A 57,671-nucleotide genomic window follows, 5' to 3' on the forward strand; every position below is an offset into this window, starting at 1 on the left:
GAGTACGAGGGGCCTGGAAGCCGGTCCAACCGAGGCAGCTGCGGTGAAGAGTTGCTCCGACTGCTCCAGTGCTGCGCTGAAGAGCTTCTGGCGCGGGCCTTTGCCCGCATACCCTGGCGGCTCTGGGCGGAGCTCTCGTATGGCCCTCCATACTGCCGCTGTCGCGGGGTACGTCTGATCACGGTACGTGGGATACGGCCTGCGAACCATTGCCCCATCTTGCCAGTGCAGAGCACACCGCCGTGGCGATGCCTCCAGCGGACGGCAGACGTAAGGACGTAGCCCGAAGCCGACCACCGCTTTAGAGTTCGATCAACGCTTGCCTCTGGTGCTGTCGTCGGCTGGCCCGATGGTCACCCAGGGCGCCGTTGTGTGCCGCTGTCCGGCCTCGTTGATGTCAGCCGTGGACGTCAGAAGCCTTCTGATCGGTGTTGTCTGGGATGGAACCACATCAACCGAGTCGCTCACGACGGTCTACGGGTGCCGACTCTGGCACACCCTTCAAAGGAGCATCATCGGCCTCGCACGGGCCGTGCAACGCCTGGACCTATACGAACGACCGGTTTGACTTGGGCAGATCAGGACTGTCGCGCCGAGCGTGCTGGAAGGGCCCCTGACCTGGGCAGAGGGGCTGCTGCTGGTCGGCTGCAGTTGACCGCGGCCTTCTGGCATGAGTGATGCTCCGGTGGTGCGGCGATCCCCACGGGCACATTGAAATCAGTGGATTGTGCGGCTCGCCTCCGGGATGCTCAATTCATGGCGGACAGAGTCTCGATCCCTCACCTGCAACAACGACGTATCCCCATGCGCTCGCTGAAGGGCGCGGACCCTGTCGCGTCCGAGGCGCTACGGGACATGGTGTACCTAGACGAGCTGGATCGGCAGGCCGGCATCGTCAACAACAACATCGCCTTCGCCTGGCGACGGGCCGCGGCTGAGTGCTCACCAACTGATGCGAAGGTGTGGTCTGCGCTGCAAGCCGCTCTGTTTGCGGCGATCATCGTTCAACGGATCCTTCACCCGGGAGGGGTCCGTCAGTACCCACACCACAAGACTCCGAAGGAATCCCGCGACTTCGCTCGGCGGCGAGGCCAACGCTTGCGCGATCTGTTGGGCAAGGCCGCTGACGCGGAGATCATCCGGCTGACGAAGGAAGTCCGTGACCCCTTCGAGCATGTAGACGAGCGTCTCGACCAGCTCATGACGCCAGATGCTATCGCCCTATCGGATTGGTATATCTCGGCCGGCAAGGCGTTGCTCACTCCAGAGAACGGGCTCGGCACAGTAGGGTATGGGCTGCGTGTTTTCTATCCCGACGGAGGCTTTCTCTACTTCGGCCGCGAAAAACTCGATCTCTATCAGCTGGACCTGGCAATGCTGCAACTCCGGGCAGCGATCGGTGCAGCCCCTCAAGGAGTACGTCGACGCCCCGATCCTGCAACTCATCGAAAAAGAGCGCGCGCGTCGCGAGGAACGAGCGGCACGAGCGCTCCGAGCGGGCTCAGAGGAGGCACAGAGGTCTCTAGACCGGCTTGTTCAGACGATCGAGACCAGCCCAGATCTGCTGGCTTTGCTGTCGGAGACTGTTCAGGCCGCTATGGAGACACCTCTAGCAGAGAAGATCGTTGCTCTCGGCAGGTGCTTGGGACGAGGGGTGCGCGACGAGGCCACAGTCGACGCAGAGCGTCTCCGCGTGCGTGGCCTCGCTGCTATCGAGGCCCCGGAGGTCAAGCTCCTTGAAGTCCTCGCTAAGGAGACAGTCCCGACGCCAGAAGGTTGGTACCAAGAGCGGTTCCCCGGGTGGAGGCAGCCGGAGATCCTCACCGAACTTCCTGGGTTCGCCAAGGTGCTGGATGCCTCGATCGCTCGCCTCGCCGCAGAGGGAATCGTCAGGGACGACGGTCTAGGCAGAGTGGCTATGAATGATGACGATCCACGCGAGATGTGGATCCTGACGGACTTCGGAAGCGATTGTCTTTTCTTGCTCCGGGCGGTCTCTGCGGCTGAGTAGTGCACACCGGAGCGGCTGGCGGTCAAGCGCGCGGGGTTCGCACAGGGCCACACCGATCCACTCGTGCCTCAATCGCGCGGTCAAGCGGGCCATGGCCCGAGACAAGGTGAAGCGGAACGTCGTCGAGCTGTGCTCGGTGCCCCAGGGGCAAGCCGGACGCCCCTCCAAGGCGCTCACCTTCGCTCAGGCCGAGGCCGTACTCAAGGGCGCCGAGGGGACTTCGATGTACGCGTACATCGTCGTCGCCCTGCTGACCGGTGCCCGTACCGAGGAGCTGCGGGCACTCACCTGGGACCACGTCTTCCTCAAGGGCAAGCCGGACGCGGACCCGCCACAGCCTCCGCACATCGCGGTGTGGCGCTCGGTCCGGCGGGGCGGGGACACCAAGACTCGGAAGTCCCGGCGTACGCTCGCTCTGCCGGCGCGCTGCGTCGAAGCCCTCTGGCAGCAGTTCGAAGATCAGGGATGGGACCGGCTGGCGGCCGGCGACGAGTGGGAGGAACACGGGCTCGTCTTCTCCTCGGCCGTGGGCAAGCCGCTGGACGCGGCCAACGTCCGCCGTGCCTTCCGCCAGGCGCTCAAGGGCATCGACGGGGTCAAGGCCGACGAGTGGACGCCCCGGGAGCTCCGGCACAGCTTCGTGTCCCTGCTGTCCGACCGTGGCGTCCCGCTGGAAGTGATCTCCCGGCTCGTCGGGCACTCCGGGACGGCCGTGACCGAGGAGGTCTACCGGAAGCAGATCCGGCCCGTGATCCAGACCGGCGCCGTGGTCATGGACGGGATCTTCGGCGCTGATCCACAGCGGCTGTAGACATGCGGGAACCGGTAGTCACGCAGATAGACACGCACAAAGCAGATCACCCAGGCTACTCACGTGAGTAGCCTGGGTGATCTGCTGTTTCTCTGTCGGGGTGGCGGGATTTGAACCCACGACCTCTTCGTCCCGAACGAAGCGCGCTACCAAGCTGCGCCACACCCCGATTGTCGCTGCTCGTCGCGGCGACGTCGTTTACTTTAGCCCACCGGGAGCCGGAGGCGAAATCCGGTTTCACCAGCGGCGGCGCAGCGGGTTCGGGCGGATGTGGTCCAGGGCCACGAGGAGGACGGCCAGGGCGTAGAGGGCGAGGCCGATGAGGAGGGCGTTGCCGAGGACGCCTCGGTAGCCGTGCTGGTCGACGTCGAGGAAGGGGTAGAGGTAGCGGCCCTGGGTGCCGGGGATGAGGAGCTCGCCGCGGGCCAGGGAGAAGGCCAGGTAGGCCAGGGGGTAGAGGAGCCACGCGGTGGCCTGGCGCAGGTGCAGTCGGCCGGGGGCGGTGAGCAGGAGCCAGTCCAGGAGTGCGGCGGCCGGGACTGCCGTGTGCAGGATGTGGGTCGCGATCGTGTGCCAGCCGTCGGCGCCGTCCGGCACGGTGTACGGGCTCGCCCCGTTGGCCAGGAGCAGGTGGTGGACGAGGCCGGCGGCGGTGACGTAGAGCAGGGCCGCGCCGGTCAGGGCGCCCGGCAGGGGGTGGTGGGCGGACCAGGCGCAGCGGGCCGAGGCGAGCGTGACCAGGGCCAGCAGGAGGGCGGCCTGGACCGTGAAGTGGCTCAGGGTTCTGGTGGGCGGGCCGCCGAGGACCAGTTCGATCGTCACGCCGGACAACGCCAGCAGGGCGGTGAGGAGGCGGAATGTGGCGGTCAGCGGGCGGCGTACGGGGGTCAGGACGGCCGTCGCCGGGACGGGGGAGGGCAGCAGGGCGGGATGGCCCGGGAGCGCGGGGATCTCCGGGATGTCCCGGGGTATCGGGGCTGTCATGGCCTCAAAGTAGGCATTTCGGGCGAGGTGGGCTATGTGGATGGGCCGTGTGGGTTACCCGCCCATCCGGCCTTCCTCACCTGACCCGCCTTGTCCGCCCTGGCCCGCCTGGATCCGCCTTGCCCCGCCCTGACCTGCCTGGAACCGCCTGGCCCGCCTTGATGCGAGCTGGCCCGCCCTGACCCGCCTTGGTCCGTCCCGACCGGGCTACCCCTTCCCGCTCACCGCTCCCGACCCACCAGCGTCAGCAGCGTCGCCTCCGGGGGGCAGAAGAAGCGGACCGGGGTGTAGCGGTTCGTGCCGCAGCCCGCCGAGACGTGGAGGTAGGAGGTGTGGCCCTCGGCCGTGTGGGTGGACAAGCCCTTCACGCGGTCCGTGTCCAGGTCGCAGTTGGTGACCAGGGCGCCGTAGAAGGGGACGCACAGCTGGCCGCCGTGCGTGTGGCCGGCCAGGACCAGGGGGTAGCCGTCCGCCGTGTAGGAGTCCAGGACGCGCAGGTACGGGGCGTGGACCACGCCCATCGAGAAGTCGGCCGTGCCGGACGGGCCGCCGGCCACCTCCGCGTACCGGTCCCGCTTGATGTGCGGGTCGTCCAGTCCCGTCAGCTCGACGGACACGCCCTCGACCTTGAGGGTGCCGCGCGTGTTCGTGAGGTTCTGCCAGCCGGCGGCGTCGAAGCCGTCGCGGAGGTCCTCCCACGGGTTGTGGACGACGCCCACGGCGGGCGCGTTGCCGTTGAGGCCGTGACGGCCCTGGGCCTTCTCGATCAGGTACCGCGCGGGGTTGCGCAGCTTGGGGCCGTAGTAGTCGTTGGAGCCGAAGACGTAGGCGCCCGGGAACTCCATGAGCGGGCCCAGCGCGTCCAGGACCTCCGGGACGCCGTTCGGGTCGGACAGGTTGTCGCCGGTGTTGATCACGAAGTCCGGGCGCAGACCCGCCAGCGAGCGCAGCCAGCGCTGCTTCTTGCGCTGGCCGCCGACCATGTGGATGTCGGAGACCTGGAGTACGCGCAGGGGGCGCATGCCGGAGGGCAGGACGGGGATCGTCACCCGTCGCAGGCGGAAGGAACGGGCCTCGAAGCCCGCCGCGTAGACCAGACCGGCGGCGCCAACCGCCGTGATTCCCAGGGGTACTCCGTATCGCGCGCGCATGCGTCCATCGTGTCAGAAGCGGTGGCGGGAGGCGGCGGCGCGTCGGCTTGCGCGGGGGCGGGCGGGGGATCGTCGGCCCGGCTCGCGCGGGCCCGTTAATCGGCAGGCGTCGTGGCTGTCGCACCTGCGACAATCGGACCCATGACCACGCTCAAGTCGAAGCTGCAGGACGACCTCAACGCCGCGATCAAGGAGCGCGACGAGCTCCGCTCCTCGACGCTCCGGCTGACGCTCGCCGCGATCACCAAGGAGGAGGTCGCGGGGAAGGAGAAGCGTGAGCTCTCCGACGACGAGGTGCAGAAGGTGATCACCCGCGAGGCGAAGAAGCGCCGCGAGGCCGCCGAGGCCTTCGCGCAGGGCGGGCGCCCCGAGAGCGCCGAGCGGGAGAAGGCGGAGGGCGAGGTGCTCGCCGCCTACCTGCCCAAGCAACTGTCCGACGACGAGCTGGACACGATCGTCGCCCAGGCCGTCGAGGAGGCCAGGGCGGCGGGTGCCGAGGGGCCGCGGGCCATGGGCGCCGTCATGAAGATCGTGAACCCGAAGGTGGCCGGGCAGGCGGAGGGCGGCCGGGTCGCCGCCGCGGTGAAGAAGCTGCTGGCGGGCTGACCCCGCCCATCACAGACCGACGGCCCCTTCCACGGAGGAAGGGGCCGTCGGTCTTCGACAGGGGGGAGGGGGCTCAGTCCCGGCGTCCGCCGCCGCCGTTCCCGCCGTTGCCCTGCCCCTGGAAGAGGGTCCCGGGGAAGCCACCGCCGTCGCCGTCGCCGCCGCCGTTGCCCGTGCCGCCGTCGATCAGGCCGCCGATGACGCCGCCGTCACCGTTGTCCCCGCCGCCGTTGTCGCCGTTGTCACCGTTGCCGCCGTCGTCCTGGCCGCCGTCCTCGTCGCCGCTGCCCTTGTCCCTGTCGGCGGAGTCCGGGATGTCCACGATGTTGAACTGGTCCACGGGCTTGCCCTCCAGGGCGCCCGACATCATGTCCCGCCAGATCGGACCGGGGACCCGGCCGCCGAAGACCTTGTCGTGCGGGACGCCGCCGATGGTGATGTCGACCATCTTCCGCTCGTGCTTCGGGTCGCCGACCCACACGGCGCCCGCGAGGTTGGGCGTGTAGCCCACGAACCAGGCGGCGAAGCGCTCGTCGGTCGTACCGGTCTTGCCGGCGCTGGGACGGCTGTCGAGGCCGGCCTCGGTGCCCGTACCGTCCTCGACGACGCCCTTGAGCAGCGTGCTGATCGTGTCGGCCGTCGTCTCCGACATGGCCCGCGAGCAGGTCGACTTCGGGACCTCGAGGGACTTGGTCTTGTTGCCGACCCGCTGGCTGATCGACTCGATGGCGACAGGCGTGCAGTACATGCCGCGCGAGGCGAAGGCGGCGTACGCGCTCGCCATCGTCAGCGGCGACACCTCGGTGACACCGAGGGCGATGGACGGGGTCTGCTCCAGCTTGTTGCCGTTGGCGCGCTCGACGCCCATCTTCTCGGCCATCTGCGTCACCGGGCAGATGCCGATGTCGCTGATCATCTGCACGTAGTAGGTGTTGACCGACTTGGCGGTCGCCTCCCGCATGTCGTACGGGCCGACCTCCGACTCGTTCTCGTTGGCCAGCTCGGCGCCCTCGGTGTTCACCCAGTTCTTGCCGCCGCAGGTCGCGACCGGGCTCGGGTACTCCATCTCGTACGGGGAGGAGTACGACTTGGTCGCCGGCATGCCGCCCTCGATGGCGGCGGCGGCCACGATCGGCTTGAACGTCGAACCGGGCTGGTAGCCCGCGCCGCCGCCCATGTCGTTGTCGACCGACAGGTTGAGGGTCGTCTCGCCCTGCTTGACGTCGATGCCGTACGGGCGGGACTGGCCCATCGCGACGATCTTGCCGGTGCCGGGCTGCACGATGGTGGCCGCGGTCGCCACCTCGTCGCTGGTGTAGACGTGATCCTTGACCGACTGCTGCACCGACTCCTGGGCCTGCGGGTCCATGGTCGTGCGGATCGTCAGACCGCCCTGGTTCCAGATCTTGGCCCGGTCCTCCTTGGTCTTGCCGAAGACCGGGTCGCTCAGGAACACCGCGCGCACGTAGTCACAGAAGAAGCCCGCGCCCTTGACGGCGGTGATGCAGCCGTTCTTGGGGCGGCTGACCTTCAGCCCGAGCGGCTTGGCCTGCGCCTCGTCGGCCTCCGCCTGGGAGATGTCACCGACCTGCGCCATGCGCGCCAGGACGACGTTGCGCCGTTTGGTGGCCTCGGCCTCGTCGTTGACCGGGTCGTACCGGCTGGGCGACTGGACGATGCCGGCCAGGAGGGCGGACTCCTGGACGTTGAGGTCCTTGGCGGACTTCGAGAAGTAGCGCTGGGCGGCGGCCTCGATGCCGTAGGCCTGCTGGCCGAAGAAGGTGATGTTCAGGTAGTTCTCGAGGATCTTCTTCTTGCCCAGCTCCTCCTCGACCTGGATCGCGAGCTTCAGCTCGCGGATCTTGCGGCCGATGGTCTGCTGGGTGGCCTGGGCGACCTTCGTCGGGTCGTCGCCGGCCTCCTCCACGAAGACGTTCTTGACGTACTGCTGCGTGAGCGTGGACGCGCCCTCGGAGACCTCGCCGCTGCGCGCGTTCTTGTTGAGCGCGCGCAGGACGCCCTTGAGGTCGACCGCGCCGTGCTCGTAGAAGCGCGAGTCCTCGATCGCGACGATCGCCTTCTGCATGTACGGCGAGATGTCCTTCAGCGCGACCACCGTGCGGTCGCGCGAGTAGACCGTGGCGATGGTGCCGCCCTCGGCGTCGAGGATGGCGGTCCGCTGGCTCAGCGGGGGAGTCTTCAGGCTGGCCGGGAGGGCGTCGAAGCTCTCCACCGACCCCTTGGCGGCCAGCCCCAGCGCGCCCACGGCGGGCAACGCGATACCGGCCAGCACAGCTCCCGCGAGCACACTGACACCGAGGAACTTGGCGGCCTGCTGCGTTGGCGACAGACCACCGCCCGAGCGCTTCTTTGGCATGGAGGCAGCCTACGTTCTCATTCGCCGGACACGCGTATATGCCTTGGCCTAAGCTGCACTCAACTGTCACAGCAGTGCGGCCATGTATCAATACGTCCGGCGACCCCGAATCGTTCCGGATCCGCTCGATTTTTTTCCGAGGGGCCCCGCTGGGGGGCGCGTTGGGGTGTGCCGGCGCGTGTCGCGGCGTGTGGGATGCGTGTCCGAATACGCCTTGTGTGTCAGTCGGTGTCCGTTGTGGCGCAACAGAGATGACCCTAATGCCGGGATCGTCGCGTATGTCGCCAGCTCACTCCCCCGGGTGATCTGCCGCTTACCCATAGTCCGTTCGGGCCATTCAAGATTGGGCCCGAAGGGGGTGTTGCGCTGTGCCCACCTTCCGTAACGTCCTCAACTGGCGGCGGTGAATATGCCGCTGCCGCCGTGGGGGAGCCTCGATTCGGGAGAGGACGGCGCCGGTATGGGCTGGGTAACCGACTGGAGTGCGCAGGCCGCCTGCCGCACTACCGATCCGGACGAACTGTTCGTTCAGGGAGCAGCGCAGAACAGGGCCAAGGCGGTGTGCACCGGATGTCCGGTGCGGACCGAGTGCCTGGCCGACGCGCTCGACAACCGCGTCGAGTTCGGCGTGTGGGGAGGCATGACGGAGCGGGAGCGCCGCGCACTGCTGCGCAGGCGGCCGACCGTGACCTCCTGGCGCCGGCTGCTGGAGACGGCGCGGACCGAGTACGAACGAGGGGCCGGCATCGTGCCCCTCGACGACGACGAGGTGTACGAGAACTACGCGGCCGTGGGCTGAGCCGGCCGGACCGCCGGTCCGGGGCCGGATCAGGCGCTCGGCTCGGGCAGCTCGGGCCGGCCCGTCGCGAGGCGGGTCCCGATGTCGCGCAGACCTGCGAGGTCGTGCACGTCGCCGGGCAGCGCGGCCACTTCGGTGACCGCCACCTCGGGATGGCGCGCGGTGAAGCGGTCACGCGTGCGCTGCTCGCGGGCGAGCAGGTGCATCCGCTCCACATGCAGCCTCAGCAGTCCCGCGGTGAGCTGGTCGACGGACCGCTCCGGTGTGTCCACCGCCGCGTCCACCACCGTCTCCGCCACTGGGCCCGCGGCCGTCTCCACCGCTGGGTCCGCGGCAGTCTCCACCGATGTGTCCTTCGGTGTGTCCTCCACGGGGTCGGGAGCCTCGGGATTCTCCGGGGTGGCCCCGGGCGAAGGCTGCGAAGGGCGCTCGGGGGAGTCTGAACTACCGTGTGTGTCGGGAGAGTTACGAAGTCCAGCTTTCCCGTCGTCCTGATCCACAATGCGGGGATCCTCAAGATTTTCCGCGGCGGCGAGCGCCCGCTCGGCCGACAGCCGGTCGGCGCCGCTGCCGTGGACCCGGTTGAGCACCAGACCGGCCAGCGGCATGTCCTCGGCCGCCAGCCGCTCCACGAAGTACGCGGCCTCCCGCAGCGCGTCCCGCTCGGGCACCGCGACCACCAGGAACGCCGTCCCGGGCGCCTGGAGCAGCTTGTAGGTCGCGTCCGCGCGGGTCCGGAAGCCGCCGAACATGGAGTCCATCGCGGCCACGAAGGTCTGCACGTCCTTCAGGAACTGCCCGCCCAGCACCTTCCCCAGGACGCCCGTCATCATCGACATGCCGACGTTCAGGAACTTCATGCCGGCCCGGCCGCCGACCTTCGCCGGGGCCAGCAGGACGCGGATCAGCTTGCCGTCCAGGAACGAACCGAGGCGCTTGGGGGCGTCCAGGAAGTCCAGCGCCGAGCGGGACGGCGGCGTGTCGACGACGATGAGGTCCCACTCGTCCCGGGCCCGCAACTGCCCCAGCTTCTCCATCGCCATGTACTCCTGCGTGCCCGCGAAGCCCGCCGAGAGCGACTGGTAGAAGGGGTTGCCCAGGATCGCCGCCGCCCGCTCGGGATCCGCGTGCGCCTCGACGATCTCGTCGAAGGTGCGCTTCATGTCGAGCATCATGGCGTGCAGCTCGCCGCCCGCCGCGTCGTCGACGCCCTTGACCCGGCGCGGCGTGTTGTCGAGCGAGTCGATGCCCATGGACTGGGCGAGCCGGCGGGCCGGGTCGATGGTGAGGACGACCACCTTGCGGCCGCGCTCGGCCGCCCGCAGGCCCAGGGCCGCCGCGGTGGTCGTCTTGCCGACCCCGCCCGAGCCGCAGCACACCACGATGCGCGTCTTCGGGTCCTCCAGCAGGGGGTCGACGTCGAGCACCCGCGCGGGGGTCAGCCGTCGCGCGCCCTCCTGGGGGCGGGTGGCCGGGTCCGGACTCATGCGATCCCCTGCTTCCGCAGCTCGTGGGCGAGTTCGTACAGGCCCGCCAGGTCCATGCCCTCGGCGAGCAGCGGCAGTTCGTGCAGGGGCAGGCCCAGGTCGGTCAGGACGGCCCGCTGCTCCTCCTCCAGCGCGTACCGCTCGGCGTACTCCTCGGCCTGCGCCAGCAGCGGGTCCACCAGCCGCTCGGCGTGCCCGCCGCGCCGCGCCCCGCCGAGCCCGGCCCCGGACAGGGAACGGGCGAGCGCCGTGCGCGGGGTGGCGCGTACGAGGTCCAGCTCGGCGGCGTCCAGCACCGCGGGCCGGACCATGTTGACGACGACCCGCCCCACCGGGAGCCGTGCCGCCCGCAGCTCGGCGATGCCGTCGGCGGTCTCCTGGACCGGCATCTCCTCCAGCAGCGTCACCAGGTGCACGGCGGTCTCCGGCGACTTCAGCACCCGCATCACCGCCTGCGCCTGATTGTGTATCGGGCCGACCTTCGCCAGACCGGCCACCTCGTCGTTGACGTTGAGGAACCGCGTGATGCGGCCGGTCGGCGGGGCGTCCATGACGACGTAGTCGTACGCGAACCGCCCGCTCTTGTCCTTGCGCCGCACCGCCTCGCACGCCTTGCCGGTCAGCAGGACGTCCCTGACCCCGGGCGCGATGGTGGTCGCGAAGTCGATCGCGCCGAGCTTCTTCAGGGCCCGTCCGGCGCTGCCCAGCTTGTAGAACATCTGGAGGTAGTCCAGAAGGGCCAACTCGGGGTCGATGGCGAGTGCGTACACCTCCCCGCCCCCGGGAGCGACGGCGATCTTGCGCTCCTCATAAGGCAGCGCCTCCGTTTCGAAGAGCTGCGCGATGCCCTGGCGACCCTCGACCTCGACGAGAAGCGCGCGCTTCCCCTCGGTGGCCAGGGCCAGCGCGAGGGCCGCGGCCACCGTGGTCTTGCCGGTTCCGCCCTTGCCACTGACGACCTGGAGCCTGCTCACGTATTCGAGCGTAACCAGTTCGCGCGCCGAGTACGCGGGAGGCTGTGGACAACGTGGTGGAGAAGGCGGGGGAAAGGCGGCGGGCGGCGCCCGCGCGGTCGGCCTCCGAGGGGCCGCCGGGCAACGGCTAGAGTCGGCCACATGACCAAGTGGGAATACGCAACCGTGCCGCTGCTCGTCCATGCCACGAAGCAGATTCTGGACACCTGGGGCGAGGACGGCTGGGAGCTCGTCCAGGTCGTGCCCGGGCCGAACAACCCCGAGCAGCTCGTGGCCTACCTGAAGCGCGAGAAGCAGGCGTGAGCGCCGTCGAGGCCAGGCTGGCCGAGCTGGGCCTGACGCTGCCGGAGGTCGTGCCGCCGCTGGCCGCGTACCAGCCGGCCGTGGTGTCCGGCCCGTACGTCTACACCTCCGGCCAGCTGCCGATGGTGGAGGGCAAGCTCGCGGTCACCGGCAAGGTGGGCGGCGAGGTCACGGCCGAGGAGGCCAAGGAACTCGCCCGCGTCTGCGCGCTGAACGCCCTGGCCGCGGTGAAGTCCGTCGCCGGTGACCTCGACCGCGTCGCGCGCGTGGTGAAGGTCGTCGGTTTCGTCGCCTCCGCCCCCGATTTCACCGGCCAGCCCGGCGTGATCAACGGCGCCAGCGAACTCCTCGGCGAGGTCCTGGGCGACAAGGGCGTCCACGCCCGCAGCGCGGTCGGCGTGGCGGTACTGCCGCTGGACGCGCCGGTCGAGGTCGAGGTCCAGGTGGAACTCGTCCAGGCGTAGCCGCACGCCGCACGGCCCGGCCCTGGGGTGCCCGGGCCGGACCGGTGGCTCCCCCGCCCGCCGAAAGCGCGCCCGCGAAAGCGCGCCCGCGCGGGCGCCCGAGCGGGTGGCTGCCGGGAACCCGGGCCGACGACGGGAGGTGCGGGTCGCCCGGCGGGCGCCCGCGCGGGGTGGTGGTTGCCAGGCCGGCAACAAACCTCGCCTCCCGTGCCGGGCCGCCGGAGGATCGCTTCCGGTGCCCCGTACGGAGCGGTGCCGGCCCCGCGCCGGTCCGGCTCCGTCGCGGCACCGGACCGACCGTGCGCGCCAGGAGGAAGCATGCCGCAGACCCCCGCGATCGACCCCGACCGTCCCGTCCACCGCCTGGTGCCGTCACCGGCCGGCCGGATCCACCTCGTCGAGCAGGGCAGCGGCCCGCTGGTGCTGCTCGTGCACGGCTTCCCCGAGTCCTGGTACTCCTGGCGCCGCCAGCTGCCCGCCCTGGCCGCCGCGGGCTTCCGCGCCGCCGCGATCGACGTACGCGGCTACGGGCGCTCCTCCCGGCCCGACGCGGTGTCGGCGTACCGGATGCTCGACCTGGTCGCGGACAACGTGGCCGTGGTGGAGGCCCTGGGCGAGCGGTCCGCCGTGATCGTCGGACACGACTGGGGCGCGACCATCGCCGCGCACACGGCGCTGCTGCGGCCCGACGTGTTCCGCGCGGTGGGCCTGCTGAGCGTGCCGTACACCCCGCCGGGCGGCCCGAAGCCCAGCGAGGTGTTCGCCTCGATGAGCGACCCGGCGGGCCCGTTCGCGGGACAGGAGTTCTACGTCTCGTACTTCCAGGAGCCCGGTCGGGCCGAGGCGGAGATCGAGCCGGACGTGCGCGGCTGGCTCGCCGGGTTCTACGCCGCCCTGTCCGCCGACACCATGCCCGCCCCCCGCGCGCCGGACCCGCACTTCGTCGCCCCCGGCGGCCGGCTGCGCGACCGCTTCCCGGCCGACGGGCGGCTGCCCTCCTGGCTGACCGAGGAGGCACTCGACGTCTACGCCGGGGAGTTCGAGCGCACCGGGCTGACCGGCGCCCTCAACCGCTACCGCAACATGGACCGCGACTGGGCCGACCTGGCGGGCCACCGGGGTGCCCCGATCACGCAGCCGTCCCTGTTCCTCGGCGGCGCCCTGGACGCGTCCACCACCTGGCTGTCCGACGCGATCGAGGCGTACCCCGCCACTCTCCCCGGGCTGACCGCCTCCCACCTGCTCGACGGCTGCGGCCACTGGCTCCAGCAGGAGCGCCCGCAGGAGACCAACCGCCTGCTGACCGACTGGCTGCGCGACCTGCCGGCCTGACCCGGGCGCCACTCGAACATCCGCCCGTCACCGGATAGCCTCCGGCCATGGCGAATGGTCAGGCGAATGGTCAGTGGTACCCCCCGGAGTGGCCCGACCGCATCCGCGCGCTGGCGGCCGGCGCCCTCACCCCGGTCACCCCGAAGCGCGCGGCCACCGTCATGCTCCTGAAGGACACCGGTGGCGGACCCGCCGTCCACATGCTGCGCCGCCGCGCCTCCATGGCGTTCGCCGGCGGCGCGTACGCCTATCCGGGCGGCGGGGTCGACCCGCGCGACGACGACCGTGCCGTCGGCTGGGCGGGCCCCCCGCGCGCGTGGTGGGCGGACCGGCTCGGCGTCGACGAGGCGGGCGCCCAGGCGATCGTCTGCGCGGCCGTACGGGAGACGTACGAGGAAGCGGGCGTCCTGCTCGCCGGTCCGACCGGGGACTCGGTGGTCGGCGACACGACGGGCGCGGACTGGGAGGCGGACCGGGCCGCCCTGGTCGCCCGTGAGCTGTCCTTCGCGGAGTTCCTGGACCGCCGGGGTCTCGTGCTGCGCTCCGACCTGCTGGGCGCCTGGGCCCGCTGGATCACCCCGGAGTTCGAGGCCCGGCGCTACGACACGTGGTTCTTCGTGGCCGCCCTCCCCGAGGGCCAGCGCACCCGCAACGCCTCCACGGAGGCCGACCGCACGGTGTGGATCACCCCGGCGGAGGCGACGGCCGGGTACGACAGGGGCGAGCTGCTGATGATGCCGCCGACCGTCGCGACCCTGCGCGCCCTCGCGCGGTGCGGTACGGCGGCCGAGGCGCTCGCGTCGGCACCGGGCCGCGACATGACGCCGGTGCTGGCGAGGGCGCGGCTCGTCGACGACGAGGTCGTGCTCTCCTGGCCGGGGCACGACGAGTTCACCAAGCACGTCCCGCGCACGGCACAGACGCCGGCGACACCTTCCGACCCGACCGGGGGAGTCCCGTCATGACGGACGCAGCCGCACTGCCCGGCCAGCCGAGGGGCGGCGTCCTCTCGGGGCCCGCCACCGCGCGCGCGGTGAACGTCCTCGCGCCCAACGCCTCCGCGATGACCCTGGACGGGACGAACACCTGGATCCTCGCCGAGCCCGACTCCGACCTGGCCGTCGTCGTCGACCCGGGCCCGCTGGACGACACCCACCTGCGGCGCGTCGTCGACACCGCGGAGCGGGCGGGCAAGCGGGTCGCGCTGACCCTGCTGACGCACGGTCACCCGGACCACGCGGAGGGCGCCGCGCGCTTCGCCGAGCTGACGCGCACCCACGTGCGGGCCCTCGACCCGGCGTTGCGGCTGGGCGACGAGGGGCTGGCCGCCGGCGACGTCATCGGGGTCGGCGGCCTGGAGCTGAGGGTCGTACCGACCCCGGGGCACACGGCGGACTCGCTGTGCTTCCATCTCCCGGCCGATCAGGCGGTCCTGACGGGCGACACCGTCCTGGGCCGCGGTACGACGGTGGTGGCCCACCCCGACGGCCGTCTCGGCGACTACCTGGACTCCCTGCGCCGGCTCAGGTCGCTCACGGCCGACGACGGGGTGCGCACGGTGCTCCCGGGGCACGGACCCGTCCTGGACGACGCGCAGGGCGTCGTGGAGTACTACCTCGCCCATCGCGCCCACCGCCTCGCCCAGGTCGAGACGGCGGTGGAGGACGGCTACCGGACGCCGGCGGAGGTCGTCGCCCACGTGTACGCGGACGTCGACCGCTCACTGTGGCCGGCGGCGGAGCTCTCGGTGCGGGCGCAGCTGGAGTACCTGGGCGAGCACGGACTCATCCAGCTGCCCGAGTAGCGGACGGGCGCTCAACGGGAGCGCTTGGCCAGCCGCTCCACGTCCAGCAGGATCACCGCGCGGGCCTCCAGGCGGAGCCAGCCGCGCTGGGCGAAGTCGGCCAGCGCCTTGTTGACCGTCTCGCGGGACGCGCCGACCAGCTGGGCCAGCTCCTCCTGCGTGAGGTCGTGCACGACGTGGATGCCCTCCTCGGACTGCACGCCGAAGCGGCGGGAGAGGTCCAGCAGGGCGCGGGCGACGCGGCCGGGGACGTCCGAGAAGACGAGGTCGGACATGGCGTCGTTGGTCTTGCGCAGGCGGCGCGCGACGGCGCGCAGCAGGGCGGTGGCCACCTCGGGGCGCACGTTCAGCCAGGGCTGGAGGTCGCCGTGGCCGAGGGCCAGCAGCTTCACCTCGGTCAGCGCGGTGGCGGTGGCCGTGCGCGGGCCCGGGTCGAAGAGCGACAGCTCGCCGATCAGCTCGCTCGGACCGACGACGGCCAGCATGTTCTCGCGGCCGTCGGGGGACGTGCGGTGGAGCTTGACCTTGCCTTCCGTGACCACGTAGAGGCGGTCTCCGGGGTCGCCCTCGTGGAACAGCGAGTCGCCGCGGGCGAGGGTCACCTCACTCATGGAGGCGCGGAGCTCCGCGGATTGCTCGTCGTCGAGCGCCGCGAAGAGCGGGTTGCGCCGCAGAACGTCGTCCACGAGTTCTCTCCTTGTCGACCGGCTCAGAGGATCTTGTTCCCCCGGTGTACCAGGGGTCCGTGGTGCCCATTTTGCCGGACAGTCCAAACAGTGTGATCTGTCACAAGGATGCCGCACTGGTGTCCCGGGGTACGCGGCAGGGGTCCAATTGGGCGCCGATCTTCGGGGTCCGGGGCGGATGTCGGTGCCGGGCCGTAGGCTGGCCGGGTGTCCAAATCGCCGGTGAGAGCACAGGCCGAGGGGGCTGCGCGGGTGGGTGTACGTCGTGATTCCGCTGTGGGCGAACAGGGCCCCGATGGCGGTAGGGAAACGGCGAAAGCGACAAAGCGGTCGGCGCCTGCCAAGAGGGTGACCGCGGGGAAAGGTGCCGTGAAGAAGACGACCGGGAAGAAGACCCAGAAGAGCGTCGAGAAGCAGGCCCCCGCCAAGAAGCAGGCCCCCGCCAAGAAGCCCGCCGTCGCGCCCAAGAAGGCCACCGCCGCTGTCAAGGGCGTCGCCCCGGCGAAGACCGTCACCGCGAGGCCGCCGCGCGAGGAGTCGCGCACCGCGCTGGTCCGCCGTGCCCGCCGCATCAACCGCGAGCTGGCGGAGGTCTACCCGTACGCCCACCCGGAGCTGGACTTCGAGAACCCCTTCCAGCTGGTCGTGGCCACGGTGCTGTCCGCCCAGACCACCGACCTGCGCGTCAACCAGACGACGCCCGCCCTCTTCGCCAAGTACCCGACCCCCGAGGACCTGGCCGCGGCCGACCCCGAGGAGGTCGAGGAGATCCTGCGCCCGACCGGCTTCTTCCGGGCCAAGACAAAGTCGGTCATAGGACTGTCCAAGGCCCTGGCGGAGGACTTCGGCGGCGAGGTCCCCGGCCGCCTCGAAGACCTCGTCAAACTGCCCGGCGTCGGCCGCAAGACCGCCTTCGTCGTGCTCGGCAACGCGTTCGGCCGCCCGGGGATCACCGTGGACACGCACTTCCAGCGCCTGGTGCGCCGCTGGCAGTGGACCGCCGAGACCGACCCGGACAAGATCGAGGCCGCCGTCGGCGCGCTCTTCCCCAGGAGCGACTGGACGGACCTCTCCCACCACGTGATCTGGCACGGCCGCCGCATCTGCCACGCCCGCAAGCCCGCCTGCGGCGCCTGCCCCATCGCCCCGCTCTGCCCGGCGTACGGCGAGGGCGAGACGGACCCGGAGAAGGCGGCGAAGCTGCTGAAGTACGAGAAGGGCGGCTTCCCCGGACAGCGGCTGAAGCCCCCGCAGGCGTATCTGGACGCGGGCGGGAAGCCGGCGCCCGCGCTGGGGGCCGGGTGACGGAACGATCTCAGGGGCGTCGGGCGTTGGAAACGGCAGGACGGGGGTGGCGATGACACGGGCGAGCGACACGCAGGGACGGGCCCGGGGCGGGATCCTCAGCAAGGAGGGCCTGCCCGACTGGCTGGACCCGGTGGTGCGGGCCGTCGAGACGGTGCAGCCCAGACAGCTGAGCCGCTTCCTGCCGCCGGAGGACGGAGCCGGCCGCCAGTCCGCCGTGCTGATCCTGTTCGGCGGAGGCGAGGGCCCCGGCGAGGGCGGCCGCGGTGCGGACGGCTCCGCTGCGGGTGCCCCCGGCGCGGGCCGAGGTCCCGAGCTGCTGCTCATGGAGCGGGCCGGCACGCTGCGCTCCCACGCCGGACAGCCCGCCTTCCCCGGCGGTGCCCTCGACCCCGAGGACGGTGATCCGCAGGGCGACGGACCGCTGCGGGCCGCCCTGCGCGAGGCCGAGGAGGAGACCGGGCTGGACCCGGCCGGCGTACAGCTCTTCGGCGTCCTGCCCAAGCTCTACATCCCGGTCAGCGGCTTCGTCGTCACACCGGTGCTGGCCTGGTGGCGCGAGCCCACCCCGGTCGGCGTCGTCGACCCGAACGAGACGGCGCGGGTCTTCACCGTCCCGGTGGCGGATCTCACGGACCCCGCCAACCGGGCCACCGCCGTCCACCCCAGCGGCTTCAAGGGCCCGGCATTCCTGGTCGAATCGGCCCTCGTGTGGGGCTTCACCGCCGGCATCATCGACCGGTTGCTGCACTTCGCGGGCTGGGAGCGGCCCTGGGACAGGGAGAAGCAGGTCCCGTTGGACTGGCGGTCATGACAGGGTGACCGGTGTGAGCGTAGGACGACGAGGCGGGACCTGATCGGTGAACGTGCTGGACATCCTGTTGCTGCTGGCCGCCGTCTGGTTCGCGATCGTCGGCTACCGCCAGGGTTTCGTCGTCGGCATCCTGTCGGTGACCGGTTTCCTCGGCGGCGGCCTCGTCGCCGTCTATCTGCTGCCGGTGCTCTGGGACGCCCTGACGGACAAGGCGGAGGTGAGCACGACCGCCGCCGTCGTCGCGGTCGTCGTCGTCATCGTCTGCGCCTCCGTCGGCCAGGCCCTCACCACGCACCTGGGCAACAAGCTCCGCCGGTACATCACCTGGTCCCCGGCCCGCGCCCTGGACGCCACCGGCGGCGCCCTGGTGAACGTCGTGGCGATGCTCCTGGTCGCCTGGCTGATCGGCTCCGCGCTGGCCGGCACCACGCTGCCGACGCTCGGCAAGGAGGTCCGCGGGTCCACGGTGCTCCAGGGCGTCTCCCGGGCGCTGCCCGCGCGGGCCGACACCTGGTTCGCGGACTTCTCCTCCGTCCTCGCGCAGAACGGCTTCCCGCAGGTCTTCAGCCCGTTCTCCAACGAGCCGATCACCGACGTCCAGCCACCCGACCCGGCGCTGGCGAACAGCCCCGTCGCCGTGCGGGCCAAGCGCTCCATCGTCAAGGTCATGGGCACCGCCACCGACTGCGGCAAGGTCCTGGAGGGCACGGGCTTCGTCTTCGACGACCGCCGCGTCATGACCAACGCGCACGTCGTGGGCGGCGTCGACGAGCCCACGGTGCAGATAGGCGGCGAGGGCAGGAAGTACGACGCGACGGTCGTCCTCTACGACTGGCGGCGCGACGTCGCCGTACTGGACGTGCCGGAACTCGACGCGCCCGCGCTGCGGTTCGCGGACGAGGACGCGTCCCGCGACGACGGCGCGATCGTCGCCGGCTTCCCGGAGAACGGGGCGTACGACGTGCGTGCCGCGCGCGTGCGCGGGCGCATCACGGCCAACGGCCCGGACATCTACCACCGCGGCACCGTCCACCGCGACGTCTACTCGCTCTACGCGACCGTCCGTCAGGGCAACAGCGGCGGACCGCTGCTGACCCCCGAAGGCGAGGTGTACGGCGTGGTCTTCGCCAAGTCGCTGGACGACGCCGAGACCGGCTACGCGCTCACCGCGGACGAGATCCGCGAGGACATCGCCGAGGGCCGCGCCGCGGGCCAGCAGGTGGACAGCGACAGCTGCGCGCTCTGAGAGCCTCGCGGCCCGGCAGGGGCGCCGGTGTCAGCTCTCGCCGCGTGGATGGCGCAGGCGTACGGAGACCCAGCGGGCCCGGCGGCGCAGGATGCGCGGAATGCCCACCCGCGGGTCCGCACCCGCCAGTTGCGGGGTGCCTCCTCGTCGGTGGGTGCTGCTCACGCCGCTCGTGGAGCGGCCGTCGCGTGCTACGTCACTGTAGTCGTGCGTCCAGCCCATAACCGGACGTGTGCCCCCGCCTCAAGGTCGATAACCGCTCCGCGTGCCCCCAATTGGCCTATGCGCCGGGCAAGTGGCCGTTCATAGGACAAGCGTTCCGGATCGGATACCGGGCGCGATCGTTCGGTCACCGATTAGGTTCGGCCGGTCACCGATCGGGTTCGGGATCCTTCAGCCAATTGATCAGTTCGGTGGAGAAGGCGACCGGATCCTCTTCGTGCGGGAAGTGCCCGAGACCGTCGAACAGCCGCCAGCGGTAGGGCGCTTCGACGTACTGCCCGGACCCGGCCGCGCTCCGCGTCCGCATCACCGGGTCCAGCGAACCGTGCAGATGCAGCGTCGGCACGCGCACCGGCCGCTTCATACGGCGGTAGAACTGGATGCCGTCCGGGCGGGCCAGGGAGCGCACCATCCAGCGGTACGGCTCGACGGAGCAGTGCGCGGTGGAGGGGATGCACATGGCCCGGCGGTAGGCGTCCACGGCCTCCTCGTCCACCAGGCGCGGCCCGGACCAGTCCTGGATCAGCCGGCCCACCAGCGCGCCGTCGTCCGCGGTCAGTTGCCGCTCCGGGATCCAGGGGCGCTGGAAGCCCCAGATGTACGAGCCCGCCCGGGTCTGGCGGACGTCCCCGAGCATGGCCGAACGCCAGCGCCGGGGGTGCGGCATCGACGACACGGCGAGCCGCCGTACGAGCTTGGGCCGCATCGCGGCGGCCGTCCAGGCCAGGTAGCCGCCCAGGTCGTGGCCGACCAGCGCGGCGTCCGGCTCGCCGAGCGAGCGGATCACGCCGGTGACGTCGAGGGCGAGTCCGGCGGGGTCGTAGCCGCGCGGGGTGCGGTCGCTGCCGCCGACGCCGCGCAGGTCCATGGCGACGGCGCGGAAACCGGCGTCCGCGAGCGCCACCAGCTGGTGCCGCCAGGTCCACCAGAACTGGGGGAAGCCGTGCAGCAGCAGCACCAGCGGCCCGTCACCCAGCTCCGCGATGTGGAAGCGGGCGCCGTTGGCCGCGACGTCCCGGTGGGTCACCTCGTGCCCGCCGGGGAGGTCGAGCCGGACGACCGAGGTGGCGGGCTGGGCCGATGGGGTGGCGGGGTCCGTCATGAGGACGAGCGTGCCACAGCCTCGATGGCTTCGGGGGACCGGTCCGCGGGCAGCTCCGGCCGCGGGTGCGGCTTGGCGTGCTGGAGGACGCCCGCCGACTCCTTCACGGAGGCGGCGACCTTCTGCGGGCCCTTCCCCTTCTTGGCCTTCTTCGCGAAGACGATGCCGATCAGCGCGAGCAGGGCCGCGAGCAGGACGTTCGCCGCGAAGGACAGCAGGAAGCAGACGGCGAGGTTCCAGCCGCTCCAGGTCCGGATGCCGTAGGCCAGCGCGAAGCTGAGCATCGGCAGCGAGAACAGGAGGACGGCGCCGGCCAGCGAGAACGCGCCGCCGCTCGTCGCCCCGCGCTTGACGTCCTGCCTCAGCTGCGCCTTGGCCAGTGCGATCTCGTCGTGCACGAGCGCCGACAATTCGGTGGTCGCCGAGGCGAACAGCTGGCCGATGCTGCGTTCGGTGCCGACCGGGCTGCCGTCGGGTGCGCTCATCGCGGTCTCCCTCTTCTGCTGGCTGATCTGCGTACGGTTCCGTGGCTGCCGTGTGCCGCCCGTCTGCTGCGGCCCGACCGCGTACGGTCCGTCTTTTGTACCGTCTCGTCAGATCATGCCGGACCGTCGCCCTCACCGCCTGCCCCGCCCGGCACTTCGGCAAGCCGTGCCGACTCCATCTCCTCGGCGATCCGGCGGTGCTCGGCGGCCTTGCCCTCGTAGATGGCGGCCAGGCGCAGGTGGTACGCGGGGTCGTCCTCCTCGTAGATGTCCGGGACGCCGCTGAGGTCCTCGTCGCGCTCCTCCGCCTCGGTCAGCTTGCGGTACTTGGCGTTGCGCAGCTTGAGCAGGACGGTGGCCAGGAGGGCGGCGACGACCGAACCGGTCAGGACGGCGGCCTTGATCTCGTCGGTCAGCGCCGCGTCGCCCTCGAAGGCCAGCTCGCCGATGAGCAGGGAGACGGTGAAGCCGATGCCGGCCAGGGTCGCCACCGCGAACACGTCGGCCCACTCCAGGTCGTCGCTGAGCGAGGCCTTCGTGAAGCGCGCGGTCAGCCAGGTGCCGCCGAAGATGCCCAGCGTCTTGCCGACCACGAGCCCGAGCACGACACCGAGGGTCTCGGGCCGGGTGAACACGTCGGCCAGCGCGCCGCCCGAGAGCGAGACACCCGCGCTGAACAGCGCGAACAGCGGTACCGCCAGTCCCGCCGACAGGGGGCGCACGAGGTGTTCGATGTGCTCGCCGGGGGAGTGCTTCTCGCCCTCCCTGGTGTGGCAGCGCAGCATCAGGCCCATGGCGACGCCGGCGATGGTGGCGTGGACGCCGCTGTTGTACATCAGCGCCCAGATCACCAGGCCGAGCGGCACGTACACGTACCAGCCGCGCACGCCCTTGCGCAGCAGCAGCCAGAAGATCCCGAGGCCGACGACCGCGCCGCCGAGCGCGGCGAAGTTCAGGCTCTCGGTGAAGAAGACCGCGATGATCAGGATCGCGAACAGGTCGTCGACGACGGCGAGCGTCAGCAGGAAGGCGCGCAGGGCGCTCGGCAGGGACGTGCCGATGACGGCGAGCACGGCGAGCGCGAAGGCGATGTCGGTGGCGGTGGGCACGGCCCAGCCGGCCAGGGAGCCGCCGCCCGCGGTGTTGGTGACGGTGTACACGAGCGCCGGTACGGCCATGCCGCACAGCGCCGCCACCACCGGGAGCGCGGCGGCCCTCGGGTCCTTGAGGTCACCGGCGACCAGTTCGCGCTTGAGCTCGATGCCCGCGACGAAGAAGAAGACCGCGAGCAGTCCGTCGGCGGCCCAGTGGGCGACCGAGAGGTCCAGGCCGAGGGCCGCGGGACCGAAGTGGAAGTCGCTGACGCTCTCGTAGCTGTCGCTCACCGCCGGTATGTTCGCCCACGCCAGCGCGGCGATCGCGGCGACGAGCAGCAGGACGCCGCCGACTGTCTCGGTGCGCAACGCCTCCGCGACGTAGTTCCGCTCCGGGAGGCTCAGACGCCCGAAGGCTTTGCGGGGGGCTTGCGGCGCGGTCACTGGGAGAACCTCCGGTCGGTGGGCAGCACGGAACGCTTGCCGACCAGACTTCCCGGCACACCATGAGGATCTTGTTGAGTCTCTTACGCGTTCCTTAGCTTACCTAAACTGCGGTGGACCTGCCGGGTGATCTTCGTGACGGTGCGCAAGGGGGCGGAGCACGACGAAGGGCACCCGGCATGGCGCTCGCCGGGTGCCCTCGCGGCGGACGGTTCAGTCCTCGCTGGACGCCGACGGGAGCTGCGTCTGGATGAGGTCCATGACGGTGGAGTCGGTCAGGGTCGTGACGTCCCCGAGCTGCCGGTTCTCCGCCACGTCGCGCAGCAGGCGGCGCATGATCTTGCCGGAGCGGGTCTTGGGCAGCTCGGCCACCGGCAGGATCCGCTTGGGCTTGGCGATCGGGCCGAGGGCGGCCCCGACGTGACCCCGCAGGTCGGCCACGAGGGTCTCGGTCTCCGCGGCCGTTCCGCGCAGGATCACGAAGGCCACGATGGCCTGCCCGGTCGTCTCGTCCGCCGCGCCGACCACGGCCGCCTCGGCGACCGACGGGTGGGACACGAGGGCCGACTCCACCTCGGTGGTGGAGATGTTGTGACCGGAGACCAGCATCACGTCGTCGACGCGGCCCAGCAGCCAGATGTCGCCGTCGTCGTCCTTCTTGGCGCCGTCACCGGCGAAGTACTTGCCCTCGAAGCGCGACCAGTACGTGTCGATGAACCGCTGGTCGTCGCCCCAGATGGTGCGCAGCATCGACGGCCACGGCTCGGTGAGGACCAGGTAGCCGCCCCCGCCGTTCGGCACCTCGTTCGCCTCGTCGTCGACGACGGTGGCGCTGATGCCGGGCAGCGCGCGCTGGGCGGAGCCCGGCTTGGCCTCGGTGACGCCCGGCAGCGGCGTGATCATCATCGCGCCGGTCTCGGTCTGCCACCAGGTGTCGACGACCGGGGTGGTGTCGGCGCCGATGTTCTTGCGGTACCAGATCCACGCCTCGGGGTTGATCGGCTCACCGACCGAGCCGAGGACCCGCAGGGACGACAGGTCGAACTTGGCGGGGATGTCGTCGCCCCACTTCATGAACGTCCGGATCGCGGTGGGCGCGGTGTAGAGGATGGAGACCTTGTACTTCTGCACGATCTCCCAGAAGCGCCCCTGGTGCGGCGTGTCCGGGGTGCCCTCGTACATGACCTGCGTCGCGCCGTTGGCCAGCGGGCCGTAGACGATGTACGAGTGTCCGGTGACCCAGCCGACGTCGGCGGTGCACCAGTAGACGTCCGTCTCCGGCTTGAGGTCGAAGACGGCCCAGTGCGTGTACGCCGCCTGCGTGAGGTAGCCGCCGGAGGTGTGCAGGATGCCCTTCGGCTTCCCCGTCGTACCGGACGTGTAGAGGATGAACAGCGGGTGCTCCGCGTCGAACGCCTCCGGGGTGTGCTCGGCGGACTGCCGCTCCACGGTCTCGTGCCACCACTTGTCGCGGGAGTCGTCCCAGGCGACCTCCTGGCCGGTGCGGCGGACCACGAGCACGTGCTCGACGGTCCCCGCGCGCTCGACGGCCTCGTCGACGGCGGGCTTGAGCGCGGACGGCTTGCCGCGCCGGTAGCCGCCGTCGGAGGTGATGACGACGCGGGCGTCGGCGTCCTGGATGCGGGTCGCGAGGGCGTCCGAGGAGAAGCCGCCGAAGACCACCGAGTGGGCGGCGCCGATGCGCGCGCACGCGAGCATCGCGATCGCCGTCTCCGGGATCATCGGCATGTAGACGGCGACCCGGTCGCCCTTGCGCACACCCAGCTCCAGCAGGGCGTTGGCGGCCTTGCTCACCTCGTCCTTGAGCTGGGCGTAGGTGAGGGCGCGGCTGTCGCCGGGCTCGCCCTCGAAGTGGATGGCGACGCGGTCGCCGTGGCCGGCCTCCACGTGACGGTCGACGCAGTTGTACGCGACGTTCAGCTCGCCGTCCTGGAACCACTTGGCGAACGGCGGGTTCGACCAGTCCAGCGTCTCGGTCGGCTCCTTCGCCCAGCTCAGCCGGCGGGCCTGCTCGGCCCAGAAGCCGAGCCTGTCAGCCTTGGCCTGTTCGTACGCCTCCGCCGTGACGTTGGCGTTCGCGGCCAGGTCGGCGGGGGGTGCGAACCTGCGCTCTTCCTTGAGCAGGTTGGCCAAGGATTCGTTGCTCACGACATCTCCCTTTCTCAGGGTTGTCCGTTGTGTCCCAGGCCACAGCTCATCAGACCCGGGGGGCCGATGACAAGGGTCGACGGGCAATTGGTTTAGACCTGTCCGGCGGCCGCCTGACTTCGCGGCCAGTGGTCATCCGTACCCACGGACGCCGACGGCGCGGGGTTCAGCGTCTGTAACGACGCTCACACTCCCCGCGCCGCGGCGCTCCCGCCGCTCGGGGCGTCAGGCGGTCAGGTCGGTCTCCAGCACCAGCTCGAACACCCCGTCCCCGGCGTCCTCGGAGAGCAGGTACGCCTGGGCCTCGCCCACGTGGAAGTACATGCCGTGCAGTTCGAGTTCACCGGCGGCCAGGGCGCGGGACACCGCGTCGTGGGCGCGCAGGTGCTCCAACTGCTGGACCACGTTGGCGAGGCAGAGCTGCTCGGCCGCGTCGGCGGGGCGGCGTCCGGCCAGCCGGGGCCAGGCGCTCTCGTCCTCGGGCACGCGCTCCAGGCTCGGCAGCCCGTGCCGCAGCCACCGCTTGAGCGGGGTCTGCGCACCCCCGGGTTCGGCGCTGAGCAGCGCCTGCATGGCCCCGCACCCGGAGTGCCCGCACACCGTGATGGACCGCACCTTGAGCACGTCCACCGCGTACTCGATCGCGGCGGCCACCGAGTCGTCGCCGCTCTCCGCGCCGGGCAGCGGCACGAGGTTGCCCACGTTGCGTACGACGAAGAGGTCGCCGGGGCCACTGGAGGTGATCATCGACGTCACCACCCGGGAGTCGGCGCAGGTCAGGAACAGCTGGGAGGGCTGCTGTCCCTCGCGGGCCAGGCGGGCCAGCTCGCGCCGCACCAGGGGGGCGGTGTTGCGCTGGAACGCGCTGATGCCGCGCGCCAGTTCCCGCCCGCTGGGTCCGCTGGGCATGCCAGGCCCGCCGGTGCCGGTGCCGCCGGCGCTGACGGGGGTGTTGGCGCCAGGGCCGTCGGTGCCGCGGCCACGGGTGTCGCGGCCACGGGTGTCGCCCGGGCCGTCGCCGGGCCGGTCGGCCGCCGCGTCGGTCCGCTCGCCGGAGTCGTCGTCCGGCCGGTCGGTGCCCGCCGGGGGCATCGGCTGCGGGCGTTCGCACTGGTGGTTGCGCCAGGCGGTCCAGGGGCGGCAGCGGCAGTCCTCGGCGTCGGCCGGTTCGGACAGGCGGGTGCCGGGCCGGCGGCCGGTGATCTCGACGGAGCCCCCCTGCGTGGTGTGTGTCTTCTGCCAGTCCTGGAGCGTCTCGTAGGCCGCGTGGTCCATGAACGACCCGTCCAGCTCCACGACGGCGTCCGATCCCTGGGGCACCTGGTGCAGGACGCGGCTGAGCCTCGGCACCGCGAGGAACGTCAACTGCCCTCGGACGTGGACGTGATGGACTCCTCCCGTCTCGGCGTGCGTGATGCGGGTGCGGGTCAGGCGGTGCAGGGCGACGCCGACGGCCACGGCGATGCCGAGCGCGACGCCCTCCAGGACGCCGAAGAACACCACGCCGCAGGTGGTGACGGCGTAGACCAGCACCTCACGGTGGCGGGTCACCGTGCGGATGTGGTTCAGCGACACCATCTGGATGCCGACGGACATGACCAGGGCGGCGAGCGCGGCGAGCGGGATGAGCTCCAGGGCGGGGACCAGGAGCAGCGCGGCGATCACTACGAGAACGCCGTGCACCATCGTGGAGTTCCGGCTGACGGCGCCCGCGGCCACGTTCGCGGAACTGCGCACGGCCACACCGGCGATGGGCAGTCCGCCGAGCGAGCCGGAGACGATGTTGGCGGCGCCCTGCCCGAGCAGTTCGCGGTCGAGGTCGGACCGCTTGACCCGGCCGCTCAGACCGGGCCGGGCGGCGACCAGCTTGTCCACGGCGACGGCGCCGAGCAGCGACTGCACACTGCACACCAGCGTGGTGGTGAGGACGGCGGCGACCAGTCCGAGCACCGGGCCGTCGGGCAGGGTGGCCAGGGCGTGGCTGCTCCACGACGGCAGGTCGACCTTGGGCAGGCGCAGCCCGGCGAGGGCCGCGACCGCGGTGGCGCCGGCGACGGCGACCAGGGCGGCGGGGAGCCTGCCCAGCAGCCGTCCGGCCCGGCCGGGGACGCGCGGCCACAGGAACAGCAGGGTGAGGGTCAGCACGCTCACCGCCACGTCGGCGGGGCGCAGGTTCGCCAGCTGGGCGGGCAGTGCCACCAGGTTGTCGGGCACGGAACTCTGCGGGGTGCCGCCGAGGACGATGTGCAGCTGGGCGACGGCGATGGTGACGCCGATGCCGGCGAGCATGCCGTGGACGATGGCGGGGCTGACGGCGAGCGCGGAGCGGGCCACGCGCAGACAGCCGAGGCCGAGCTGGGCCAGCCCGGCGAACACGGTGATGGCGCAGGTCGTACGCCATCCGTACTGCTGGATGAGGTCGGCGGTGACCACGGTGAGACCGGCGGCCGGGCCGCTGACCTGGAGCGGGCAGCCGCCGAGCCACCCGACGACGATCCCGCCCACCGCGGCGGCGACGAGGCCGGCCTGGAGCGGGGCGCCGGTGGCGAGGGCGATGCCCAGGGAGAGGGGCAGGGCGATCAGGAAGACCGCGATCGAGGCCGACACGTCGGCTCCCGCGACGCGGAAGCGCCGGGGGCCGCCGGGCGGCGGACTGTGCGGGGGATGGACGTGCTTGGTGCGGGCCGAATCGGCGCGGGCGGGGACGCAGGCGGACATTTCTTTCCCGTCTCCTCCGGGGCTGCGCGGTCGCGGTCATGGACGGTCCCCCGCCGGGCGGGGGCGGTTCGCGGCCGTGGTCACGGCGTACAGCGGCGGGATGCCGAGCACTGGGTGAGTGCCCGGACGAGCACTCGACGAGCGCTCGACTGGTTGCACTCAGTAAACAGATCGTAATTCAGAGTAAAGAGGAGGCATAGACTTTTCGCGCAAATGGAGTAATGACCACTCGCACGTGAGTGAATCGGTCATTTCATCGGCTTGTCGTACTAATTCCTTCTCGCATACGTGCCACCTTGACGGCGCTGACGGCACGTCCCGGCTCAGCACCCGACATCGCCCTCGTCGGCGTTGGCCCGAGAGAAGGAAGAAGGTGGGCGGAAGATGGCCGCCACCCACAGGATGGCCGCGCGCGCCGCGATCGCCGCCGCGGTCTGTGCCGCGTCCCTCGCCGGTTGCGCGATCGACAGCGGAAACGGTTCCGGTGAAGGGACCCAGGGCCCGCAGAAGGAGAAGGGGAAAGCGGCCCCGGCCCCCAAGAACGCGGTCCGGCTGATCGGTGACGGCTCCACCGCCTACACCGGAGCCCAGCCGCACCTGCCCCGGCCCGAGCGCCTCAAGCCCGGACAGAAGCCCCCGCAGTTCGTGGTGTTCTCCTGGGACGGCGCGGGCGAGGACAGCCAGAGACTGTTCTCCCACTTCCGTGAAGTGGCCAAGGAGAACAACGCGACGATGACGTACTTCCTGAGCGGCGTGTACATGCTGCCGGAGGAGAAGCGGGACCTGTACCGGCCGCCCCAGCACTCCCCGGGCCGCTCCGACATCGGCTTCAACGACCAGGAGGGCATCGCCGACACCGTCAAGCAGCTGCGGCTGGCGTGGCTGGAGGGCAACGAGATCGGCACCCACTTCAACGGGCACTTCTGCGGCGCCGACGGCGGGGTCGGCGAGTGGTCCGTCGAGGAGTGGAAGGACGAGATCAAGCAGGCCAAGCAGTTCGTGAAGACCTGGAAGACCACCACCGGGGTGAAGAACGCGGCACCCCTCCCCTTCGACTACGACAAGGAGCTGATCGGCGCCCGCACCCCCTGCCTGGAGGGCCAGAAGAACTTCACCCGGGCCGCCGCCGAGATGGGCTTCCGCTACGACAGCAGCGGTGTGAACAACCAGGTCTGGCCCAAGAAGAAGCAGGAGCTGTGGGACCTGTCGATGCAGCTCGTGCCGTTCCCCGGGCACACGTTCGAGCAGCTCACCATGGACTACAACTTCATGGTCAACCAGTCCGGCACCACGACCCAGGGCGACCCCGCCAAGCACGCGTTCTGGGGCGACCAGATGCGTGACGGACTGCTCCAGGGCTTCCAGCGGGCCTACGACGGCAACCGCGCGCCCCTCATCATCGGCAATCACTTCGAGTCCTGGAACGGCGGCACCTACATGCGCGCCATCGAGGAGACCATCGAGGCGGTGTGCACCAAGGACGAGGTGCGCTGCGTCTCCTTCCGGCAGCTCGTGGACTGGCTGGACGCCCAGGACCCGAAGGTGCTGAAGAAACTGCGCACCCTGGACGTCGGCGAGGCCCCGAAGAAGGGCTGGGCCCCCTTCCTCTCGGCCGCCCCCGCACCGGCGCCGAAGGGCGTGCCCGGGGCACCGGCCGCCGAGCGGTGACGGGCCCGCGAGGGCGTCGTACCCCCTAGGCCGGGGCCACGACGCCCTCACCGAGGACGAAACCGGGGTCGACCTGGGCGGCCAGGTCGGCCCCGGTGCGTTCGTTGCCCCAGCTGCGGGCGTTCTTCAGGTGGAAGTGGACCATCTGGCGCGTGTAACGCCGCCAGTCCCGCAGCGCGTACGCCGCGTCGGCGGCCGTGTGCAGGGTGCTCAGCGCGTGCCGGTTGGCGTCCTCCAGGAGCCCGAACCGGGGCGGCCTGCCCTTCTCCATGGCGCGCACCCAGTCCGACTGCCCGACGGTCACCAGCAGGTCGTCCCCGACCTGTTCGCGGAGGTAGTCGAGGTCGTCCGGCCCCTGCACCTTGTTGCCGACGACCTTCAGGGTGACGCCGAAGTCGCGGGCGTACTCCTTGTACTGGCGGTAGACGGAGACCCCCTTGCGGGTCGGCTCGGCGACGAGGAACGTGAGGTCGAAGCGGGTGAACATGCCGGAGGCGAACGAGTCCGAGCCGGCCGTCATGTCGACCACGACGTACTCGTCACGGCTGTCGACCAGATGGTTGAGGCACAGCTCCACCGCTCCCGTCTTGGAGTGGTAGCAGGCGACTCCCAGGTCGGCGTCCGTGAAGGGCCCGGTGACCATCAAACGGACGGCCCCGCCGTCGAGTTCCACCGTCCGGGCGCACGCGTCGTAGACCGGGTTGTCCTCGCGCACCCGCAGCAGGCGCGAGCCCTCGCCGGGCGGGGTCGTCTTGATCATCTGCTCGACGGAGGCGATGCGCGGATTGCTGCCGCGCAGGTACTCCTTGATCAACGGCAGGTGCTCGCCCATCGCGGGCAGCCCGGCCGCCTCCGCCTCGTCGAGCCCCAGCGCGGCCCCCAGGTGCTGGTTGATGTCGGCGTCGATCGCGACGACGGGCGCACCGGCGGCGACGAGGTGGCGGACGAACAGGGAGGACAGGGTGGTCTTGCCGCTGCCGCCCTTCCCGACGAAAGCAATTTTCATGTTCACCAAGGGTAGTGGCGCGATAGCTGTAGGTGGCACGAGGGCCCGGAGGTACGTGAAGAAGACCACTCGTTCGTGGGGTGTGGCGCCGGGATGCGTAGGGTCGTACTCATGAGTACGACAGGCGCGACCGCCGATCCGCTCGCGGCCCTGGGCGCACTGCCCGGCGTGGCCGAGTCCGTGGAATCCGTACGCAAGGCCGTGGACCGGGTCTACGGCCACCGGATCATGCGGCGCCGCAGCAACGAGATCACCTCCGAGGCGGCCCTGCGCGGCGCCCGGGGCTCGGCGGCGCTGTCCGGGGCGGACTGGGCGCTGGAGGAGGTGCGCAGGCGCAGCGACTTCAGCGGCGACGACGAGGCGCGCGCGGTGGGCGCGGCCCTGCGGCTGACCGCCGAAGCCGGGCAGTTGCTGTCCATCTGGCGGCAGTCCCCGCTGCGCGTGCTGGCCAGGTTGCACCTGGTGGCCGCCGCGGACGACGCCGATCAGGTGGGGCGGCCCCGGCAGGAGGGCGAGCCGGTGGACGAGCCGCTCGTGGAGCTGCCGCTGCCGGGCGCCGAGGAGACGCACGGCCGGCTGGACGGCCTGGCCGGGCTGGTCAGGGCGGGTGGTTCCGCGCCGGCCCTGGTGACGGCCGCCGTCGTCCACGGTGAGCTCTTGGCCCTGCGCCCCTTCACCTCGCACAACGGCCTGGTCGCCCGCGCGGCCGAACGCATCGTCCTGGTCGGCAGCGGCCTGGACCCGAAGTCGGTCTGCCCGGCCGAGGTCGGCCACGCGGAACTGGGCCGCGCGGCCTACCTGGCGGCGCTCGACGGCTACGTCTCCGGCACGCCCGAGGGCATGGCCGCCTGGATCGCCCACTGCGGCAGGGCGGTCGAACTGGGCGCGCGCGAGTCCACGGCGGTGTGCGAGGCGCTCCAGCGCGGTGCGGCCTGACGACAGGCGCGGCGGGCGTGGCGGGCGTGGCGGGCGTGGCGGGCGTGTAGGACGCCACAGAAATGCGGCGGTACGAATATTCGTACCGCCGCTGGCATGACCACCGGGTTACCAAGCGTCCTCGATATGTTGCCCATCAGGTCGGGTGCTTTGCCCGTCACCTGGTGCGGCTGGCCCGTAATCGACGGGTCGACGTCGCGTGGGTGCCCAGTGTCCATGCTCGGTCCGTGGGGCCAAATGCGTTCTTAAGGTGATCCTTTCGGATGTCCTTGGTCTCGCGGGCCGTTGAGTCCTTTGTACTCCTGCGCCGGAACAACCGGAAGTGCCCGCCGCACTTCTTTACTTTTGCACTCATACGCGGGTGAAGGACCGCGGGCGAGGGTGAGGGTGTGGTGACGCCGCTGGAGGCGGTCGGGGCGCGGTCGGGGCGTCAGGCCACCGGGATCCGCCGTCGGCTCGCGTACCAGACGAGTCCCGCGGTGGCCGCGGCGGCGCCGATCGCGGCGGCGGCCACGAGTGCGGGGCGCGGCGGTACGGAGAAGCCCCGGACCCGCTGCTTGAGCCGCACCGGGCGATGGAAATCGAGAATCGGCCACTCGCGCGCGAGGGCCTCGCGGCGCAGCGTCCGGCCCGGGTTCACCGCGTGGGGGTGGCCGACGGCCTCCAGCATCGGCAGGTCGGTCGCCGAGTCGCTGTAGGCGTAGCAGCGGCTCAGGTCGTACCCCTCGGACCGAGCCAGTTCCCGGACCGCCTCCGCCTTGGTCGGGCCGTACGCGTAGTACTCCACCTCACCCGTGAAGCAGCCGTCGTCGCCCACGACCATGCGGGTCGCCACCACCCGGTCCGCACCGAGCAGCTCACCGATCGGCTCGACGACCTCGGCGCCCGACGTGGAGACGATCACGACGTCGCGGCCGGCGGCGTGGTGGTCCTCGATCAGGGAGGCGGCCTCGTCGTAGATGATCGGGTCGATCAGGTCGTGCAGGGTCTCGGCGACCAACTCCTTGACCAGCTCGACGTTCCAGCCGCGGCACAGCGCCGAGAGGTACTCCCGCATCCGTTCCATCTGGTCGTGGTCGGCGCCGCCCGCGAGGAACACGAACTGGGCGTACGCGGTACGCAGGACAGCTCTGCGGTTGATCAGCCCGCCTTGGTAGAACGACTTGCTGAACGTGAGCGTGCTCGACTTCGCAATGACCGTCTTGTCCAGGTCGAAGAAGGCCGCCGCGCGGGGCATGGAGTGGGTTCGGGAGTGGTTTTCCACGACCATGAGCATAGGCGGAGCCCATTCGGCGTAAGGTGGGGCGCGTGGGTTTGCCTGAGAAGGCTCTCGGGTACACCATGGAAGTCACGGATCGTTCGCGACCGTGCTAACCCGGTCCGACTCCTCCCCCCCCCGAGTCGGCCGTGGAGACGACCCCCGCTCTCCCCCCCGGCGGGGGTCGTCGCATGTCCGGGTGGGTTTTCAGGTGGTCTCAGCGGGCCGGTCCGCGTGGTGCGGCGGCGCTCTCGGCTGACATGTCATGCACCTGACTTGTTACGTAGGGTAACCGTCGGACTGCTCTGCGGAAGTCGTACAGAGGCCAGGGCTTGGCGGGGTCGGGCCCACCGGTATGGGTGGCGGGGATATTCACAACCGTCGAGTTGTCCACAGTTTTGGACCAAGATCCACACGATTTCCCGGATCGCTGCACCGTGATTCCCACGCGTCCGGGCCGCGCCGTGTTCCACGGCCGGTTCCGAATGCCGGACGCGTATGGCCGGGTTCGACCGAGGGCCGAACGCGAGGCCACGAGAAGTCGGCCGTGACTGCGGAAGTCGCGGCGAAGGGGGACACAGCACGATGACCGGAACCATCACCCAGGATCCGCTGCCCGCCGCCGGAGGGCGGCAGAACGGGCCTTTGATCGTCACCGAGGACACCGAACTCCTCGACGACCTGCTGCGCCTGTGCGCGGCGGCCGGAGCCACGCCGGAGGTGCACCACTCGGTGCCCACGGCACCCACGGAGCCGGCGACGCGGTCGGCGGCCTCGGCGACGCCGGCACCCCCCGCGTCCGGACCGTGGGGCAGTTGGGAGGCCGCGCCGCTCGTCCTGGTCGGCGATGACGCCGCCCGGCGCGTCCGCGGAGCGGCGCGGAGACGGGGCGTGGTCCTCGTGGGCCGCGATCAGGACGACCCGGGTGTCTGGCAGCGAGCCGTGGAGATCGGCGCCGACCACGTCCTGATGCTGCCCGACGGCGAGCAGTGGCTCGTCGACCGGATCGCCGACGTCGCGGAGGGCGTCGGCCGGCCCGCCCTCACCGTCGGCGTCATCGGTGGGCGCGGCGGAGCCGGAGCATCCACTCTGGCCTGCGCGCTGGCCGTCACGGCCGCACGAGAGGGGCTGCGCAGCCTCCTGGTGGACGCCGATCCGCTGGGCGGTGGCCTCGACGTCCTCCTCGGCGGGGAGACGGCCGAAGGGCTGCGATGGCCCGCGTTCGCGGCCTCACGCGGCCGGGTCGGCGGCGGTGCCCTGGAGGAGTCACTGCCGATGCTGCACTCCCTGCGGGTGCTCAGCTGGGACCGGGGCGACTGCGTCGCGGTACCGCCCCAGGCCGTGCGGGCGGTGCTCGCGGCGGCCCGGCGCAGGGGCGGCACGGTCGTCGTCGACCTGCCGCGCCGGATCGACGACGGTGTCGCCGAGGTTCTCGCCCAGCTCGACGTCGGGCTCCTCGTCGTCCCGGCGGAACTGCGGGCCGTCGCGGCGGCCGGGAGGGTGGCCGCGGCCGTCGGCATGGTCCTGCGCGATCTCCGGGTGGCGGTACGGGGGCCGTATGCCTCAGGGCTCGACGACCGCGAGGTGGCCCGGCTCCTCGGGCTGCCCCTGGCCGGAGAGGTGCCCGTCGAGCCCGGCCTCCTGCGCGCCACCGACAACAGGCGTCCCCCGGGAGCGTCCGCCCGCGGCCCCCTGGCGCGCTTCTGCCGGGGGTTCTGGGAGGGGGCGCTGGTGGAGACGGGCGGGGGTGGGTGAGGCGCGGGGCTGGGGCTGGGGGCTGGGGCTGTGGACGGCGAACGGGAGTGGTGAGAGGGAGGTTGACGTGGACGTGGACGTGGCTGGGGTGGTTGCGGTGACTGCAGGGACAGGGCCGGGGCCGGGGTCGGGGCGCGGTGGGGTGTCGGAGGTGGTGGCAGGGCGGGGTGCTGATGCGTCTGCGGGGCCGAACGCGAGGTTGCTACCGGGGTGGGCTTCCGGGGCGGCAGCGAGGCAGGTTCCGGTGGGGATGACGGGTCGGCGCCCGGCGCGGACGGCAGGGCTGAGCCCGGTGGGGACGGCAGGGCGGGTCCCGGTGGGGACGGCAGGGCAGAGTCCGGCGTGGACGACGGTGGTGGCCGGTGGGCGGTCTCCGGGGCAGGCGGCCGGGATGCTCGACGGGGTGCGGCGGTGGCTCGCCGAGAGCGGGGCGGAGCCGACGCCCGCACGCGTGGCGCAGGCCCTGCGGGAACAGGGGCGGGTACTGGGGGACGCCGAGGTCCTGGGCGCCGCCGAGCAGCTCAGGTCGGAACTCGTCGGCAGCGGACCGCTGGAACCGCTGCTCGCCGATCCGTCGGTGACGGACGTGCTGGTGTCCGCACCGGACCGGGTCTGGGTGGACCGGGGCGGTGGCCTGGAGCTGACGCCGGTCTCCTTCCCGGACGCCGGTGCGGTGCGGCGGCTCGCGCAGCGCCTCGCCACGGTCGCCGGGCGCCGGCTCGACGACGCCCGGCCGTGGGTGGACGCCCGGCTCCCCGACGGGACCCGGCTGCACGCGGTACTGCCACCGGTCGCCGTCGGCTGCACGTGCCTGTCGCTCCGGGTGGTACGGCCGCGGGCGTTCACGCTCGACGAACTGGTGGCGGCGGGCACCGTGCCGCCCGGCGGTGACCGGGTGCTGCGCGCGCTGCTGAGGGCCCGGTTGTCGTTCCTCGTCAGCGGCGGCACCGGCAGCGGGAAGACGACCCTGCTGAGCGCGCTGCTCGGGCTCGCCCGGCCGGACGAGCGGATCGTGCTCGCCGAGGACTCGGCGGAGCTGAGGCCGGACCACCCGCACGTCGTCCGTCTGGAGAGCAGACCCGCCAACCAGGAGGCCGCGGGCCTGGTGACCCTGGAGGACCTGGTGCGGCAGGCCCTGCGCATGCGCCCGGACCGGTTGGTCGTGGGCGAGGTGCGCGGCCCTGAGGTGGTGCATCTGCTCGCGGCACTGAACACCGGCCACAGCGGCTGCGGGACGGTCCACGCCAACGCGGCCGCCGACGTCCCGGCCCGGCTGGAGGCGCTCGGTACGGCCGCCGGCCTCGACCGGGCGGCCCTGCACAGCCAGCTGGCGGCAGCCCTTTCGGTGGTCCTGCACCTGGTGCGCGACCGGGCCGGGCGCCGCCGCATCGCCGAGGTGCACGTACTGGAGCGGGACGCGTCGGGGCTGGTGCGGACGGAGCCGGCGCTGCGGTGGGGCGCGGAGTCCTTCGCGGCGGAGCGCGGTTGGGGCCGTCTGCGGGAGCTGCTGCGCCGTGACGGTGACGGGCTCGGAACGCGACCTCTGGAAGAGGAGGCGGGCGGATGACGGGGACTGGACAGCTGTCCACGGGTGTGGCCCTGGCGTTCCTGGGAGCGGCGGGATGGCTGGCGGGGAGCGGCTGGCACACCGGGGTGCGACGCGCGCGGCTGATGTTCCTGTCTCACCGGGGCGTCGGCGGGGCGGCCGGAAGCGGGCCGCTCACGGTTCGCCGGGTGACGGACGGGCTGCGGCGGGTCCGTGGCCGGCTGCGGCCCGAGTGGTGGTCGCTGGTGGCCGGACTGCTCGTGGCCGTGCCGGGTGATTCCGTGCTGCCGGTCGTCGCGGGGGCGGCCGGGGTGCCGGTGCTGCGGCGGGCGCGACTGGCCCGCGGGGCGAGGCGGGCCCGGGAGCACCGGATGGACGCGGTGATCGCGCTGTGCGGGACGCTCGCCGGGGAGGTGCGGGCGGGACGGCAGCCGGGCGAGGCCCTGCTGTGCGCCGCGCACGACTCCGGAGGACTCGGCGACGCGCAGGCGACGGTACTTGCCGCCGCCCGGTTCGGAGGGGACGTCCCGGGCGCGCTCGCGGGGGCGGCGGGCCAACCGGGCGCCGAGGGCCTGCGGGGTCTCGCGGCGTGCTGGCGGGTCGCCGTCGACCAGGGGGCCGGATTGGCTGCCGGACTCGACCGGCTGGAGGGCGCTCTGTGCGCCGAACGCGACCAGCGGCGTGACCTGCGGGCCCAGTTGGCGGGAGCCCGTGCCACCGCGGTGATGCTCGCCGGCCTGCCGGTCCTCGGCCTCCTGCTGGGTGTGGCCCTCGGTTCCGATCCGTTGCGCGTGCTGCTGCACACCGGAGCCGGACTGGGCTGCCTGCTGGTCGGCGGCGTCCTGGAGGGCCTGGGCGTGTGGTGGGTGACGCGGATCGTACGGGGAGCGGAGGCGGTGTCGTGAACGGGAACCTTGTCCACAGCCTGGGGGCAGTGGTGGGGACGGCGCTGGTCACCGGATGGCTGGTGCGCGGATGGGGAGCCGCGCGGCGCGAACGGACGGTACGCGGACGTCTCACCGGGTTGCTCGCTCCGGAACCGGCCCGCACCGCTCCACGACGCGCCGCGGCGCTGGGCGCCGTACGCGACGGGATCCCGCTGGCGGGCACGGTGGGCGCCGGCTGGGTCCTGGTCGGAGATGTCGCCGGCCTCGTGGTGGGGCTGGTGGGCGCGGCGGGGCTGTGGTGTTGGCGCAGGCGGCGGTCGGCCGCCGGTACGGACGAGGCGGAGGCCGTGGCCGCCGAGGCCGCTCGCCAACTGCCGCTTGCCGCGGACCTGCTGGCGGCCTGCATCGCGGCGGGCGCCGGACCGGTGGTCGCGGCCCAGGCGGTGGGCGAGGCCCTCGGCGGGCCGGTCGGAGACGCGTTGGGGCGGGGCGCCGCGGAGGTGCGGCTCGGCGGTGAACCGGGACGTGCCTGGCGCGGGTTGACCGCGGTACCGGGAGCCGGGCCGCTGGCGCGGTTGCTGGAGCGGGCCGACGTGTCCGGCCTGCCCGCGGCGGGGCCGGTCGCCCGGATCGCCACCCAGGCCCGTGCCGAATGGGCCCGCACGACGACAGCCGGGGCCCGGCGCGCGGCCGTCATGGTCACCGCGCCGGTGGGGCTCTGCTTCCTGCCCGCGTTCATCGCCGTGGGCGTACTGCCGGTGGTGATCGGCCTCGCGGGCGGCGTGCTGGGGGACGGGGGAGGTGGTCGCTGACGCAAAGAGCGGGCCGGTGGGTGTCGGCCGGTGAGTGACCTACGGATCGACAAGTGAGCAGGAACGGACCTCACGGGGGTTGCGATGTACCAGGCAGTGCGGGCACGGCTGAGTGCCCTGGTGTGCGGAGTGCGGACGGCGCGGCGGTGGCGGCGGGCCGGGCGGCGGGACGCGGGGATGGTCACGTCCGAGTACGCGATGGGGATCGTCGCGGCGGTGGCGTTCGCCGTGGTCCTCTACAAGGTGGTGACGAGCGGCGCGGTCAGTGCCGAGTTGCAGGGCATCGTGAAGCAGGCACTCGATGCGCGGATGTGAGCGGGCACCGGGGGCGAAGCCCCGTGAGGCGACCGGCCGTCGGTCCGGCAGGAAGCAGGGCGCCGGCTCCGACAGGGGGTTCGTGACGGCGGAGACGGCCGTGGTGCTGCCGGTGCTGGTCGTGTTCGCGATGGCGCTGGTGTGGGGGCTGCTCGTGGTGGCCGCGCAGATCCAGTGCGTGGACGCGGCCCGCACCGGCGCCCGCGCGGCGGCCCGCCAGGACTCGGCCGACGCGGTCGTCGAGGTCGCCAGAGAGGCGGCACCGCGCGGGGCCAGGGTCACGATCGGCCGGGAGGCGGGGCACGTCCGCGTGATCGTGGTGGCCGAACCACCGGCGTTGCACGGACTGCCCTTCGAGGTACGGGAGGAGGCCGTGGCTTCGGTGGAGCAGGCGGTGGGGGCGGAGCCATGAGTCCCGACGCCCTGCTCCGGGCGGTGAGCGACCGGGTCCCGGGTTTCGGCCCGGGCCCCGGGGCGGCGACTGACCCCGCCCTCGGCTCCGATGCCGGCTCCGACGCTGGCTCCGGCTCCGGTGCCGATCGAGGGTCCGCCACGGTGTGGAGTGTTGGTGCCGTCGCCGTGCTGTGCCTGGTGTTCGGAATCGTGCTGGCCCTGGGGCAGGCCGTCGTGGCCCGGCATCGCGCGGCGGGCGGTGCCGACATGGCGGCGCTCGCCGCGGCGGACCACTGGGCACAGGGCGGCACGGCGGCCTGCGCACGAGCGGACCGGGTCGCTCGCGCACAGGGGACCAGGCTGGTGCGGTGCGTCCTCACCGGCCAGGTCTCGGACGTGACGGCGACGTCGGGCAGGGGCCCGTTCGCGGCACGGGTCCGTGCACGAGCCGGCCCGGCGACGGACGTACCGCCGCCCGGAACACCACCGGCGGAGGCCTTGACGACCGGCACACCGACGGATGTCTCGTGGACCGGCACCGGCACCGGCACCGGCACCGGCACCGGCACCGGCACCGGCATCGGCACCGGCACCGGCGGCAGCGTAGGCGAAGGGGAAGGCGGAGGCGGCGCCGTCGGCGGCCCGCCTACCCGGGTTCCGTACCGTCCGCGGGCGCCCACTCCGGTCCAGCACCCGTACCTGCCCCTGTCCCCGTACCGGTCCCCGTCCCCGTCCTTCGGCCCGTCTCCGCGTCCTCCGGGGTCTCCCGAGACGCCGTCGCCGACGCCTCCGCAGGGGCCTCCGCTCCCGCCGCGCCCCGCAGCAGCACAGTGAGCAGCCGTACGGCGCCGCGCTTGTGCAGCGGATCGTTGCCGTTGCCGCACTTGGGGGACTGGATGCAGGACGGGCAGCCGGCGTCGCACTCGCAGGAGGCGATGGCCTCACGGGTGGCGGTGAGCCACTCGCGGGCCGTGTGGAAGGCGCGCTCGGCGAAGCCCGCGCCGCCGGGATGGCCGTCGTACACGAAGACCGTCGGCAGGAGGGTGTCCGGGTGCAGCGGGACCGACACGCCGCCGATGTCCCAGCGGTCGCAGGTCGCGAACAGGGGCAGCATGCCGATCGAGGCGTGCTCGGCGGCGTGCAGGGCCCCGCCGAGGATCTCGGGGTTGATCCGGGCCGCGTCCAGCTGGTCCTCGGTGACGGTCCACCACACCGCCCGCGTGCGCAGCGTCCGGGGAGGGAGGTCGAGCTTGGTCTCGCCCAGGACCTCGCCGGTGATCAGGCGCCGGCGCAGGAAGGAAACCACTTGGTTGGTGACCTCGACGGAGCCGTAGCACAGGCGTCCGTCGCCCCAGGGGACCTCGGTGTCGGTCTCCAGGACCGAGATCGACGTCGTGTCCCGGGCCACCGTGGAGTACGACGGGGTCGCCTGCTCGACCAGCGCGACGGAGTCCTCCAGGTCGAGGGAGCGGACGAGATAGGTGCGGCCCTGGTGGAGGTGCACGGCGCCTTCGTGGACCGTGGTGTGGGCGGCGCCGGCGTCCACCGTGCCCAGCAGCCGGCCCGTCCCGGCCTCGACCACCTGGACCGGCCGGCCGCCCTCCCCCCGGATGTCGGTCAGGTCGGCGGCCCGTTCCCGGCGCGTCCAGTGCCAGGCGCGGGTCCGGCGGCGCAGCAGCCTGGCCTCCTCCAGCTGCGGGAGCAGCTCCGCGCAGGCGGGACCGAAGAGGGGCAGGTCCTCCTCGGTCAGGGGCAGCTCCGCCGCCGCCGCGCACAGGTGCGGGGCGAGGACGTACGGATTGTCGGGGTCGAGGACCGTCGACTCCACCGGCTGGTCGAACAGGGCCTCCGGATGGTGCACGAGGAAGGTGTCCAGCGGATCGTCGCGGGCGACCAGTACCGCCAGCGCCCCCTGCCCGGACCGGCCCGCGCGGCCCGCCTGCTGCCACAGCGAGGCGCGGGTGCCCGGGTAGCCGGCGATCACCACGGCGTCGAGGCCGGAGATGTCGAGGCCCAGTTCGAGGGCGTTCGTCGCCGCGAGGCCGAGGAGTTCGCCGGAGTGCAGGGCGCGTTCCAGCGCGCGGCGTTCTTCGGGGAGGTAGCCGCCGCGGTAGGCCGCCACGCGCCCAGGCAGCGAGCGGTCGACCTCGGCCAGGCGTTCCTGGGCGATGACCGAGATCAGCTCGGCGCCGCGCCGGGAGCGTACGAAGGCGATGGAACGCATGCCCTGCACGGTGAGGTCGGTGAGCAGGTCGGCGGCCTCCGCCGTGGCCGTGCGGCGGACCGGCGCGCCCTTCTCGCCCGCCATCTCGGTCAGCGGCGGCTCCCAGAGGGCGAACACCAGTTCACCGCGCGGTGAGGCGTCGTCGGCGACCTCGACCACCGGCAGCCCGGTCAGCCGGCGGGCCGCCACCGAGGGCTCGGCGGCGGTCGCGGAGGCGAGCAGGAAGACGGGCGACGCGCCGTAGCGGGCACACAGTCTGCGCAGTCTTCGCAGCACCTGGGCGACGTGGGAGCCGAAGACGCCGCGGTAGGTGTGGCACTCGTCGACGACGACGTACTTCAGCGACTTCAGGAAGGAGGCCCAGCGTGGGTGGGACGGGAGGATGCCGCGGTGCAGCATGTCCGGGTTGGTCAGCACGTAGGTGCCGAACTGGCGGATCCACTCGCGTTCCTCGAACGGCGTGTCACCGTCGTACACCGCGGTCCGCACGGATGTGCCCAGAGGTTGTGAAAGTTCCTTCACCGAACGGCACTGGTCGGCGGCCAGCGCTTTGGTCGGAGCCAGGTAGAGCGCGGTGGCGCCCCGCCCGTTCGGGGCCTCGGAGCCGTCCAGGAGCGCCGACAGCACAGGCACCAGGTACGCCAGCGACTTGCCCGAGGCGGTGCCGGTGGCGACGACCACCGAGTCGCCGTCCAGGGCGTGCTCCGCCACGCGTGCCTGGTGGGCCCAGGGATGTTCGATTCCCGCGGCCCGCACGGCCGCGACGACCTCCGGGCGAATACGGTCCGGCCAGAGGGCATGACGGCCCGCACGCGGGGGCAAGTGCTCCGTATGAGTGATGCGCGTAGCCCGGTTCGGTCCCGCGGCGAGCCGGTCCAGGAGTGTGCCCGGTTCCGGCCGGGAGCCGGGCTCCGCCAGGGGTCGATCGGATCGGTGATTCTTGGCCATCGGCACCGAGTCTGTCACTGGCGTGACGGACAATGGACCCAAGGCGTCGTGCACGCCTGCCGGTAAGTGATTGAATGCCATCGCGGCTGGCGAACGTCCTGGGGGCTTCAAGCCGAGGTGTCCTGAAGGGCGACCGCTCGATAGCAAGGTGCTGGAGGATCCGTGGACCTGTCCCTGTCGACCCGTACCGTCGGCGATCGTACGGTCGTCGAGGTCGGTGGCGAAATTGACGTATACACCGCGCCCAAGCTGCGTGAGCAGCTGGTCGAGCTCGTGAACGACGGGAGTTTCCACCTCGTCGTCGACATGGAGGGCGTGGACTTCCTCGACTCCACCGGGCTCGGCGTGCTGGTCGGCGGACTGAAGCGGGTGCGTGCCCATGAGGGCTCGCTGCGCCTGGTCTGCAACCAGGAGCGCATTCTCAAGATCTTCCGTATCACCGGCCTCACCAAGGTGTTCCCCATTCACACCTCGGTCGAGGAAGCGGTGGCGGCCACCGACTGACGACCGGTCCCGGGCCCGTGGGCCCGGGACGGCAGTAGAACGAGGGGGGTCCGGGCTGTCGGCGGCCCGGACCCTCGAAAGCACGCCCGTAGTTCCGAGGGGGATGCATGGCCACCGTCGAACTCCGTTTCAGCGCGCTGCCCGAGCACGTCCGCACCGCCCGTCTGGTGGCGGCCGCGGTGGCACGCAGGGCCGGAGTGGACGAGGCCGTCCTCGACGAGGTCAGGCTCGCCGTAGGCGAGGCATGTACCCGGGCTGTGGGCCTGCATCAGCACGTCGGCATCACGGCGCCGGTCACGGTGTCGCTGATCGAGGAGGAGAAGCAGTTCTCCATCGAGGTCGGCGACGAGGCGCCGCACGCGGCACCCGGGGCCAGACCCCCGGGCACCGCCGCCGAGGACGCGGAGGCCGAGGAGGACGAGATGGGCCTCGCGGTCATCAGCGGCCTCGTCGACGACGTGGAGGTCACGGCCGACGAGGACGGCGGACTGATCCGCATGACCTGGCCGACCGCGCCCGCGGTGCTGCCGCAGATCTGACCCCCGTTTCACCCGAAGGGCCCTACCTCGTAGGGCCCTTTGTCATGTGCGGAAGCCGAGGTCCGCGCCTACAGTGGTGCCGAGCGTGCGCCAAGTGAATTCCTTCACGATCAATCGCCTGAAAAAATGGATCACGGCATTTAATGCCGGAAGGGCATTACTACTTCTGCGGTCTTCTGCCGTCCTCCCGGTTGACAGGTCAATTCCTTTTGTCGTGCACTGTTTTGATCAGCTTCCGGTCCCTACAATCCCGTCCACATCTTGAGCTCAGCCCAAGCGTCAAGGAGGACGAATGGCGGAGCTTTCCACCTCTCATCAGTTGGGCGATTCCCCGGCCCTCGCGGCCGCCGTGCTGACCGACGGGAACCGCGCCCTGGTCGCGGTCATCGCGGTCGTGGCGCTGGCCGCGCTGGTGCTCGCGGGCGTCCTGGTGCGCCAGGTACTCGCGGCCGGCGAGGGAACCGACAGCATGAAGAAGATCGCGGCGGCCGTCCAGGAAGGCGCGAACGCCTATCTGGCCCGGCAGCTGCGCACGCTCGGCGTATTCGCCGTCGTCGTGTTCTTCCTGCTCATGCTGCTGCCCGCGGACGACTGGAATCAGCGGGCCGGACGATCGATCTTCTTCCTGATCGGTGCGGCGTTCTCGGCGGCCACCGGCTATATCGGCATGTGGCTCGCGGTGCGCAGCAATGTGCGCGTCGCCGCGGCGGCACGGGAGGCGACACCGGCCCCTGGCGAGCCGGAAAAGGATCTCACTCTCGTCGCGCACAAGGCGACGAAGATCGCATTCCGTACGGGCGGCGTCGTCGGCATGTTCACGGTGGGGCTCGGCCTGCTGGGCGCCTGCTGCGTGGTGCTGGTGTACGCGGCCGACGCGCCGAAGGTCCTGGAGGGCTTCGGCCTCGGTGCCGCGCTGATCGCGATGTTCATGCGGGTCGGCGGCGGCATCTTCACCAAGGCCGCCGACGTCGGCGCCGACCTGGTCGGCAAGGTCGAGAAGGGCATTCCGGAGGACGATCCGCGCAATGCCGCGACCATCGCCGACAACGTGGGCGACAACGTCGGCGACTGCGCGGGCATGGCGGCCGACCTCTTCGAGTCGTACGCCGTCACCCTGGTCGCCGCGCTGATCCTCGGCAAGGTGGCCTTCGGCGACTCCGGGCTGGCGTTCCCGCTGCTGGTGCCGGCCATCGGTGTGATCACCGCCATGATCGGCATCTTCGCGGTGGCGCCCCGGCGGTCCGACCGCAGCGGCATGAGCGCCATCAACCGGGGCTTCTTCCTCTCCGCCGCGATCTCGCTGGTGCTGGTGGCGGTCGCCGTCTTCGTCTACCTGCCCGGGTCATACGGGGAACTGGACGGCGTCACCGACGCGGCGATCGCCGCCAAGGACGGCGACCCGCGGATCCTCGCGCTCGTCGCGGTGGCCATCGGCATCGTGCTCGCCGCCCTGATCCAGCAGCTCACCGGCTACTTCACCGAGACCACCCGGCGTCCCGTCAGGGACATCGGCAGGACCTCGCTGACGGGCCCCGCCACCGTCGTCCTCGCCGGTATCTCGCTGGGTCTCGAATCCGCCGTCTACACCGCCCTGCTGATCGGCCTCGGCGTCTACGGGGCGTTCCTGCTCGGCGGGGCGTCGATCATGCTGGCGCTGTTCGCGGTCGCGCTGGCCGGCACCGGCCTGCTCACCACGGTCGGCGTCATCGTCGCGATGGACACCTTCGGCCCGGTCTCCGACAACGCGCAGGGCATCGCCGAGATGTCCGGCGACGTCGAGGGCGCCGGCGCGCAGGTGCTCACCGACCTCGACGCGGTCGGCAACACCACCAAGGCCATCACCAAGGGCATCGCGATCGCCACCGCCGTCCTCGCGGCGGCGGCCCTGTTCGGGTCGTACCGCGACGCCATCACCACCGGCGCCGCGGACGTGGGCGAGAAACTCAGCGGCGAGGGCGCGCCGATGAGCCTGATGATGGACATCTCACAGCCCAACAACCTCGTCGGGCTCATCGCGGGCGCCGCGGTCGTCTTCCTCTTCTCGGGACTGGCGATCAACGCGGTGTCGCGGTCGGCGGGGGCGGTGGTCTACGAGGTGCGGCGGCAGTTCCGGGAGCGGCCCGGAATCATGGACTACAGCGAGAAACCCGAGTACGGCAAGGTCGTCGACATTTGCACCAGGGACGCCCTGCGGGAACTCGCGACGCCCGGTCTGCTCGCCGTGATGGCGCCCATCTTCATCGGGTTCACGCTCGGCGTGGGAGCGCTCGGCGCGTTCCTGGCGGGCGCGATCGGCGCGGGCACGCTGATGGCGGTGTTCCTCGCCAACTCCGGTGGTGCCTGGGACAACGCCAAGAAGCTCGTCGAGGACGGCCACCACGGCGGCAAGGGCAGTGAGGCCCACGCCGCCACCGTCATCGGCGACACGGTCGGCGACCCGTTCAAGGACACCGCCGGCCCGGCGATCAACCCGCTGCTGAAGGTCATGAACCTGGTGGCGCTGCTCATCGCGCCGGCGGTCATCAAGTTCTCCTACGGCGCCGACGAGAGCGTCGCCGCGCGGGTGCTGATCGCGGTCGTGGCGTTCGCCGTCATCGCCGCCGCGGTCTACGTGTCCAAGCGGCGCGGGATCGCGATGGGTGACGAAGGCGACGCCGACCCGGACCCCAAGTCGGCGGATCCGGCGGTGGTTTCGTAGACGCCCCTGCCGGGCACCTCGCACGGTCTCGTAGGAGACGCGGCTCAAAGGGCGGGCGGACGGCGCGTGTTGACGCGTCGGCCGCCCGCCTCACGCATGCGCGCGCCGTCTCACCGTGAGCCTTCTCTCTCTTGGTGCAAATGGCTTCAATACGGTCCTAACGGATGTTCGTCCTGTAGATGTCCTCCATCCGGCGTGTATGTTCCGGGGCCGAGAGCCATGGAAGGGACCAATCCGGTGAACAAGAAGCTCGCGGCCGCACTGTCCGGCGGTGCGGTACTGGTACTGGCGCTGACGGGATGCAGCAGCAGCGACGACAACGACAAGCTCGACGGCTGGGCGAAGGACGTCTGCGACGCGGTGCAGCCGCAGGCCAAGAAGATCGAGGCGGCCAACGCCGCGATCCAGAAGGAGACCTCGGACAACAGCACGCCGGCGGAGGTCCAGAAGACCGACGCGAAGGCGTTCCAGGACATGTCCGACGCCTACAAGGCGATGGGCGGTGCCGTGCAGAAGGCCGGGGTGCCGGACGTCGAGGACGGTGAGAAGAAGCAGAAGGACGCGGTCACCGAGCTCAACGGCCTCTCCTCGTCGTACGCCTCCCTGCGCAAGCAGGTGGAGGCCCTCGACACCGAGGACCAGGCGAAGTTCGCCGACGGCCTCAAGGACATCGCCACCGAGCTGAACAAGCTCAGCAGGAGCGGCAGCAACGCGCTGAAGACGCTCGAGGAGGGCGAGGTCGGCCAGGCGATGGCCAAGCAGGAGAGCTGCAAGGCGGCCTCGGTGACGCCGTCGGCCGCGGCCGGCTGACGTCCGCCGCGCGGACACGGGGCGGGGGGCGGCCCACCGGGCCACAATGGGGGGTGTGAGTAACACCGGCCTGTCCCCCCTGCCCTCTGCCGACCGCCCCGATGTGGCCGCCCGGTTGCGGGACGCCCTGCTCGGGGCCTCCTTCACTGCCGACGGACTGCTGGAGCTGCTCGGCGCACCCGCCTACGCGGCCCTGTCGCGCAGCGAGACCGTGCCCGCGCTGCGGGCCACGCGCGGCGACACGCCGCTGGAACGGCTCGTCCGGCTGTTCCTCCTCCAGCAGCCCGTGCCCTACGCGCGCGTGGCGGACGTGCTGCCCGCCGACGCCTGCCTGGACAGCGGCTGGCTCGTCCGCGCGGGCGACGACGAGGTGACGGCCACCGTGGACGTACGGCCGTACGGCGGGCCCGGCGGCGAGGACTGGTTCATCGTCTCCGACCTGGGCTGCGCGGTCGGCGGCGCCGGCGGCATCGGCAACCGCGCCGAGGGCGTCGTCCTCGGCGTCGGCGGCGCCTCCATGACGCTGGCCGGCCTGACCGTCCGTACGCCCGTCTCCGCCGCCCTCGACCTCGGCACCGGCTCCGGCATCCAGGCCCTGCACGCCTCCCGGCACGCCACGCGCGTGACGGCGACCGACGTGAACCCGCGCGCGCTGCACATGACCGCGCTCACCCTCGCCCTGTCCGGCGCCCAGGACGCCGACCTGCGCGAGGGCTCCCTCTACGAGCCGGTCCACGACGACGAGACGTACGACCTGATCGTCTCCAACCCGCCGTTCGTGATCTCGCCCGGCGCCCGCCTCACCTACCGGGACGGCGGGATGGGCGGGGACGATCTGTGCCGCTCGCTCGTTCAGCAGACGGGGGAGCGCCTGAACGAGGGCGGGTTCGCGCACTTCCTCGCCAACTGGCAGCACGTGGAGGGGGAGGACTGGACGGACCGGCTGCGCTCCTGGGTGCCGCGCGGCTGCGACGCCTGGATCGTGCAGCGCGAGGTGCAGGACGTCACGCAGTACGCCGAGCTGTGGCTCAGGGACGCGGGCGACCACCGCGTCGACGCGGCCGAGTACCAGGCGCGGTACGACGCGTGGCTGGACGAGTTCGAGGCGCGCAAGGTCAAGGCGGTCGGCTTCGGCTGGATCACGCTGCGCCGGACCGCGTCCGCCGAGCCCTCGGTCACCGTCGAGGAGTGGCCGCATCCGATCGAGCAGCCGCTCGGCGAGACGGTGCGGGCGCACTTCGACCGCGTCGACTACCTGCGCGCCCACGACGACGCCGCCCTGCTCGAAGCGCACTTCACGCTGGCCGGCGAGGTCGTCCAGGAGCAGGTCGGGCTGCCCGGCGCCGAGGACCCGGAGCACGTCGTCCTGCGCCAGAACCGCGGCATGCGCCGGGCCACCCGGGTCGACACGGTCGGCGCCGGTTTCGCGGGCGTCTGCGACGGCACCATGAGCGCCGGCCGCATCCTGGACGCCATCGCCCAGCTGGTCGGCGAGGACCCGGTGGCGCTGCGCGACCGTACGCCCGCCCAGATCCGGCTCCTGGTGGAGCAGGGATTCCTCGAACCGGCGTAGCGAAGCGACCACGGCCCCTCCCGCGGCCGACCGCGGCCCCTCCCGCCGACCGCCGTTCCTCCCGTGGCCCGGCCGTGGCCCGACCGCGGCTCCTCCCGCGGCCCGGATTTTTCCGCCGCCGTCCGGCTCCGTCGCCGTACGGGAGAAACGAGCCACCGGGCACGGGCGGGGCGGTCCGTCGGCTCCCCGTTCACCTCGGGTTCGCCTGCCCGCCGCCCGCGCGTGTCAGCCTCCCGGAGGCTGGACAGGCGCGGGCTGGAGAAAAGGGGCACGGGGACCATGGAGAGTGGGCCGGCGATCTTCGCGGGAATGGTGTTCGGCCTGTTCGGAGCCGGTCTGCTCACGTGGACCGCGACCCGGGTGCGGCACGGCCGGCCCGTCGCGCACGGTGTGAGCCCCGTCGCATCGGCGACCCTCGCGAGCGTCGCCGGGATCGTCGCGCTGGCCCTCGCGGCATGGTGCCTGACCCGCGTGTGAGAGGCCGGTTCCGGACCCCGGCCGCACCCCCGCCCGGGTAATCGGGGGGTCGCGCTCCGGATACGTGCGCCAGGGCCGGTACACACTCCGGGCGGCAGGAACCGGGTTCGTCGGGTTACCGTTCGAGTGGCCGTTGCGGGCTTTTCCCGTTTGACACGGGGGCGGGAGGTACCGTCACACTCCGCAGCGTCACGACCCGAACGCAGCACGACCCGACCCCGGGAGCACTGCCTGGGGAGGCCCCAGCGTCGACCGGAGAGAAGAGCGAAGTTGTCCCCGACCAGCGAGACCGCGAACGGCGGCCGCCGACTCGTCATCGTCGAGTCGCCTGCCAAGGCGAAGACGATCAAGGGCTATCTCGGCCCTGGCTACGTCGTCGAGGCGAGCGTCGGGCACATCCGCGACCTTCCCAGCGGCGCCGCGGAGGTGCCGGAGAAGTACACCGGTGAGGTCCGCCGCCTCGGTGTGGACGTCGAACACGACTTCCAGCCGATCTATGTGGTCAACGCCGACAAGAAGGCGCAGGTCAAGAAGCTCAAGGACCTGCTGAAGGACTCCGACGAGCTCTTCCTCGCCACCGATGAGGACCGCGAGGGCGAGGCCATCGCCTGGCACCTCCAGGAAGTCCTCAAGCCGAAGATCCCGGTCAAGCGCATGGTGTTCCACGAGATCACCAAGGACGCGATCCGCGCCGCCGTGGCCAACCCGCGCGAGCTCAACCAGAAGCTCGTCGACGCCCAGGAGACCCGCCGCATCCTCGACCGCCTCTACGGCTACGAGGTCTCGCCGGTCCTGTGGAAGAAGGTCATGCCGAAGCTGTCGGCGGGCCGCGTCCAGTCCGTCGCCACCCGCCTCGTCGTCGAGCGGGAGCGCGAGCGCATCGCGTTCCGCTCCGCCGAGTACTGGGACCTCACGGGCACCTTCGCGACCGGCCGCGCGGGAGACGCCTCCGACCCGTCGTCGCTGGTCGCCCGCCTCCAGACGGTCGACGGACGGCGCGTCGCGCAGGGCCGCGACTTCGACTCCCTGGGGCAGATCAAGAGCGCCAACACCCTCCACCTCGACGAGGCGAACGCCCGGGCGCTCGCCGCCGCGCTGGAGGACACGCGGTTCGCCGTCCGCTCGGTCGAGTCCAAGCCGTACCGCCGCTCGCCGTACGCCCCGTTCCGTACGACGACGCTCCAGCAGGAGGCATCGCGCAAGCTCGGCTTCGGTGCGAAGTCGACCATGCAGGTCGCCCAGAAGCTGTACGAGAACGGCTACATCACCTACATGCGTACGGACTCCACGACCCTGAGCGACACGGCGGTCTCCGCCGCCCGCGCCCAGGTGACGCAGCTGTACGGCGCCGACTACCTGCCGCCCCAGCCGCGCACCTACGCCGGCAAGGTCAAGAACGCGCAGGAGGCGCACGAGGCGATCCGCCCCTCCGGCGACCGCTTCCGCACGCCCGCCGAGACCGGACTGACCGGCGACCAGTTCAAGCTGTACGAGCTGATCTGGAAGCGGACCGTCGCCTCCCAGATGAAGGACGCGACCGGCAACAGCGTCACCGTGAAGATCGGCGGCGCCGCCTCCGACGGCCGGGACGTCGAGTTCAGCGCCTCCGGCAAGACGATCACCTTCCACGGCTTCCTCAAGGCCTACGTCGAGGGCGCCGACGACCCGAACGCCGAGCTGGACGACCGCGAGCGCCGGCTGCCGCAGGTCGCCGAGGGCGACGCGCTGACGGCCGAGCAGATCACCGTCGACGGGCACGCCACCAAGCCCCCGGCCCGCTACACCGAGGCGTCGCTGGTCAAGGAGCTGGAAGAGCGCGAGATCGGCCGCCCGTCGACGTACGCGTCGATCATCGGCACGATCCTGGACCGCGGCTACGTCTTCAAGAAGGGCACGGCCCTCGTCCCGTCCTTCCTCTCCTTCGCCGTGGTCAACCTCCTGGAGAAGCACTTCGGGCGGCTCGTCGACTACGACTTCACCGCCAAGATGGAGGACGACCTCGACCGCATCGCCCGCGGCGAGGCGCAGTCCGTGCCGTGGCTGAAGCGGTTCTACTTCGGCGAGGGCGCGGGCGGCGGTGCCGCCGACGCCGGCAACGGCGACGGGGACCACCTCGGCGGCCTCAAGGAACTGGTGACCGACCTCGGCGCGATCGACGCGCGCGAGGTGTCGTCCTTCCCCGTCGGCAACGACATCGTGCTGCGCGTCGGCCGCTACGGCCCGTACGTCGAGCGCGGTGAGAAGGACGCCGAGAACCACCAGCGCGCCGACGTCCCGGAGGACCTGGCACCCGACGAGCTGTCCGTCGAGCTGGCGGAGGAACTGCTCGCCAAGCCGAGCGGCGACTTCGAGCTGGGCACCGACCCGGCCACCGGCCACGCCATCGTCGCCAAGGACGGCCGCTACGGCCCGTACGTCACCGAGATCCTCCCCGAGGGCACCCCCAAGACCGGCAAGAACGCCGTGAAGCCGCGTACGGCCTCGCTGTTCAAGTCGATGTCCCTGGACACGGTGACCCTCGACGACGCCCTGAAGCTCATGTCGCTGCCGCGTGTCGTCGGCACCGACGCCGAGGGCGTGGAGATCACCGCGCAGAACGGCCGCTACGGCCCGTACCTGAAGAAGGGCACGGACTCGCGGTCCCTCACCTCCGAGGACCAGCTCTTCACGATCACGCTGGAGGAGGCGCTGGCGATCTACGCCCAGCCCAAGCAGCGTGGCCGGGCCGCGGCCAAGCCGCCGCTGAAGGAACTGGGCACCGACCCGGTCAGCGAGAAGCCCGTCGTCGTCAAGGACGGCCGCTTCGGCCCGTACGTCACCGACGGCGAGACCAACGCGACCCTGCGCTCCGGCGACAGCGTCGAGGAGATCACGCCCGAGCGCGGCTACGAGCTGCTCGCCGAGAAGCGCGCCAAGGGGCCCGCCAAGAAGACGGCGAAGAAGTCCGCCGCGAAGAAGGCCCCGGCCAAGAAGGCGACGGCGAAGAAGACCGCCGCCAAGAAGACCACGGCGGCCAAGACCACGGCGGCCAAGACGACGGCCGCGAAGAAGACGACGGCCAAGACCGCCACCAAGAAGACGGCCACGGCGGCCGGGAAGACGACCGCCGCCAAGGGCGCGGAGGACTGAGACCGGCTCAGGAACCGCCTGGTTCCCAGGTCCTCCGTCCCCCTCGTCCCGTCCTCCCGTCCCGCGCGCGCTTCGCGAAACGCACGTCCCGGCATCATTTCGGTGTCGGGGCGTGCGTGCGTTCGGCCGGGCCCGCCGCACTGTCCGTGCCGACCGATAGGCTGAACGCATGACGCGAGCCGAGCAGCCAACGGCCCCTCACCCCGCCCCGGACGACGCCCTGGTCGCGGACTCCCGCGAGCGCGCCGTCCGCGCCCTGCTGCGCCGACCGCAGTTGAGGCGGTTGTGGAGCGCACAGCTCGTGGGGGGTGTCGGCGACATCCTCGCCCTCCTGGTGCTGGTCCTCCTCGCCGTCCAGGCCGCGATCGGCGCGGGCTCCTTCGGCGGGGGGTACCGGGGCGTCGCGTTCGCAGTGGCGACCGTTTTCGGCGTACGCATCCTGGCGACGCTCCTCTTCGGTGCCGTACTGCTGGGGCCCCTCACCTCTCTCACCTCGCCGGACGGGCCGCTCGACCGGCGCTGGACCATGGTCGGCGCCGACGGGCTGCGGGCCGCGCTGCTGATCGTGGCGCCCCTGTGGATCGACTGGACGCCCGACGACGCGCTCGCCTACCTCCTGGTGACCGTCTTCGTCACCGGTGTCGCCGAGCGCTTCTGGACGGTGTGCCGGGAGAGCGCGGCGCCCGCGCTGCTGCCGGGACCGCCCCCGGAGGGCGCGACGATACGGCCGCTGCCCGACCACATGGGCACGCTGCGCCGCCTCTCGCTGCGCACGAGCTTCGTGGCGATCCCGCTCGCCGGCGCCGTGCTGGTCGTCGCGGGCCTGCTGAACAACCTGCTGGGCGCCGGCAGCGACTGGTTCGCCGAGCACCAGGCGGCCCTCGGGTCGTACGTCGCGGCCGGGCTGTTCGCCGCCTCGCTGTCCGTGGTGACCTTCCTGGAGCTGCCCTCGGCCCGCACCCCGCGCGCGCGGTCGCCGCTGGAGGGGCTGCGCCGCCCGAAGAGCGGCACGGGCGTCGACAAGGGCCGCACCGGGGCCCTGCCCCTGCTGGTGCTCGCCTGCGCGGCGGTCGCCGCCGTGGTGGCCGCCGCGGTCGCCGTGGCGGTGCTGCACGCCAAGGACCTGGGCGGCGGCCCGGTGCTGTACGGGCTGATGGTGGGCGCGCTGACCGGCGGGGTCGTCGTCGGCATCCGCACCGCCCCCGCCCTGCTGCCCTCCCTGTCGCGCCGTCGGCTGCTGGCCCTGGCGATCGCCTTCGCCGGCGTCGCCCTGCTGGCCGCCGGGCTGGTCCCGGACGACACCACCGTGCTGCTGCTCCTGACGCTGGCCGGCGTCGCCTCGGGTGTGGCCGCCAACACCGGGCACACCCTGCTCGACCAGGAGACCGAGGACCACCGCCGGGCGCGGACGACCGAGCACCTGCACGCGGTCGTCCGGGTGTACGTGGCGCTGGGCGCGGTCGTCGCCCCCGTGGTGGCCGCCGCGATCGGGCCGCACCGGCTGGAGAGCGGCAAGTTCGTCTTCGCGCACGGCGGTGCCGCGTTCGTCCTGATGCTGGCCGGCGCGCTGCTGCTGCCGGTGGCCGCGCTGGTGCTCGCCAAGGTCGACGACCGCTCCGGCGTGCCGCTGCGGCACGACCTGCGCGACGCGCTGCTCGGCGGCGACGACCCGGTGCCGACGCCCGCGGGGACCGGCTTCTTCATCGCCCTGGAGGGCGGCGACGGCGCCGGCAAGTCCACCCAGGCCGAGGCCCTCGCCGAGTGGATCAGGGGCAAGGGACACGAGGTCGTGCTGACGCGCGAGCCGGGGGCGACCCCGGTGGGCAAGCGCCTGCGCTCCATCCTGCTGGACGTGTCGAGCGCCGGTCTGTCGCACCGCGCGGAGGCGCTGCTGTACGCCGCCGACCGCGCGGAGCACGTCGACACCGTGGTCCGGCCCGCGCTGGAGCGCGGCGCCGTGGTCATCTCCGACCGGTACATCGACTCGTCGGTGGCCTACCAGGGCGCGGGGCGCGACCTGTCGCCGACCGAGATCGCCCGCATCAACCGCTGGGCGACCAACGGGCTCGTACCGCATCTGACCGTCCTGCTGGACGTCTCGCCGGAAGCCGCGCGCGAGCGGTTCACCGAGGCGCCGGACCGGCTCGAGTCGGAGCCCGCCGAGTTCCACGCCCGCGTGCGCTCCGGCTTCCTGGCCCTGGCCGCCGCCGACCCCGGCCGCTACCTCGTCGTGGACGCCGGCCAGGAGCCCGAGGCCGTCACCACCGTCGTACGCCACCGGCTCGACCAGGTGCTGCCGCTGTCCGAGGCCGAGATCCAGGCCCGGGAGGAGGCGCGTCGCAAGGCCGAGGAGGAAGCGCGCCGCAAGGCCGAGGAAGAGGCCGCGCGCAAGGCCGAGGAGGAGCGCCTGGAGCGCGAGCGCCTCGAACAGCTGGAGCGGCTGCGCGCCGAGGAGGAGGAGCGCAAGCGGCGCGAGCTGGAGGAGGCACAGCGCCGCGAGGCCGAGCGGCAGGCCGAGGAGGCCCGGCTGCGGGCCGAGGAAGCGCGCCGCAAGGCCGAGGAGGAGCGGGCACGGCTCCTCGCCGAGGAGAAGGCGCGGGCCGAGGAGGAGGCGCGGCGCCGGGCCGAGGAGGAGCGGCGCCGTAAGCAGGCCGCGGAGGAGGAGCGGCTGCGGGCCGAGGCCGAGGCGCGGCGCCTGGAGAAGCAGCGCAAGGCCGAGGAGGCCCTGATGCGGGCCGAGGAGGCACGCCGGGCGGCGGAGCAGGCGGCGGCAGCGGCCGCGGCGGGCCCCAGGCCGACGGCACCGCCCGCGGCGGACACGCCCCGGCCGAAGCCCGCGGCCCCTACGGACGCGGCGACCGTGCCGACGCCGGTCGTGACCCCGACGAACGCCTCCGGCGGGCCGGTGGAGGACACGGCGGTACTGCGGCCGGTGCGGGAGCGGGACACCCGGGACGCGGACGACGACGCCCGCGGTGCGAGCGAGGGGGACGGCCGGGCGCCCGGCGTCTCCGAGTCCGAGGTGACGGCCGAGCTGCCGATGCCGCCGGTGCCGCCGGCCCCGGAGGGCGCGGCGGACGAGACGGCGGTGCTGCCGGCGGTGGAACCGCGCGGCGAGGACGAGACGACGGTGCTGCCGCCCGTCACGCCGGGAGCCGCCGAGGAGACGACGGTGCTGCCTCAGGTCACGCCGGGAGCCGCGGACGAGACGGCGGTGCTGCCTCCGGTACGGGGGGACGATCCCGCCGACCGGGTCCCGCCGGGCTACTTCCGCGAGGAGGAGCCGGCCGCGAGGCCCGACCGCTCGGAGGAGTCGCGGGACCGTACCCGCGAGCTGCCCCAGATCGACCCCGACCAGGCACCGCCCCGCAGGCGGCGCTCGGACTGGGCCGAGGAGACACCGCTGGACGACCTGCCGACGCTGGCCGACGAGCTGCTCGGCCCGCGCGACAACGACGGAGCCGACCGGGGCGACGACGGCCGCGGCGCTGACGGAGGCCGCCGGGGCAAGGGTCCCGGGCGGCGCTGACCGGTCCCGGCGGGGGCGACTGTCCCGGCCGGGGGCCGGGGCGACTGTCCCGGCCGGGGCTTGCCCGGGCAGCGCGCCGGCCAGGTCGGGCAGGGTCGCGGGGCGGCCCTGAGCGGTCCGGATCCCGGGACGGCCTCGGCGTCGATGTCAGTGGCGCCCCGCACAATGGAGGCGCGACGCGGAGTGCGGAGCGCGGAGTGCGGTGCTGGACAGCGCGGCGGAGTGTGACGGAAGGACGGCGTGACCCATGACCGTGTGGGACGACCTCGTCGGGCAGGAGAAGGTGAGCGAGCAGCTCGCCGCCGCGGCCCGGGACGCCGACGCCTTCGTCACCGCCGCCGCGGCCGACCGGCCGCTTCCCGAGGCGTCGAGCATGACGCACGCGTGGCTGTTCACCGGCCCGCCCGGCGCGGGGGTGACGCAGACGGCGCGGGCCTTCGCCGCCGCGCTCCAGTGCGTGAGCCCCGACCGGGCCCTCGGCGGCGTACCCGGCTGCGGCTTCTGCGACGGCTGCCACACCGCGCTCGTCGGCACCCACGCGGACGTCAGCACCGTGACCGCGGTGGGCGCCGAGATCCTGGTCAAGGACATGCGGGACACGGTCCGCAAGTCGTTCACCTCGCCGGCGACCGGCCGCTGGCAGATCATCCTCGTCGAGGACGCCGAGCGGCTGAACGAGAAGTCCGCCAACGCCGTCCTCAAGGCCGTCGAGGAGCCCGCCCCGCGGACCGTCTGGCTCCTGTGCGCCCCGTCCGTCGAGGACGTCCTGCCCACGATCCGCTCCCGCTGCCGCCACCTGAATCTGCGCACCCCGTCGGTCGAGGCCGTGGCCGACATGCTCGTCCGCCGCGAGGGCGTCGAGCCGGACGTCGCCGCCGCGGCGGCCCGCGCCACGCAGGGCCATATCGACCGGGCCCGCCGTCTGGCGACCGACCCGGCCGCCCGCGAGCGCCGGGCGGCCGTGCTGAAGCTGCCGCTGCGGGTCGAGGACGTCGGCGGCGCGCTCAGAGCGGCCCAGGAGCTGGTCGACGCGGCGGCGGCGGATGCCAAGCAGCTCGCGGAGGACATGGACACCAAGGAGACGGACGAGCTGAAGGCGGCGCTGGGCGCGGCCCAGGGCGGCCGGATGCCGCGCGGTACGGCGGGCGTCATGAAGGAGCTGGAGGAGAAGCAGAAGCGCCGCAAGACGCGTACGCAGCGTGACAGCCTCGACCTCGCCCTGGCCGACCTCACCGCCTTCTACCGCGACGTCCTCGCGCTCCAGCTCGGCTCCCGCGTGGCGATCGCCAACGGCGACGCCGAGGACGCCCTGGACCGGCTCGCCCGCGGCAGCTCCCCCGAGTCCACCCTCCGCCGCATCGAGGCGATCGCCGCCTGCGGGGAGGCCCTCGACCGCAACGTGCCGCCGCTGCTCGCGGTGGAGGCGATGACGATGGCGCTCAGAGCGGGCTGACTCAGCCCCCGCGACTCACCGGGTGTCCGGGCGACCCGCCGTCCGTCCCGGTTGACCACGTAACTCGTCCGTGGCACGGCGAGCACGTACCGCATCGATGTCGTCGCGGAGAGTTACGCTCGCTGAATGCACACAAGGCGCACTCACCGCAGGACCCGAAGGACCCGCAGCGGCCGGATCCGCACCGGAGCCACGCTCCTGGCCGCCGCGCTGCTCGTCACCGCGTGCTCGGCCGGGGGCGCGTCGACCTCCGCCGGTTCGGCGGCGGCCGAGGTGGCAGGCTCGACGGAGGCGGCGAAGGCCTCGCTGGCCGCGCTGCCCCGAGCCACGCCGTCCGAGCTGGCGCCGTACTACGGGCAGAGGCTGAGCTGGCGCGACTGCGGTGTCCCCGGCTTCCAGTGCGCCACCATGAAGGCCCCGCTCGACTACACGAAGCCGACCGAGGGGGACGTCCGGCTCGCGGTGGCCCGCAAGAAGGCCACCGGCCCGGGCAAGCGGCTCGGCTCGCTGCTGGTGAACCCGGGCGGACCGGGCGGCTCGGCCGTCGGGTACCTCCAGCAGTACGCGGGCATCGGCTACCCGAAGGAGGTCCGCGCCCGGTACGACATGGTGGCTGTGGACCCGCGGGGCGTGGCCCGCAGTGAGCCCGTGGAGTGCCTCGACGGCCGCGAGATGGACGCGTACACGCAGACGGACGTCACCCCGGACGACGAGGGCGAGTCGGGCGAGCTGGTCGACGCGTACAAGGAGTTCGCCGAGGGCTGCGGAGCGGACGCGCCGAAGCTGCTGCGGCACGTGTCGACCGTCGAGGCGGCCCGGGACATGGACATCCTGCGGGCGGTGCTCGGCGACGAGAAGCTGACCTATGTGGGCGCTTCGTACGGCACGTTCCTGGGGGCGACGTACGCCGGCCTGTTCCCGGACCGGGCGGGCCGCCTGGTCCTGGACGGCGCGATGGACCCGTCCCTGCCCGCCCGCCGGCTGAACCTGGAGCAGACGGCGGGCTTCGAGACGGCGTTCCAGTCGTTCGCGAAGGACTGCGTCCGGCAGCCCGACTGCCCCCTCGGCGGCAAGGGCACCACCCCTGCCCAGGTCGGCAAGAACCTCAAGGCCTTCTTCGACGACCTGGACGCCGAGCCGATCCCCGCCGGTGACGCCGACGGCCGCGAGCTCACCGAGTCCCTGGCCACCACCGGCGTGATCGCGGCGATGTACGACGAGGGTGCCTGGCAGCAGCTGCGCGAGTCCCTGACCTCGGCGATGAAGGAGAACGACGGCGCCGGTCTGCTGGTCCTCTCGGACAGCTACTACGAGCGCGACGCCGACGGCGGCTACAGCAACCTGATGTTCGCCAACGCCGCCGTGAACTGCCTCGACCTCCCCGCGGCCTTCTCCTCCCCGGACGAGGTGCGCGACGCGCTGCCCGAGTTCGAGAAGGCGTCCCCGGTCTTCGGCGAGGGCCTCGCCTGGTCCTCACTGAACTGCGCGTACTGGCCGGTCGCGCCCACGGGCGAGCCGCACCGCATCGAGGCCGCCGGCGCCACCCCGATCGTCGTGGTCGGCACCACCCGCGACCCGGCCACCCCGTACCGCTGGGCCGAGGCCCTGGCCGGCCAGCTCTCCTCCGGCCGCCTCCTCACCTACGAGGGCGACGGCCACACCGCCTACGGCCGCGGCAGCACCTGCATCGACTCCGCGATCAACACCTACCTGCTGCGCGGCACCGCCCCGCAGGACGGAAAACGCTGCTCGTAACCACCCCGGCGACCGCCCGGCGACCTCCCCGCCCGCCCCGGAGCCCCGGCCTCCGGGGCGGGTACGAG

At 72.1% G+C, this 57,671-nt stretch carries 44 protein-coding genes, 1 tRNA gene and 3 pseudogenes (1 of these 48 running past the window's edge); 31 read left to right on the plus strand and 17 right to left on the minus strand.

What is annotated here, in order from left to right; all coding sequences use genetic code 11:
• Positions 1-210: the start of a YaaC family protein gene (locus tag ACFIF2_RS13485; protein ID WP_395572845.1), read on the minus strand. Its footprint begins 846 nt before the window's first position; 210 of the gene's 1,056 nt are visible here — the first part of the coding sequence; the start codon lies at positions 208-210; its stop codon lies off the left edge, out of view.
• A gap of 1,189 nt (positions 211-1,399) precedes the next feature.
• Between ACFIF2_RS13485 and ACFIF2_RS13490 the strand changes: the two genes are divergently transcribed.
• Positions 1,400-2,011, plus strand: coding sequence for a hypothetical protein (locus tag ACFIF2_RS13490; protein ID WP_395572846.1), 612 nt, complete (start codon positions 1,400-1,402; stop codon positions 2,009-2,011).
• Positions 2,012-2,066: 55 nt separating this feature from the next.
• Positions 2,067-2,822 (plus strand): annotated as a pseudogene (locus ACFIF2_RS13495) (site-specific integrase); the annotation flags it as partial.
• Between the two features lie 95 nt (positions 2,823-2,917).
• Here the strand turns inward: ACFIF2_RS13495 and ACFIF2_RS13500 are convergent.
• The 3 genes and pseudogenes from ACFIF2_RS13500 to ACFIF2_RS13510 form a co-directional block, all read right to left on the minus strand.
• Positions 2,918-2,991: transfer RNA gene (locus ACFIF2_RS13500), tRNA-Pro, on the minus strand.
• Positions 2,992-3,025: 34 nt separating this feature from the next.
• Positions 3,026-3,806: pseudogene (locus ACFIF2_RS13505) on the minus strand (Pr6Pr family membrane protein).
• 221 nt (positions 3,807-4,027) lie between these two features.
• Positions 4,028-4,957: a metallophosphoesterase gene (locus ACFIF2_RS13510; protein ID WP_395572847.1), complete on the minus strand. Its 930-nt coding sequence runs from the start codon at positions 4,955-4,957 to the stop codon at positions 4,028-4,030.
• A gap of 141 nt (positions 4,958-5,098) precedes the next feature.
• On the opposite strand from ACFIF2_RS13510, the gene ACFIF2_RS13515 reads away from it, so the two are divergent.
• The gene (locus ACFIF2_RS13515) at positions 5,099-5,563 is read left to right on the plus strand and encodes a GatB/YqeY domain-containing protein (RefSeq protein WP_395572848.1); all 465 of its coding nucleotides are present in this window, start codon (positions 5,099-5,101) and stop codon (positions 5,561-5,563) included.
• A gap of 73 nt (positions 5,564-5,636) precedes the next feature.
• On the opposite strand, the gene ACFIF2_RS13520 is transcribed toward ACFIF2_RS13515, so the two are convergent.
• Positions 5,637-7,940: a transglycosylase domain-containing protein gene (locus ACFIF2_RS13520; RefSeq protein WP_395572849.1), complete on the minus strand. Its 2,304-nt coding sequence runs from the start codon at positions 7,938-7,940 to the stop codon at positions 5,637-5,639.
• A gap of 460 nt (positions 7,941-8,400) precedes the next feature.
• Here ACFIF2_RS13520 and wblA point away from each other — a divergent pair, with 460 nt between their 5' ends.
• On the plus strand, positions 8,401-8,739 hold the full coding sequence (wblA, locus tag ACFIF2_RS13525; protein WP_188185285.1) for a transcriptional regulator WblA: 339 nt from the start codon (positions 8,401-8,403) through the stop codon (positions 8,737-8,739).
• 29 nt (positions 8,740-8,768) lie between these two features.
• Here wblA and ACFIF2_RS13530 read toward each other — a convergent pair whose 3' ends face one another.
• Together ACFIF2_RS13530 and ACFIF2_RS13535 are read right to left on the minus strand one after the other, a co-directional pair.
• Positions 8,769-10,226 (minus strand): ArsA family ATPase, encoded by a 1,458-nt coding sequence (locus ACFIF2_RS13530; RefSeq protein ID WP_395572850.1) that lies wholly within the window; start codon positions 10,224-10,226, stop codon positions 8,769-8,771.
• A complete protein-coding gene (locus tag ACFIF2_RS13535) occupies positions 10,223-11,200 on the minus strand; it encodes an ArsA family ATPase (RefSeq protein WP_395572851.1) in 978 nt (325 codons plus the stop codon). Before ACFIF2_RS13535 ends, ACFIF2_RS13530 begins: the two co-directional genes overlap by 4 nt.
• 141 nt (positions 11,201-11,341) lie before the next feature.
• Between ACFIF2_RS13535 and ACFIF2_RS13540 the strand changes: the two genes are divergently transcribed.
• The 5 genes from ACFIF2_RS13540 (at position 11,342) to ACFIF2_RS13560 (ending at position 15,103) form a co-directional block, all read left to right on the plus strand.
• On the plus strand, positions 11,342-11,503 hold the full coding sequence (locus ACFIF2_RS13540; RefSeq protein ID WP_003975360.1) for a DUF4177 domain-containing protein: 162 nt from the start codon (positions 11,342-11,344) through the stop codon (positions 11,501-11,503).
• Positions 11,500-11,967, plus strand: a complete 468-nt coding sequence (locus ACFIF2_RS13545; RefSeq protein WP_053134697.1) for a RidA family protein — start codon at positions 11,500-11,502, stop codon at positions 11,965-11,967. Before ACFIF2_RS13540 ends, ACFIF2_RS13545 begins: the two co-directional genes overlap by 4 nt.
• A 318-nt stretch (positions 11,968-12,285) precedes the next feature.
• A complete protein-coding gene (locus ACFIF2_RS13550; protein ID WP_395572852.1) occupies positions 12,286-13,299 on the plus strand; it encodes an alpha/beta fold hydrolase in 1,014 nt (337 codons plus the stop codon).
• A 47-nt stretch (positions 13,300-13,346) separates the two neighbouring features.
• Positions 13,347-14,264 (plus strand): NUDIX hydrolase, encoded by a 918-nt coding sequence (locus ACFIF2_RS13555; protein ID WP_395572853.1) that lies wholly within the window; start codon positions 13,347-13,349, stop codon positions 14,262-14,264.
• Positions 14,261-15,103: an MBL fold metallo-hydrolase gene (locus tag ACFIF2_RS13560; RefSeq protein ID WP_395572854.1), complete on the plus strand. Its 843-nt coding sequence runs from the start codon at positions 14,261-14,263 to the stop codon at positions 15,101-15,103. The genes ACFIF2_RS13555 and ACFIF2_RS13560 overlap by 4 nt, the downstream gene beginning before the upstream one ends.
• Positions 15,104-15,114: 11 nt before the next feature.
• Here the strand turns inward: ACFIF2_RS13560 and ACFIF2_RS13565 are convergent, their stop codons facing one another.
• On the minus strand, positions 15,115-15,789 hold the full coding sequence (locus ACFIF2_RS13565) for a Crp/Fnr family transcriptional regulator (protein WP_019329813.1): 675 nt from the start codon (positions 15,787-15,789) through the stop codon (positions 15,115-15,117).
• Between the two features lie 369 nt (positions 15,790-16,158).
• Here ACFIF2_RS13565 and nth point away from each other — a divergent pair, with 369 nt between their 5' ends.
• The 3 genes from nth to ACFIF2_RS13580 are packed head-to-tail and all read left to right on the plus strand — an operon-like array spanning position 16,159 to position 19,154.
• Positions 16,159-17,094 (plus strand): endonuclease III, encoded by a 936-nt coding sequence (gene nth, locus ACFIF2_RS13570; RefSeq protein WP_395572855.1) that lies wholly within the window; start codon positions 16,159-16,161, stop codon positions 17,092-17,094.
• A gap of 52 nt (positions 17,095-17,146) precedes the next feature.
• Entirely contained in the window at positions 17,147-17,908 is a 762-nt protein-coding gene (locus ACFIF2_RS13575; protein ID WP_395572856.1) for an NUDIX hydrolase, read from the plus strand.
• A gap of 46 nt (positions 17,909-17,954) precedes the next feature.
• A complete protein-coding gene (locus ACFIF2_RS13580) occupies positions 17,955-19,154 on the plus strand; it encodes a MarP family serine protease (RefSeq protein ID WP_395572857.1) in 1,200 nt (399 codons plus the stop codon).
• A gap of 30 nt (positions 19,155-19,184) precedes the next feature.
• Here the strand turns inward: ACFIF2_RS13580 and ACFIF2_RS13585 are convergent, their stop codons facing one another.
• The 6 genes from ACFIF2_RS13585 to ACFIF2_RS13610 all read right to left on the minus strand — a co-directional run bounded on the left by ACFIF2_RS13585 (position 19,185) and on the right by ACFIF2_RS13610 (position 27,388).
• Entirely contained in the window at positions 19,185-19,376 is a 192-nt protein-coding gene (locus ACFIF2_RS13585; protein ID WP_395572858.1) for a hypothetical protein, read from the minus strand.
• Between the two features lie 148 nt (positions 19,377-19,524).
• The gene (locus ACFIF2_RS13590; protein WP_395572859.1) at positions 19,525-20,478 is read right to left on the minus strand and encodes an alpha/beta fold hydrolase; all 954 of its coding nucleotides are present in this window, start codon (positions 20,476-20,478) and stop codon (positions 19,525-19,527) included.
• A complete protein-coding gene (locus ACFIF2_RS13595) occupies positions 20,475-20,963 on the minus strand; it encodes a phage holin family protein (RefSeq protein WP_395572860.1) in 489 nt (162 codons plus the stop codon). The genes ACFIF2_RS13590 and ACFIF2_RS13595 overlap by 4 nt, the downstream gene beginning before the upstream one ends.
• A 113-nt stretch (positions 20,964-21,076) precedes the next feature.
• Positions 21,077-22,501: a Na+/H+ antiporter NhaA gene (gene nhaA / locus ACFIF2_RS13600; protein WP_395572861.1), complete on the minus strand. Its 1,425-nt coding sequence runs from the start codon at positions 22,499-22,501 to the stop codon at positions 21,077-21,079.
• Positions 22,502-22,714: 213 nt separating this feature from the next.
• Positions 22,715-24,670 (minus strand): acetate--CoA ligase, encoded by a 1,956-nt coding sequence (acs, locus tag ACFIF2_RS13605; RefSeq protein ID WP_395572862.1) that lies wholly within the window; start codon positions 24,668-24,670, stop codon positions 22,715-22,717.
• Positions 24,671-24,895: 225 nt separating this feature from the next.
• Positions 24,896-27,388: a bifunctional SulP family inorganic anion transporter/carbonic anhydrase gene (locus ACFIF2_RS13610; RefSeq protein WP_395572863.1), complete on the minus strand. Its 2,493-nt coding sequence runs from the start codon at positions 27,386-27,388 to the stop codon at positions 24,896-24,898.
• Between the two features lie 384 nt (positions 27,389-27,772).
• On the opposite strand from ACFIF2_RS13610, the gene ACFIF2_RS13615 reads away from it, so the two are divergent.
• The gene (locus tag ACFIF2_RS13615) at positions 27,773-29,056 is read left to right on the plus strand and encodes a hypothetical protein (protein ID WP_395572864.1); all 1,284 of its coding nucleotides are present in this window, start codon (positions 27,773-27,775) and stop codon (positions 29,054-29,056) included.
• 25 nt (positions 29,057-29,081) lie between these two features.
• Here ACFIF2_RS13615 and ACFIF2_RS13620 read toward each other — a convergent pair whose 3' ends face one another.
• Entirely contained in the window at positions 29,082-30,062 is a 981-nt protein-coding gene (locus ACFIF2_RS13620) for an ATP-binding protein (protein ID WP_395572865.1), read from the minus strand.
• A 111-nt stretch (positions 30,063-30,173) separates the two neighbouring features.
• On the opposite strand from ACFIF2_RS13620, the gene ACFIF2_RS13625 reads away from it, so the two are divergent.
• The gene (locus ACFIF2_RS13625; RefSeq protein ID WP_395572866.1) at positions 30,174-30,998 is read left to right on the plus strand and encodes an oxidoreductase; all 825 of its coding nucleotides are present in this window, start codon (positions 30,174-30,176) and stop codon (positions 30,996-30,998) included.
• 430 nt (positions 30,999-31,428) lie between these two features.
• Here the strand turns inward: ACFIF2_RS13625 and ACFIF2_RS13630 are convergent, their stop codons facing one another.
• Complete coding sequence (locus ACFIF2_RS13630; RefSeq protein ID WP_395572867.1) at positions 31,429-32,274, minus strand: HAD family hydrolase; 846 nt, start codon at positions 32,272-32,274, stop codon at positions 31,429-31,431.
• A 567-nt stretch (positions 32,275-32,841) separates the two neighbouring features.
• Here ACFIF2_RS13630 and ssd point away from each other — a divergent pair.
• The 7 genes and pseudogenes from ssd to ACFIF2_RS13665 form a co-directional block, all read left to right on the plus strand.
• The gene (ssd, locus tag ACFIF2_RS13635; RefSeq protein ID WP_395572868.1) at positions 32,842-34,011 is read left to right on the plus strand and encodes a septum site-determining protein Ssd; all 1,170 of its coding nucleotides are present in this window, start codon (positions 32,842-32,844) and stop codon (positions 34,009-34,011) included.
• A gap of 391 nt (positions 34,012-34,402) precedes the next feature.
• On the plus strand, positions 34,403-35,578 hold the full coding sequence (locus ACFIF2_RS13640) for a TadA family conjugal transfer-associated ATPase (RefSeq protein ID WP_395572869.1): 1,176 nt from the start codon (positions 34,403-34,405) through the stop codon (positions 35,576-35,578).
• Positions 35,575-36,462: a type II secretion system F family protein gene (locus ACFIF2_RS13645; protein ID WP_395572870.1), complete on the plus strand. Its 888-nt coding sequence runs from the start codon at positions 35,575-35,577 to the stop codon at positions 36,460-36,462. Before ACFIF2_RS13640 ends, ACFIF2_RS13645 begins: the two co-directional genes overlap by 4 nt.
• On the plus strand, positions 36,459-37,256 hold the full coding sequence (locus tag ACFIF2_RS13650) for a type II secretion system F family protein (RefSeq protein WP_395572871.1): 798 nt from the start codon (positions 36,459-36,461) through the stop codon (positions 37,254-37,256). The genes ACFIF2_RS13645 and ACFIF2_RS13650 overlap by 4 nt, the downstream gene beginning before the upstream one ends.
• Before the next feature lie 84 nt (positions 37,257-37,340).
• Complete coding sequence (locus tag ACFIF2_RS13655; RefSeq protein ID WP_395572872.1) at positions 37,341-37,571, plus strand: DUF4244 domain-containing protein; 231 nt, start codon at positions 37,341-37,343, stop codon at positions 37,569-37,571.
• Entirely contained in the window at positions 37,558-37,983 is a 426-nt protein-coding gene (locus ACFIF2_RS13660) for a TadE family type IV pilus minor pilin (protein ID WP_395572873.1), read from the plus strand. The genes ACFIF2_RS13655 and ACFIF2_RS13660 overlap by 14 nt, the downstream gene beginning before the upstream one ends.
• A 143-nt stretch (positions 37,984-38,126) precedes the next feature.
• A pseudogene (locus ACFIF2_RS13665) lies at positions 38,127-38,453 on the plus strand (Rv3654c family TadE-like protein); the annotation flags it as partial.
• A gap of 157 nt (positions 38,454-38,610) precedes the next feature.
• Here ACFIF2_RS13665 and ACFIF2_RS13670 read toward each other — a convergent pair.
• A complete protein-coding gene (locus tag ACFIF2_RS13670) occupies positions 38,611-41,217 on the minus strand; it encodes a DEAD/DEAH box helicase (RefSeq protein ID WP_395572874.1) in 2,607 nt (868 codons plus the stop codon).
• 81 nt (positions 41,218-41,298) lie between these two features.
• Here ACFIF2_RS13670 and bldG point away from each other — a divergent pair, with 81 nt between their 5' ends.
• The 10 genes from bldG (at position 41,299) to ACFIF2_RS13720 (ending at position 57,603) form a co-directional block, all read left to right on the plus strand.
• Positions 41,299-41,640 (plus strand): anti-sigma factor antagonist BldG, encoded by a 342-nt coding sequence (gene bldG, locus ACFIF2_RS13675; RefSeq protein ID WP_003975386.1) that lies wholly within the window; start codon positions 41,299-41,301, stop codon positions 41,638-41,640.
• 107 nt (positions 41,641-41,747) lie between these two features.
• Complete coding sequence (locus ACFIF2_RS13680) at positions 41,748-42,179, plus strand: ATP-binding protein (protein ID WP_395572875.1); 432 nt, start codon at positions 41,748-41,750, stop codon at positions 42,177-42,179.
• 292 nt (positions 42,180-42,471) lie between these two features.
• Positions 42,472-44,877 (plus strand): sodium-translocating pyrophosphatase, encoded by a 2,406-nt coding sequence (locus tag ACFIF2_RS13685; protein WP_395572876.1) that lies wholly within the window; start codon positions 42,472-42,474, stop codon positions 44,875-44,877.
• A 219-nt stretch (positions 44,878-45,096) separates the two neighbouring features.
• Complete coding sequence (locus ACFIF2_RS13690) at positions 45,097-45,687, plus strand: small secreted protein (RefSeq protein ID WP_395572877.1); 591 nt, start codon at positions 45,097-45,099, stop codon at positions 45,685-45,687.
• A 46-nt stretch (positions 45,688-45,733) separates the two neighbouring features.
• A complete protein-coding gene (locus tag ACFIF2_RS13695; protein WP_395572878.1) occupies positions 45,734-47,260 on the plus strand; it encodes a methyltransferase in 1,527 nt (508 codons plus the stop codon).
• A gap of 279 nt (positions 47,261-47,539) precedes the next feature.
• Entirely contained in the window at positions 47,540-47,737 is a 198-nt protein-coding gene (locus ACFIF2_RS13700) for a hypothetical protein (RefSeq protein ID WP_395572879.1), read from the plus strand.
• Positions 47,738-48,007: 270 nt separating this feature from the next.
• Complete coding sequence (gene topA, locus ACFIF2_RS13705) at positions 48,008-50,866, plus strand: type I DNA topoisomerase (protein WP_395572880.1); 2,859 nt, start codon at positions 48,008-48,010, stop codon at positions 50,864-50,866.
• A gap of 169 nt (positions 50,867-51,035) precedes the next feature.
• Entirely contained in the window at positions 51,036-54,395 is a 3,360-nt protein-coding gene (gene tmk, locus ACFIF2_RS13710) for a dTMP kinase (protein WP_395572881.1), read from the plus strand.
• Positions 54,396-54,642: 247 nt separating this feature from the next.
• Positions 54,643-55,848, plus strand: a complete 1,206-nt coding sequence (locus tag ACFIF2_RS13715; protein ID WP_395572882.1) for a DNA polymerase III subunit delta' — start codon at positions 54,643-54,645, stop codon at positions 55,846-55,848.
• Positions 55,849-55,974: 126 nt separating this feature from the next.
• Positions 55,975-57,603 (plus strand): alpha/beta hydrolase, encoded by a 1,629-nt coding sequence (locus ACFIF2_RS13720; RefSeq protein ID WP_395572883.1) that lies wholly within the window; start codon positions 55,975-55,977, stop codon positions 57,601-57,603.
• Positions 57,604-57,671 lie beyond the last annotated feature (68 nt).

Source organism: Streptomyces sp. BK79 (assembly GCF_044142145.1).
Classification (GTDB): Bacteria; Actinomycetota; Actinomycetes; order Streptomycetales; family Streptomycetaceae; genus Streptomyces.

Excerpts from the sequence above, each read along its gene's own strand:
- ACFIF2_RS13510 (WP_395572847.1), bottom strand. The coding sequence starts at position 4,957 with ATGCGCGCGCGATACGGAGTACCCCTGGGAATCACGGCGGTTGGCGCC.
- ACFIF2_RS13515 (WP_395572848.1), top strand. The coding sequence starts at position 5,099 with ATGACCACGCTCAAGTCGAAGCTGCAGGACGACCTCAACGCCGCGATC.
- ACFIF2_RS13520 (WP_395572849.1), bottom strand. The coding sequence starts at position 7,940 with ATGCCAAAGAAGCGCTCGGGCGGTGGTCTGTCGCCAACGCAGCAGGCC.
- wblA (WP_188185285.1), top strand. The coding sequence starts at position 8,401 with ATGGGCTGGGTAACCGACTGGAGTGCGCAGGCCGCCTGCCGCACTACC.
- ACFIF2_RS13530 (WP_395572850.1), bottom strand. The coding sequence starts at position 10,226 with ATGAGTCCGGACCCGGCCACCCGCCCCCAGGAGGGCGCGCGACGGCTG.
- ACFIF2_RS13540 (WP_003975360.1), top strand. The coding sequence starts at position 11,342 with ATGACCAAGTGGGAATACGCAACCGTGCCGCTGCTCGTCCATGCCACG.
- ACFIF2_RS13550 (WP_395572852.1), top strand. The coding sequence starts at position 12,286 with ATGCCGCAGACCCCCGCGATCGACCCCGACCGTCCCGTCCACCGCCTG.
- ACFIF2_RS13555 (WP_395572853.1), top strand. The coding sequence starts at position 13,347 with ATGGCGAATGGTCAGGCGAATGGTCAGTGGTACCCCCCGGAGTGGCCC.
- ACFIF2_RS13560 (WP_395572854.1), top strand. The coding sequence starts at position 14,261 with ATGACGGACGCAGCCGCACTGCCCGGCCAGCCGAGGGGCGGCGTCCTC.
- ACFIF2_RS13575 (WP_395572856.1), top strand. The coding sequence starts at position 17,147 with ATGACACGGGCGAGCGACACGCAGGGACGGGCCCGGGGCGGGATCCTC.
- ACFIF2_RS13585 (WP_395572858.1), bottom strand. The coding sequence starts at position 19,376 with ATGGGCTGGACGCACGACTACAGTGACGTAGCACGCGACGGCCGCTCC.
- ACFIF2_RS13590 (WP_395572859.1), bottom strand. The coding sequence starts at position 20,478 with ATGACGGACCCCGCCACCCCATCGGCCCAGCCCGCCACCTCGGTCGTC.
- ACFIF2_RS13595 (WP_395572860.1), bottom strand. The coding sequence starts at position 20,963 with ATGAGCGCACCCGACGGCAGCCCGGTCGGCACCGAACGCAGCATCGGC.
- ACFIF2_RS13610 (WP_395572863.1), bottom strand. The coding sequence starts at position 27,388 with ATGTCCGCCTGCGTCCCCGCCCGCGCCGATTCGGCCCGCACCAAGCAC.
- ACFIF2_RS13615 (WP_395572864.1), top strand. The coding sequence starts at position 27,773 with ATGGCCGCCACCCACAGGATGGCCGCGCGCGCCGCGATCGCCGCCGCG.
- ACFIF2_RS13620 (WP_395572865.1), bottom strand. The coding sequence starts at position 30,062 with ATGAAAATTGCTTTCGTCGGGAAGGGCGGCAGCGGCAAGACCACCCTG.
- ACFIF2_RS13625 (WP_395572866.1), top strand. The coding sequence starts at position 30,174 with ATGAGTACGACAGGCGCGACCGCCGATCCGCTCGCGGCCCTGGGCGCA.
- ACFIF2_RS13630 (WP_395572867.1), bottom strand. The coding sequence starts at position 32,274 with ATGCTCATGGTCGTGGAAAACCACTCCCGAACCCACTCCATGCCCCGC.
- ssd (WP_395572868.1), top strand. The coding sequence starts at position 32,842 with ATGACCGGAACCATCACCCAGGATCCGCTGCCCGCCGCCGGAGGGCGG.
- ACFIF2_RS13640 (WP_395572869.1), top strand. The coding sequence starts at position 34,403 with ATGCTCGACGGGGTGCGGCGGTGGCTCGCCGAGAGCGGGGCGGAGCCG.
- ACFIF2_RS13645 (WP_395572870.1), top strand. The coding sequence starts at position 35,575 with ATGACGGGGACTGGACAGCTGTCCACGGGTGTGGCCCTGGCGTTCCTG.
- ACFIF2_RS13655 (WP_395572872.1), top strand. The coding sequence starts at position 37,341 with ATGTACCAGGCAGTGCGGGCACGGCTGAGTGCCCTGGTGTGCGGAGTG.
- ACFIF2_RS13660 (WP_395572873.1), top strand. The coding sequence starts at position 37,558 with ATGCGCGGATGTGAGCGGGCACCGGGGGCGAAGCCCCGTGAGGCGACC.
- ACFIF2_RS13670 (WP_395572874.1), bottom strand. The coding sequence starts at position 41,217 with ATGGCATTCAATCACTTACCGGCAGGCGTGCACGACGCCTTGGGTCCA.
- ACFIF2_RS13680 (WP_395572875.1), top strand. The coding sequence starts at position 41,748 with ATGGCCACCGTCGAACTCCGTTTCAGCGCGCTGCCCGAGCACGTCCGC.
- ACFIF2_RS13685 (WP_395572876.1), top strand. The coding sequence starts at position 42,472 with ATGGCGGAGCTTTCCACCTCTCATCAGTTGGGCGATTCCCCGGCCCTC.
- ACFIF2_RS13690 (WP_395572877.1), top strand. The coding sequence starts at position 45,097 with ATGGAAGGGACCAATCCGGTGAACAAGAAGCTCGCGGCCGCACTGTCC.
- ACFIF2_RS13695 (WP_395572878.1), top strand. The coding sequence starts at position 45,734 with ATGGGGGGTGTGAGTAACACCGGCCTGTCCCCCCTGCCCTCTGCCGAC.
- ACFIF2_RS13700 (WP_395572879.1), top strand. The coding sequence starts at position 47,540 with ATGGAGAGTGGGCCGGCGATCTTCGCGGGAATGGTGTTCGGCCTGTTC.
- tmk (WP_395572881.1), top strand. The coding sequence starts at position 51,036 with ATGACGCGAGCCGAGCAGCCAACGGCCCCTCACCCCGCCCCGGACGAC.
- ACFIF2_RS13715 (WP_395572882.1), top strand. The coding sequence starts at position 54,643 with ATGACCGTGTGGGACGACCTCGTCGGGCAGGAGAAGGTGAGCGAGCAG.
- ACFIF2_RS13720 (WP_395572883.1), top strand. The coding sequence starts at position 55,975 with ATGCACACAAGGCGCACTCACCGCAGGACCCGAAGGACCCGCAGCGGC.